The 57671-nt window shown below is 59.8% G+C and carries 50 protein-coding genes and 3 pseudogenes (2 of these 53 cut by a window edge); 34 read left to right on the plus strand and 19 right to left on the minus strand.

Annotated features, from left to right (window positions below):
- The 3 genes from KBY08_RS21865 to KBY08_RS21875 form a co-directional block, all read right to left on the minus strand.
- A protein-coding gene (locus KBY08_RS21865) for a methyl-accepting chemotaxis protein (RefSeq protein ID WP_060409718.1) crosses the window boundary here: on the minus strand, positions 1-121 show its start. It extends 1865 nt beyond the left edge of the window; the window shows 121 of its 1986 coding nt (coding positions 1-121); its start codon is at positions 119-121; the stop codon falls past the left edge of the window.
- A gap of 207 nt (positions 122-328) precedes the next feature.
- Complete coding sequence (locus KBY08_RS21870; RefSeq protein ID WP_024647903.1) at positions 329-1165, minus strand: DUF1206 domain-containing protein; 837 nt, start codon at positions 1163-1165, stop codon at positions 329-331.
- A gap of 108 nt (positions 1166-1273) precedes the next feature.
- Positions 1274-2374, minus strand: coding sequence for an SMP-30/gluconolactonase/LRE family protein (locus KBY08_RS21875; protein ID WP_011267530.1), 1101 nt, complete (start codon positions 2372-2374; stop codon positions 1274-1276).
- A 190-nt stretch (positions 2375-2564) separates the two neighbouring features.
- Here KBY08_RS21875 and KBY08_RS21880 point away from each other — a divergent pair, with 190 nt between their 5' ends.
- The 3 genes from KBY08_RS21880 to KBY08_RS21890 all read left to right on the plus strand — a co-directional run bounded on the left by KBY08_RS21880 (position 2565) and on the right by KBY08_RS21890 (position 4480).
- The gene (locus tag KBY08_RS21880) at positions 2565-2936 is read left to right on the plus strand and encodes a hypothetical protein (protein ID WP_111522604.1); all 372 of its coding nucleotides are present in this window, start codon (positions 2565-2567) and stop codon (positions 2934-2936) included.
- A 2-nt stretch (positions 2937-2938) separates the two neighbouring features.
- Positions 2939-3121 (plus strand): DUF1289 domain-containing protein, encoded by a 183-nt coding sequence (locus KBY08_RS21885; protein ID WP_003315517.1) that lies wholly within the window; start codon positions 2939-2941, stop codon positions 3119-3121.
- 105 nt (positions 3122-3226) lie between these two features.
- Positions 3227-4480 carry an MFS transporter gene (locus KBY08_RS21890; protein WP_177410958.1) on the plus strand — a complete coding sequence of 418 codons (1254 nt, stop codon included), beginning with the start codon at positions 3227-3229 and terminating at the stop codon, positions 4478-4480.
- A 6-nt stretch (positions 4481-4486) separates the two neighbouring features.
- On the opposite strand, the gene KBY08_RS21895 is transcribed toward KBY08_RS21890, so the two are convergent.
- A complete protein-coding gene (locus KBY08_RS21895; protein ID WP_111522602.1) occupies positions 4487-5236 on the minus strand; it encodes a carbon-nitrogen hydrolase family protein in 750 nt (249 codons plus the stop codon).
- 160 nt (positions 5237-5396) lie between these two features.
- On the opposite strand from KBY08_RS21895, the gene KBY08_RS21900 reads away from it, so the two are divergent.
- The 12 genes and pseudogenes from KBY08_RS21900 (at position 5397) to KBY08_RS26935 (ending at position 19873) form a co-directional block, all read left to right on the plus strand.
- Entirely contained in the window at positions 5397-6698 is a 1302-nt protein-coding gene (locus KBY08_RS21900; RefSeq protein WP_057457802.1) for an Nramp family divalent metal transporter, read from the plus strand.
- A gap of 188 nt (positions 6699-6886) precedes the next feature.
- A complete protein-coding gene (locus KBY08_RS21905; RefSeq protein ID WP_058822642.1) occupies positions 6887-8998 on the plus strand; it encodes a TonB-dependent siderophore receptor in 2112 nt (703 codons plus the stop codon).
- A 53-nt stretch (positions 8999-9051) separates the two neighbouring features.
- On the plus strand, positions 9052-9780 hold the full coding sequence (locus KBY08_RS21910) for a DUF4198 domain-containing protein (protein WP_096126683.1): 729 nt from the start codon (positions 9052-9054) through the stop codon (positions 9778-9780).
- 399 nt (positions 9781-10179) lie between these two features.
- Positions 10180-10635, plus strand: coding sequence for a hypothetical protein (locus KBY08_RS21915; RefSeq protein ID WP_003407855.1), 456 nt, complete (start codon positions 10180-10182; stop codon positions 10633-10635).
- A 296-nt stretch (positions 10636-10931) separates the two neighbouring features.
- Positions 10932-11798: a formyltetrahydrofolate deformylase gene (purU, locus tag KBY08_RS21920; protein ID WP_024661293.1), complete on the plus strand. Its 867-nt coding sequence runs from the start codon at positions 10932-10934 to the stop codon at positions 11796-11798.
- Complete coding sequence (folD, locus tag KBY08_RS21925) at positions 11795-12697, plus strand: bifunctional methylenetetrahydrofolate dehydrogenase/methenyltetrahydrofolate cyclohydrolase FolD (RefSeq protein WP_058399474.1); 903 nt, start codon at positions 11795-11797, stop codon at positions 12695-12697. Before purU ends, folD begins: the two co-directional genes overlap by 4 nt.
- Positions 12679-13920 carry an FAD-dependent oxidoreductase gene (locus KBY08_RS21930; protein WP_096126686.1) on the plus strand — a complete coding sequence of 414 codons (1242 nt, stop codon included), beginning with the start codon at positions 12679-12681 and terminating at the stop codon, positions 13918-13920. The genes folD and KBY08_RS21930 overlap by 19 nt, the downstream gene beginning before the upstream one ends.
- 13 nt (positions 13921-13933) lie before the next feature.
- Positions 13934-14239, plus strand: a complete 306-nt coding sequence (locus tag KBY08_RS21935) for a sarcosine oxidase subunit delta (RefSeq protein WP_024638459.1) — start codon at positions 13934-13936, stop codon at positions 14237-14239.
- The gene (locus KBY08_RS21940) at positions 14236-17142 is read left to right on the plus strand and encodes a 2Fe-2S iron-sulfur cluster-binding protein (protein ID WP_111522601.1); all 2907 of its coding nucleotides are present in this window, start codon (positions 14236-14238) and stop codon (positions 17140-17142) included. Before KBY08_RS21935 ends, KBY08_RS21940 begins: the two co-directional genes overlap by 4 nt.
- Before the next feature lie 3 nt (positions 17143-17145).
- Positions 17146-17718 (plus strand): sarcosine oxidase subunit gamma, encoded by a 573-nt coding sequence (locus KBY08_RS21945; protein WP_060405982.1) that lies wholly within the window; start codon positions 17146-17148, stop codon positions 17716-17718.
- Positions 17719-18088: 370 nt separating this feature from the next.
- Positions 18089-19015: pseudogene (locus tag KBY08_RS26930) on the plus strand (cache domain-containing protein); the annotation flags it as partial.
- Positions 19016-19144: 129 nt separating this feature from the next.
- Positions 19145-19873 (plus strand): methyl-accepting chemotaxis protein, encoded by a 729-nt coding sequence (locus tag KBY08_RS26935; RefSeq protein WP_371134796.1) that lies wholly within the window; start codon positions 19145-19147, stop codon positions 19871-19873.
- A gap of 90 nt (positions 19874-19963) precedes the next feature.
- On the opposite strand, the gene KBY08_RS21955 is transcribed toward KBY08_RS26935, so the two are convergent.
- A complete protein-coding gene (locus tag KBY08_RS21955; protein WP_240875712.1) occupies positions 19964-20854 on the minus strand; it encodes a LysR family transcriptional regulator in 891 nt (296 codons plus the stop codon).
- Positions 20855-20961: 107 nt separating this feature from the next.
- Here KBY08_RS21955 and KBY08_RS21960 point away from each other — a divergent pair, with 107 nt between their 5' ends.
- Both KBY08_RS21960 and KBY08_RS21965 read left to right on the plus strand, forming a co-directional pair.
- Positions 20962-21837: an MBL fold metallo-hydrolase gene (locus KBY08_RS21960; RefSeq protein ID WP_111522599.1), complete on the plus strand. Its 876-nt coding sequence runs from the start codon at positions 20962-20964 to the stop codon at positions 21835-21837.
- A 123-nt stretch (positions 21838-21960) separates the two neighbouring features.
- Positions 21961-22359 (plus strand): hypothetical protein, encoded by a 399-nt coding sequence (locus KBY08_RS21965; protein WP_011267515.1) that lies wholly within the window; start codon positions 21961-21963, stop codon positions 22357-22359.
- 87 nt (positions 22360-22446) lie between these two features.
- Here the strand turns inward: KBY08_RS21965 and KBY08_RS26445 are convergent, their stop codons facing one another.
- From KBY08_RS26445 to KBY08_RS21975, 4 genes and pseudogenes are all read right to left on the minus strand, one after another.
- On the minus strand, positions 22447-22572 hold the full coding sequence (locus tag KBY08_RS26445) for a hypothetical protein (protein ID WP_003315538.1): 126 nt from the start codon (positions 22570-22572) through the stop codon (positions 22447-22449).
- A 64-nt stretch (positions 22573-22636) separates the two neighbouring features.
- On the minus strand, positions 22637-24115 hold the full coding sequence (locus KBY08_RS21970) for a chemotaxis protein CheW (RefSeq protein ID WP_011267514.1): 1479 nt from the start codon (positions 24113-24115) through the stop codon (positions 22637-22639).
- Complete coding sequence (locus tag KBY08_RS26940) at positions 24112-24738, minus strand: methyl-accepting chemotaxis protein (protein ID WP_371134797.1); 627 nt, start codon at positions 24736-24738, stop codon at positions 24112-24114. Before KBY08_RS26940 ends, KBY08_RS21970 begins: the two co-directional genes overlap by 4 nt.
- A 48-nt stretch (positions 24739-24786) precedes the next feature.
- Positions 24787-26244: pseudogene (locus KBY08_RS21975) on the minus strand (PAS domain-containing protein); the annotation flags it as partial.
- A gap of 623 nt (positions 26245-26867) precedes the next feature.
- Here KBY08_RS21975 and KBY08_RS21980 point away from each other — a divergent pair.
- From KBY08_RS21980 to rmuC, 3 genes are all read left to right on the plus strand, one after another.
- The gene (locus KBY08_RS21980; RefSeq protein ID WP_111522598.1) at positions 26868-27797 is read left to right on the plus strand and encodes a helix-turn-helix domain-containing protein; all 930 of its coding nucleotides are present in this window, start codon (positions 26868-26870) and stop codon (positions 27795-27797) included.
- A 134-nt stretch (positions 27798-27931) separates the two neighbouring features.
- Positions 27932-28822, plus strand: a complete 891-nt coding sequence (locus KBY08_RS21985) for an arginase family protein (protein ID WP_024652285.1) — start codon at positions 27932-27934, stop codon at positions 28820-28822.
- A gap of 136 nt (positions 28823-28958) precedes the next feature.
- Positions 28959-30851, plus strand: a complete 1893-nt coding sequence (rmuC, locus tag KBY08_RS21990) for a DNA recombination protein RmuC (protein ID WP_225651258.1) — start codon at positions 28959-28961, stop codon at positions 30849-30851.
- Between the two features lie 92 nt (positions 30852-30943).
- Here the strand turns inward: rmuC and KBY08_RS21995 are convergent, their stop codons facing one another.
- From KBY08_RS21995 to KBY08_RS22005, 3 genes are all read right to left on the minus strand, one after another.
- Positions 30944-32479: an amidase gene (locus KBY08_RS21995; protein WP_032626197.1), complete on the minus strand. Its 1536-nt coding sequence runs from the start codon at positions 32477-32479 to the stop codon at positions 30944-30946.
- A gap of 223 nt (positions 32480-32702) precedes the next feature.
- Positions 32703-33335, minus strand: a complete 633-nt coding sequence (locus tag KBY08_RS22000) for an ANTAR domain-containing response regulator (protein ID WP_003407311.1) — start codon at positions 33333-33335, stop codon at positions 32703-32705.
- Positions 33332-34480, minus strand: coding sequence for a transporter substrate-binding domain-containing protein (locus tag KBY08_RS22005; RefSeq protein ID WP_024638470.1), 1149 nt, complete (start codon positions 34478-34480; stop codon positions 33332-33334). The genes KBY08_RS22000 and KBY08_RS22005 overlap by 4 nt, the downstream gene beginning before the upstream one ends.
- Before the next feature lie 728 nt (positions 34481-35208).
- Between KBY08_RS22005 and urtA the strand changes: the two genes are divergently transcribed.
- The 11 genes from urtA (at position 35209) to KBY08_RS22060 (ending at position 45109) form a co-directional block, all read left to right on the plus strand.
- Entirely contained in the window at positions 35209-36390 is a 1182-nt protein-coding gene (gene urtA / locus KBY08_RS22010; protein ID WP_011267505.1) for an urea ABC transporter substrate-binding protein, read from the plus strand.
- Between the two features lie 66 nt (positions 36391-36456).
- Positions 36457-37359 (plus strand): urea ABC transporter permease subunit UrtB, encoded by a 903-nt coding sequence (gene urtB / locus KBY08_RS22015; protein ID WP_058399467.1) that lies wholly within the window; start codon positions 36457-36459, stop codon positions 37357-37359.
- A 1-nt stretch (position 37360) separates the two neighbouring features.
- Complete coding sequence (gene urtC / locus KBY08_RS22020) at positions 37361-38503, plus strand: urea ABC transporter permease subunit UrtC (protein ID WP_103359192.1); 1143 nt, start codon at positions 37361-37363, stop codon at positions 38501-38503.
- Complete coding sequence (gene urtD, locus KBY08_RS22025) at positions 38500-39237, plus strand: urea ABC transporter ATP-binding protein UrtD (RefSeq protein WP_011267502.1); 738 nt, start codon at positions 38500-38502, stop codon at positions 39235-39237. The genes urtC and urtD overlap by 4 nt, the downstream gene beginning before the upstream one ends.
- A 2-nt stretch (positions 39238-39239) precedes the next feature.
- On the plus strand, positions 39240-39929 hold the full coding sequence (gene urtE / locus KBY08_RS22030) for an urea ABC transporter ATP-binding subunit UrtE (RefSeq protein ID WP_011267501.1): 690 nt from the start codon (positions 39240-39242) through the stop codon (positions 39927-39929).
- A 22-nt stretch (positions 39930-39951) separates the two neighbouring features.
- A complete protein-coding gene (gene ureE / locus KBY08_RS22035; protein ID WP_024660718.1) occupies positions 39952-40392 on the plus strand; it encodes an urease accessory protein UreE in 441 nt (146 codons plus the stop codon).
- Positions 40389-41120, plus strand: coding sequence for an urease accessory protein UreF (locus KBY08_RS22040; RefSeq protein WP_024642896.1), 732 nt, complete (start codon positions 40389-40391; stop codon positions 41118-41120). The genes ureE and KBY08_RS22040 overlap by 4 nt, the downstream gene beginning before the upstream one ends.
- Positions 41121-41153: 33 nt before the next feature.
- On the plus strand, positions 41154-41849 hold the full coding sequence (locus KBY08_RS22045) for an urease subunit beta (protein WP_011267498.1): 696 nt from the start codon (positions 41154-41156) through the stop codon (positions 41847-41849).
- Positions 41850-41852: 3 nt separating this feature from the next.
- Complete coding sequence (ureC, locus tag KBY08_RS22050) at positions 41853-43565, plus strand: urease subunit alpha (RefSeq protein WP_011267497.1); 1713 nt, start codon at positions 41853-41855, stop codon at positions 43563-43565.
- A 27-nt stretch (positions 43566-43592) separates the two neighbouring features.
- Positions 43593-44255: an urease accessory protein UreG gene (gene ureG / locus KBY08_RS22055; protein ID WP_003407338.1), complete on the plus strand. Its 663-nt coding sequence runs from the start codon at positions 43593-43595 to the stop codon at positions 44253-44255.
- The gene (locus KBY08_RS22060) at positions 44252-45109 is read left to right on the plus strand and encodes an urease accessory protein UreD (RefSeq protein ID WP_011267495.1); all 858 of its coding nucleotides are present in this window, start codon (positions 44252-44254) and stop codon (positions 45107-45109) included. Before ureG ends, KBY08_RS22060 begins: the two co-directional genes overlap by 4 nt.
- A 41-nt stretch (positions 45110-45150) precedes the next feature.
- Here KBY08_RS22060 and fabF read toward each other — a convergent pair whose 3' ends face one another.
- From fabF to KBY08_RS22080, 4 genes are all read right to left on the minus strand, one after another.
- Complete coding sequence (gene fabF, locus KBY08_RS22065) at positions 45151-46440, minus strand: beta-ketoacyl-ACP synthase II (RefSeq protein WP_032626194.1); 1290 nt, start codon at positions 46438-46440, stop codon at positions 45151-45153.
- 2 nt (positions 46441-46442) lie between these two features.
- Positions 46443-49562 (minus strand): efflux RND transporter permease subunit, encoded by a 3120-nt coding sequence (locus tag KBY08_RS22070; protein ID WP_111522597.1) that lies wholly within the window; start codon positions 49560-49562, stop codon positions 46443-46445.
- A complete protein-coding gene (locus KBY08_RS22075; RefSeq protein WP_111522596.1) occupies positions 49559-50662 on the minus strand; it encodes an efflux RND transporter periplasmic adaptor subunit in 1104 nt (367 codons plus the stop codon). The genes KBY08_RS22070 and KBY08_RS22075 overlap by 4 nt, the downstream gene beginning before the upstream one ends.
- 77 nt (positions 50663-50739) lie before the next feature.
- Positions 50740-51354: a TetR/AcrR family transcriptional regulator gene (locus tag KBY08_RS22080; protein ID WP_024660714.1), complete on the minus strand. Its 615-nt coding sequence runs from the start codon at positions 51352-51354 to the stop codon at positions 50740-50742.
- Positions 51355-51441: 87 nt separating this feature from the next.
- Here KBY08_RS22080 and KBY08_RS22085 point away from each other — a divergent pair, with 87 nt between their 5' ends.
- Positions 51442-52914, plus strand: a complete 1473-nt coding sequence (locus tag KBY08_RS22085; protein WP_111522595.1) for an efflux transporter outer membrane subunit — start codon at positions 51442-51444, stop codon at positions 52912-52914.
- A 38-nt stretch (positions 52915-52952) separates the two neighbouring features.
- On the opposite strand, the gene KBY08_RS22090 is transcribed toward KBY08_RS22085, so the two are convergent.
- A complete protein-coding gene (locus tag KBY08_RS22090; protein WP_024638478.1) occupies positions 52953-54044 on the minus strand; it encodes an NADH:flavin oxidoreductase/NADH oxidase in 1092 nt (363 codons plus the stop codon).
- 59 nt (positions 54045-54103) lie between these two features.
- Between KBY08_RS22090 and KBY08_RS22095 the strand changes: the two genes are divergently transcribed.
- On the plus strand, positions 54104-54439 hold the full coding sequence (locus KBY08_RS22095) for an ArsR/SmtB family transcription factor (protein ID WP_011267489.1): 336 nt from the start codon (positions 54104-54106) through the stop codon (positions 54437-54439).
- Between the two features lie 199 nt (positions 54440-54638).
- On the opposite strand, the gene KBY08_RS22100 is transcribed toward KBY08_RS22095, so the two are convergent.
- Positions 54639-56261 (minus strand): methyl-accepting chemotaxis protein, encoded by a 1623-nt coding sequence (locus tag KBY08_RS22100; protein WP_111522618.1) that lies wholly within the window; start codon positions 56259-56261, stop codon positions 54639-54641.
- 630 nt (positions 56262-56891) lie between these two features.
- On the opposite strand from KBY08_RS22100, the pseudogene KBY08_RS22105 reads away from it, so the two are divergent.
- A pseudogene (locus tag KBY08_RS22105) lies at positions 56892-57008 on the plus strand (transposase); the annotation flags it as partial.
- Between the two features lie 75 nt (positions 57009-57083).
- Here KBY08_RS22105 and KBY08_RS22110 read toward each other — a convergent pair.
- On the minus strand, positions 57084-57671 hold the final stretch of the coding sequence (locus KBY08_RS22110; RefSeq protein WP_003407356.1) for an alpha-amylase. 945 nt of this gene lie beyond the right edge of the window; 588 of the gene's 1533 nt are visible here — the last part of the coding sequence; its start codon lies off the right edge, out of view — the gene reads right to left on this strand; the stop codon is at positions 57084-57086.

Here is a 57671-nt window from a genome sequence, read left to right on the forward strand (position 1 = left end):
CTGTGATGACGCTGATCCGATCGCTTATGGAATGGGTGCTTTGATAGCTGATACCTGCCATGGCGAGCAGCAGTAACACCAGCACAGCAAACCCACCGATCACTCGCTGAAGAATGGTCATGGCTATCCTCTTTTATTTTTATTGCGCTGAATCTGATCCGGGCCCGCGTGGAGAACGTCAGTCCGGAAAATGATCGCAGCGCTAAAGAGAATGTCGGCCACACCAAGGACGACTTGAGACGTAGATCACATTATTTTTACTGGCAGGCGCCACTAAGGGACTGCCTGACCTGAGACGTCACGCAGTCCTTTGCCAGAATACGGTTGATCAGCGGAAATGGCGCGCTACAGCCTCCGGCGCATCAGGCACGTCCATATTGATCCGGCGCCAGGCCGCCTGGGCGAAGCTGTACACCGAAAACGCGATCAGCCCAAGTGCCACGATCAGCAATACCAGGCCGCCTGCGGGCAGATCCTGCAAACCGTTGAGCGCATCTTTCATGCCCGGCGGGTGCATGGCCTGATAACTGGAACCGCTCACTGCCAGTAGCACGGCAATTTCGATGAACGCCACGCCGCGGGCGATCAAGCCGAAGCGCGATACCGGACGCACGTACTTCATGACGTCTTCATCGGCCTCGAAATACTTCTCGAAGGACGCCTTGTAGCCCTTGATGATGTGCACAATGCCCAACCCCAGGGGCACCAGGGCGACCACGTAGACCAGCAGATTGGAGTGATCCCAGGACAGAATGGCTGCCAGCAGGTCCTTGGCCTGACCACCACCCGATGAGCCTCCGGAGCTCTTCAGCCCACTGACCAGCAGGCCCAAGGCAAAGAACGCCAGTGCGCCGTAAGTAAAGCCGCCCACCAACAGACCGCCGCGAATCACCAGCCCTTTGAATTCGCGGCCATGATGGTCAACGTCCCGGGTAGCCTGCAAGACACGCCATGCCGCAAACGCCAGCAGACCGACGATCACCACCCCGACCAGAACGCCGCCGAAGGGCTGGCTCAATAGCGCTTCAAGACTGCTGTGGCTGTCGGCCGGCTGCGAGGAGCCCTGCGCCGCCAGTACCGCGAACAGACCAATAATCAGATAAACAACCCCACGGGCGGCATAACCGCCTCGTGCAAGTAGAACAAGGCCGCGTTGCGCCGACATAAATAACTATCCCTGAAAGTAATTACAGGAACAGACCGGGCATAGTCCGAGGGGTTCGACCCGATTGACGACGCGTCGTGTCATACGCCGTCATCGGGTCACGCGCTGTCAGGCAAACGTGGCACCGCGCGCGTTCACGAACACCGAATAAAGCGAATGGCTGCTGGCCATGAACAGCCGATTGCCCTCTCTCCCGCCGAAGCAGACGTTGGCGCAGCGCTCGGGCAGGCTGATATGGCCGATGGCCTTGCCTTGAGGGTTGAACACTCGTACACCGTCGAGTTTCTCCATATCCGCCTTGGGATCACCGTTACCGCCCCAGCCGCACCACAGATTGCCGCTCTCGTCGCACTTGATGCCGTCGATCGCTGCGTAGTCCAGGCCTTCGATGAGCTTGCCCCGCTCGCCCAGCGTGCCGTCTTCGTTGACCGCTATCGCCCAGATGAGGCCGTGGGGTTTGGCGCGCCCCTCGACCACATACAAGGTTTTTTCATCCGGCGAAAAGCACAAGCCATTCGGACCGGCCAGATCATCGATCACCCTGGAGACTTTGCCGTTCGCGGGGTCTATGCGATAGACGCCGAAGGGTTGCTCCTGCTTGACCTTTTGACCTTCGTAGTTGCTTTCGGCCTGGAAGGTGGGATCGGTGAACCAGATAGACCCATCACGTTTGCAGGCGATGTCATTGGGCGAATTGAAAGGTTTGCCCTCGAATCTGTCGGCCAGCACAGTGATGCGCCCGTTGTACTCGGTACGCGTCACGCGCCGCCCCTCGGTGGTCGTGCTGGAGCCCTCACAAACCAGCAGCCGGCCCTGACGGTCGCGACACATGCCATTGGAAAAGTTCGAGTGCTCGCGGTACACCGACAGCTCACCCGTCACCTCGTCCCAGCGCATGATGCGATTGTTGGCAATATCGCTGACCAGCAGGTAGCGACCGTCACCGATCCACACCGGCCCTTCGGCCCAGCGCATGCCGCTGGCCAGTTTCTCGACGCTGGCATTGAATATTCGTATGTGGGTAAAGCTGTCGTCCAGCACACTGACCAAAGGGTCGGGATAACGCTGGGTCAGCGGCTGAGCGCTGGAAAGACGCGGCAATGCGCCAATGGCGGCAACGGTTGCCGAAACGGCCAGCGACTGCTTGAGAAAGCCCCTGCGGCTTTGATCGGGTGTGCTGCCTGATGATGAGAGTTCCATGATGAGCATCCATTATCTTTATTGTCGGAAAGGCGCGCGTCTTGCGGCCGCACGTCATCCTACAAGATACCGCTGGGCGGCTTGAATAATGGCCGTTTGCGATCAGACTTCGCCTGCAGATATACCGCCTCCCATGCTTCGACACACACTCGCGATAAGGTATCTTGCGCCACTCCTTTTCAACGCCCCAAGGTCCACCATGCCCTCCAGCAAACGCGAACAGGCCCAGACAGATCGGCGTCTGGTGAGCGCATTGACGCACGCCTGCGAGACCGCCAAGGCCGAGATGCCCGGTTTCTGCTGGCTGACTCATGAAGTCGATTACGCGGCGTTCCCGGCCAGCCTGCAGGTGGTGTGGGTGTTTGATACGCTGGCCGACAAGAACGCTGCGCTGCAGCGCGGGTTGGACGAGCGCATGATCGGTCTCACGGTAGAGGCACTTGACGATGCCCAGGTCAGCCTGTCGAATGCAGCGGCGCATGTGCATGTCGACTGCGAAGAGCAGTGCCTGCGCGAGAACGCGGGCAACTGGCAGCAGCGCATCAAACGCAAATACGCCAGACGAGGTTGAGCATGGCCAAGGACATCGAAAACCCGTGTATTTCCGTGTGCCAGCTCAGCGGCGATCTGTGCGTGAGCTGCGGGCGTACCAAAGACGATATTCGCAAGTGGAAGCGCATGAAACGGCCCGAAAAAATGGCTGCCGTGCAACGCGCGACCCAGCGACTGAAAAGCCTGCAGAAAAAGAGCATTTGAAGCCTAAATTTCATCTTGGGTGCGGAAACTTCTTTAAAACGGCCCGGGTCAGTATTACCCGTGACTCGGTTGCCTGGGGTCGGACGAATTACAGGAACTTCACTCTTGGTCAGTCATGCAGATCGCCGCAACACCCTTTCACTGGATAGCCTGAATTTCTTCCTTGCCGATGTCCGCGATGGCCTGGGCCCGTATCTGGCGATCTATCTGCTGGCGGTGCACAAATGGGACCCGGCCAGCATCGGCGTGGTGATGACCATTGCCGGCGTTGCCGGGCTGCTGACCCAGACACCTGCAGGGGCGCTGATCGACCGCACGCCCTACAAGCGCGCCATGATCGGTGTGGCGGCCTTGTTGGTGACGCTGAGTTGCCTGATTCTGCCCTTCACCTCGTCTTTTTCCGTTGTCGCCCTGACCCAGGCGTTGAGCAGCATTGCGGCCTCGGTATTTGCACCGGCCATCGCGGCCATTTCCCTGGGCATCACCGGGCCCAAAGCGTTTACCCGCCGTACCGGGCGCAACGAAACGTTCAACCACGCCGGTAATGCCTGCGCAGCCCTGCTGGCTGGCGGCTTCGCCTACCTCTTCGGACCTATTGCGGTGTTCTACCTGATGGCCGCCATGGCGCTGGCGAGTATTGTCGCGGTCAGCTTCGTTTCCGCAGACGCCATCGATCACGACGTGGCGCGGGGTTTCGATGCCAGCCACGACGTAAGTGGTCATCAACCGTCAGGCCTTTCTGCGCTGTTGAGCAATAAACCGCTGCTGATGTTCGGTATCTGCTGCGCGCTGTTCCATCTGGCCAATGCGGCGATGCTGCCGCTGGTGAGTCAGAAGCTGTCGCAAATCAATATGCAGATGGCCACACCGCTGACCTCGGCGTGCATCGTTGCGGCCCAACTGGTGATGGTGCCGGCCGCGCTGCTGGTCGGCATGAAAGCGGATGTCTGGGGGCGCAAGCCACTGTTGCTGGCCGGCTTTCTGTTCTTGCCGATTCGCGGTGTGCTCTACACCCTCTCCGATGATCCCTATTGGCTGGTGGCGGTGCAGATGCTTGACGGCATCGGCGCGGGCCTGTTCGGTGCCTTGTTCCCCTTGATGGTCAAGGACCTCACTCAAGGCAGCGGGCGTTTCAACGTGAGTCTGGGTGCGCTGTCCACGCTATTCGGGCTGGGTGCAGCGCTGAGCAACAGCCTGGCGGGCTTTGTTGTGCATGCAGCAGGTTACAGCGCGGCATTTCTGACCCTCGCCGGCGTGGCAGCGGTCGCGTTCTGCCTGTTGTGGCTGGCCGTGCCGGAGACCCTTTCGCGCTCGCATAATGAGCCCGAGCTCAAAGCGGACAATGCCGTGGGCGCGTGACCACCCTTAGTCCACCGTAACCGCCCTCACCCGCCAGCCCTCGCGCTGGCGGGTTGCGATTACCAGACCACCTCCTTCACCTTGCATCCCGCCAACCCAGCGCCCTGCCTCGTCCCACAGACCACTGCGCCCCGCCGACTGCCAGCCGCCGGTCGGCCCGCCATGATTGGCTATCAACACCGGCAGCGAGTGACGGCGGGCATGCCCCGAAAGCAGTCCGGCATCGTATTCATAGCCTCCCGGCGAGATCAGCACACTGGCTGCGTACACCCAGGCTGCGCCTTGCGCCATGCGCTGCGCGTGTTCGGCGTGGGCGAAGTCGGCACACACGTACAGACCGATTCGCTGCTGATCAACTGGCAGATAGCAGTCCTCGTTGCCGGCGCTGAACACGACGTCTTCGCCGGGATGCAGATATTGCTTGGCGTAGGCGATGACATCGCCCCGAGCGGTGAAGGTCAGTGCGCCAATCAGCACGCTGTCGTCCGGCCCCCTGAGCGGCACGCCAAGGGTGGTCGTCAGTCGCAATTTTTTAGCCAGTGCCACGAGCGGCGCCAGACACGCATCGTCTGGAAGCAAAGCCAACTCGCGAGCCAGATCCGGCTCGTAGCCTGTGAGTGACAACTCGGGAAACAGCAGATAACGGGCGCCCAGTTCAGCTGCCCGCTGCATGAACGCCAGATGCCCGGAGAGATTGCTTTCGATATCTCCCCGTGCAGAACAGAATTGAGCAGCGGCGAGCATTGGAAACGTCATGGGCTCTCCAGATAAACGGGGTTGGCAGACGCGAGCTTAGCCTGCATCACAGCCGGTTCACACATAGTTACATTTTTACCAACGACCCATGTTGTACGACGTCTTATCTTGTCTGGCAGTGACTGACATCTCATTACAATAAAAAACGGAGATTCACCGCATGCCGCTTACCCCGTCTCTCAAAGAAACGGCCACGCCAGTAGCCGAACCTCGTTTCAAGAAACTTGCCAGGTTATTGGGGCCAGGCATCATCGCCGTGCTGTCTTGGCTGGGCGCGGGCGATCTGATCACCTCATCGGTGGCAGGCGCCAGCTATGGTTACGCCATGATGTGGGTACTGGCGATTTCGCTGTTGCTCAGGTTTCTGATCGTCAACATCATCGCCCGCTTCCAGCTCTGCAATAACCAGGGCATGACCATCCTTCAGGGTTACGCGCAGCTGCATCCGCTGTTTGCCTGGTTCATGCTTGGCTACGCATTGCTCATGGGGCATTTGATAAACGCCTACATGATCAAGGGCGCTGGCGAGGCGCTTGCCATGCTGCTGCACATCGACCAGCCACTGCTCTGCTCCGTCGCAGTGGTGATTGCCGTGTGGCTGTTGGTGGGGCGCAATATCTACGCAATGATCGAAGGCGTGATGAAGGTGCTGCTGGCGATCATGACCCTGGCGTTTCTGACCCTGGCGATCATGTCCGGGCCCGACGTCACCGGCATCATCAAGGGTACCATCGGCTTCAGCATTCCGCCTGATGAGGGCGTGCACGGCGCACTGCTGGTGGCGGTTTCGGTGATCGGTGCCGTAGCCGGGTCGATCGCCAACTTCGTCCACCCTTACGTGATGCGTGAAAAAGGCTGGACCGGCCCGGAGCACAAGCGCATCCAGCGCAACGATCTGCTGTTCGCGGTGATCGTCGGCATCGTCATCAACCTGGCCATCTGGGTGGTGGGCGTCGAAATCCTGCGGCCCAACGGTATTCAGGTCAACACCCTGGCGGACCTGGGCAAGGCCCTGGAAATCTTTTTCGGCCCATTGGGTTGGTACATCTTCTTCATCGGCGTGTTCGCCACCCTGTTCGCCAGTATTTCCGGCAAGACCACAGCCTTTCCGATGCTGATCACCGATGCTTTCCAGCACATCCAGCCCAAGCGCCGCGAACGCTACGGCAAAGTGTTCCACAACGACCCGATGCACCGGTGGTTCATGCTGTTCATTCTGGTCACCCCGCTGATCTGGTCGCTGCCCGGCATGCCGGACTTCGTGACCCTGACCCTGGGCGTCAACGCGCTGAATATCATCGGGTTGCCCGTCATCTCGCTGGGGCTGCTGATCATGTCCAATCAGAAGTCACTGCTGAGCAAGGAATACCGCAACAACTGGTTCGAAAACATCGCGCTGACCTTCGCCACCGGACTGGCGTTGTGGGTGGCGTTTCAACTCGGGACAGAGTTGCTGGCGTGAGTGAGCAAGGTCCATTTCCTCAACAGAGATGGACCTCACGCGTTATCCCTATTCCCACTACCTGAATCCTGGTCCTCAAGCCCGGGACGCCTCCTGATAGATGCGACGGTTACATCTCCCCTTCAACAAACAGCAATAATTCTCAACGGAGATGTTATATTGTATCTATTACTATCAGGAAGTCTCACATGTCGTCTCGTAGAATCGTGTCTCTGGCAGGCTTGGCAATCGGGGTTTTTGGCAACACGGGTTACGCGGAGGAAAGCCCGCAGACCATTGAACTGGAAAGCGTCAACGTCACTTCCGACTATCAGTACGAGACGGCGACCAGCCCGGTCCAGGGCTATCGCGCCACCCGCTCGGCCACGGCCACCAAGACCGACACCGCCATCGCGGATATCCCGCAGTCGATCAGCGTGGTACCTGCCTCAGTGCTCAAGGACCTTGGCAGCAACAATGTCGAGCGCGCGCTGGATTTTGCCGGCGGCGTATCCAAGCAGAATAACTTCGGCGGTCTGACGCTTTACGAGTACAGCATCCGCGGCTTCACCACGTCCGAGTTCTACAAGGACGGCTTCAGCGCCAACCGCGGTTACCCAGCCACGCCGGATGCCGCAAATATCGAACGCATCGAAGTGCTCAAAGGCCCCGCCGCCAGCCTGTACGGGCGTGGCGATCCGGGCGGCACGGTCAACATCGTCAGCAAAAAACCCCAGCCCGAAGCCTTTACCACCTTGCAGACCAGCGCAGGCAGCTGGGATCGTTATCGCACCGCGCTGGACGTCAACACGCCGCTGGATGAAGAAGGCAATCTGCTTTCGCGGGTCAATCTGGCCGTCGAAGACAACAACAGCTTTCGTGACCATGTAGAGAGCAAACGGGTGTTTGTCGCCCCATCCTTCAGCTGGCAATTGAACCCTGACACCCGTCTGCTGGTGGAAACCGAGTTCGTGCGCCACACATCGACGTTCGACCGAGGCGTGGTCGCCCCCAACAACAAGTGGAGTGGCGTGTCGCGCTCGACCTTCCTCGGTGAGCCGGACGATGACATCGATAATGACAACAACATGATGCAGTTCGCCCTGGACCACCAGCTCAACGATGTGTGGTCGCTGCGTCTGGCCAGCCATTACAAACAGGGCGATATGTCGGGTTTTGCCAGCGAGGCGCGCCCGCTGAATGCCGACGGGCACACGGTCAATCGCCGTTACCGTGAGCGCGACAACAACTGGCATGACAGCATCACCCAGTTGGAGTTACGCGGCCGTTTCGATGGCCTGGGCGTCGAGCACGAAGTGCTGATCGGCACCGAGTACGAGAACTATCGCAAGAACGAACGTGTCACGACCATCGCCGGCAGCCCCTACGCCATCGACATCTACAACCCGGTCTACGGCCAGCCGAAACCCGCTGGCGCACGCTCCGGTACTGATTTTTACGAGCATGTCGAAAGCCGCGCGCTGAACCTGCAGGACCAGATTGTCTTTACCGACAAGCTGCGCGGCATGATCGGGGCACGCTACGAACACTTCGATCAGCAGGTCGATGACTTCACCACCAACGCCACCTCCGGGCAGCGCCAGGACGCTTTCACTCAGCGCGCCGGGTTGCTTTATCAACTCACACCGCAGGTCGGCCTGTTCGCCAACGCCTCCACCTCGTTCAAGCCCAACAATGGCCTGGATGCCGCAGGCAAAACCTTCGACCCGGAAGAAGGCGTCGGCTACGAAGTCGGAATCAAGAGCGAACTGTTCGACGATCGCCTGAGCACGACCCTCGCCGCCTTTCATATCGAAAAGGAAAACGTTCTGGCCCTGGACCCCGGCACCGACACCAATCGCGCGGTGGGCAAGGCTCGCAGCCAAGGCTTCGATGTGCAATTTACCGGGCAGGTCAGCGAAGCCGTTCGGCTCATCGGTGCCTTCGCCTACATTGACGCCGAAGTGACCAAGGGCGACCAGAGCATCCCCACGGGCAGTCGCATCCTTGGCGTCGCCAAACACAGCGGCAGCCTGCTGGGCGTCTATGAGTTCCAGGAAGGCGCGTTGCGCGGCTCGGACGTGGGCGCGGCGTACACCTACGTCGGCGACCGCTCGGGGCAGTCGGGCGCTGACTTCGAGTTGCCGGCCTACCAGACCGTAGACCTGCTGGCGCATTACAAAGCCAGCGACAACGTCACGGTGGGTTTGAACCTGAACAACATTTTCGATGAAAAATACTACGAGCGCTCCTACAGCAACTACTGGGTCGCGCCTGGCGAACCGCGCAACGTTACGGTCAGCCTGACCCTCAGCCTCTGACGCCCATGACACCCGATTCAATAGACCCTCGCTCACAACAACAAGGACGCATCATGCTTTCAAGCAAACCTTTCCTGGCCCTGAGCCTGCTCGGCGCTTTATTCGCCAGTCACGTCAATGCGCACGGCCTATGGACCGAACAGCGTCGCGGCAATATCGAAGTGGTCTACGGCCATGGCGCCGAAGACAACGCCTTCAAGGCGCAGAAAGTCAGCGGCGCGTGGGCCTACGACCTGCAAGGCAAAATGATCCCGGTGACGGTACAACGTCTTGAAGACCACGCGCGTCTGGTGCCGCTCAAGCCGCCTGCGGTCATGAGCATTGCGCTGGATAACGGCATGTGGACGCGCAACGCCGAGAAGCAATGGATCAATGAGGGCCGCAGCAAAGTGCCCAACGGCACCGACTCCATCCATACCTTCAAATACAGCGTGGCGATATACGCAGAAGGCGCGCACCTGCCAGCGTTCAACAAGCTGAATTTCGTGATCGTGCCGCAGACCGATCCCTTGAAAGTCGGCGCAGGCAAACCACTGCCGGTGCGCGTACTGATCGACGGCAAACCCGCCGCCGGCATCAAACTGATCGGCGATTACCGCAGCGCACCGGACGCCGTCAGCGCTGAAACCGATGCACAGGGTCTGGCCAGCGTCATCGTGCGTAACGAGGGGCTGAACATCATCGCCGCCGAAATCACGCTGCCAGTCAAGGACAACGCCGACATCGCCGAACGCGGCTTGTTTACCTCGCTGACGTTTGTCGGTGAGGCGCATCATGACTGATGACGCGCAGTAGCAAATTGCTTCTATTCAGGTACGCAAAGTATCTTCGGCCGACGTTGCCGGAGAACTTTGCTGATCGAACCTTGCGCGTGCCTGCTCGATTGCCTGTCTGTTATTGCTTGCCCATGCGGACAGCATTTCCAGCTGCGGTTTCAATGAGTGGCCGAGTTCGGTCAAGTCATAGCAAACAAGGTCGACGCCTTGGTCAGGCAGTCGGGATCAATCAAAGAACCCGTCCAGTAGAGGTGTACAGACCATTCCCCAAGAGCCTGACCATCGGATGCGTGCGCGAATATACAATTTTGTACAAAATAGATACATCAGGCTAAAGGCCCTGCTGTTGCGGGCCGATAGGCGTATTAGACAAGACTCCACAAATGCTTCGGGACCGGAACCTCAATGAAAATCACACCTTTCGACACCACTCCGATCATGAATATTCAGGTCGTGACCTCAACGCCAGCTTCGGTGACAGAAAGCTCCGCAGTATCCAGTGTCACACCTGCCGCTGCGAAGGTTCAGATCTCGAAAGAAGGTCAGGAAAAACTCGAAAGTGAAAAGAACGCAGACATCGATCAGTCCGGCCTGCCTGAGGACGTCAAGGAAGTCTTGAAAAACATCCGCAAGCTTCAGGATCAGATCGCTGAAAAGAACCAGGAATTGATGGAACTGCTGAACGACAAGACCCTGTCGGAAGATGAGAGGAAACGGCAGAGAGAGCTTTTGACGTCCACCATCAGAAGCATGCAATCAGCGTTGTCCCAAGCCACGAGCGCGCTGAATAACGCGATGTCGTCCAATAATATGGACTCCGACAGCCGTAGCCAGGCCAAGGGCCTGATCGGGATGAAATAGGCGTCACGCATCGACCGGGCCCTGAATATTTCCAGCGGGCGCAATGCTCCGCCGGAATAGCAGCTTGCCAGCACAGTAAAATCTGGCAACGCCGCGCGCCCCCCCAGAAACCCGCAATATTCCCTTTAGTAAACAAAGTTTCCAGAAACCTCTGGACGCTGGATTTCCTTTCGCCTATAAAACAGCCTTCAAGAATATTAAATTCCTGTAGAGAATTTTATTCGTCGACGAAAAACCTCTGCATCTGACCTTTTTCGCCCTGCGCCGAACTGCCGCCACCCTTCAGAGGACACGCCATGCAACACGAGAAGAACCATTTCATCCTGAAGATCAGCTGCCCGGCGACCTCCGGCATTGTCGCGGCGGTGACTTCCTACCTGGCTGGCAACAGCTGCTACATCGGTGAAATGGCCCAGTTCGACGATGAGTACAGCGGCACCTTTTTCATGCGCGCCGTGTTTCGTTTCAACGATGGTCATGAGGGTGACATCCAGCAGTTGAAAGCCGGCTTCGATGCCGTGGCCAGCGACTTTGCCATGCAGTGGGAGCTGCATGACACGCGCCGGCCGATGCGTGTGCTGCTGATGGTCAGCAAGTTCGATCACTGCCTGACCGACCTGCTGTACCGCTACCACAAGGGCGAGATGGACATGACCATCACCGCCATCGTCTCCAATCACCTGGATTTGCGACCGATGGCCGAGCGTGAGGGTATTCGCTTCATCTACCTGCCGGTGACCAGGGAAACCAAGGCCGCGCAGGAAGCCGCGCTGATGAAGGTGGTCGATGAAACCGGCACCGAGCTGGTGGTGCTGGCGCGCTACATGCAGATTCTCTCCGACGACCTGTGCCAGCAACTGGCGGGTCGGGCGATCAATATCCATCACTCGTTTCTGCCGGGCTTCAAAGGCGCCAAGCCCTACCATCAGGCTTACGAGCGCGGCGTGAAGCTGATCGGCGCCACCGCGCATTACGTCACCAGCGACCTGGACGAAGGCCCGATCATCGAGCAGGAAGTGCAGCGCGTCGATCACGTCTACCTGCCGGCCGACCTGGTCGCGGCGGGACGCAATAACGAAACCATCGCGCTCTCGCGGGCCGTCAAATATCACCTGGAGCACCGGGTGTTTCTCAACAAGGATCGAACGGTGGTGTTCCGATGAGCGCACACATCATCGACGGCAAGGCCACCGCCGCTCGCGTTCTGCAACAGGTCAGACACGATGTAGAAACCCTGAAGGCCGAAGGCATCGAACCGGCGCTGGCGGTCATTCTGGTCGGTAATGACGCGGCCAGTGAGGTCTACGTACGCAACAAGATCCTGCGCGCCGGGGAAGCCGGCATTCGCTCGCTGGAGCACCGCCTGCCGGCCGACAGCAGCCAGGCACGCTTACTGGCGTTGATTGCCGAATTGAACGCCGACAACACGGTAAACGGCATTCTCCTGCAACTGCCCTTGCCCGCTCACATCGATGAAAACCGCGTCCTGCAGGCTATCGACCCGGAAAAGGACGTTGACGGTTTTCACAGTGAAAACGTCGGTGGCCTGAGCCAGGGGCGCAACGTACTGACGCCCTGCACCCCCAGCGGTTGCCTGCACTTGCTGGAAGAAACCTGCGGCGATCTGAGCGGCAAGCATGCGGTGGTGATCGGTCGCTCCAACATCGTCGGCAAACCCATGGCCGCTCTGCTGCTGCAAGCGCATTGCTCGGTGACGGTGGTGCATTCGCGCAGTACCGACGCCAGGGCCTTGTGCCAGTTGGCCGACATCGTCGTGGCGGCGGTTGGCCGTCCGCGCCTTATCGATGCCAGCTGGCTCAAGCGCGGCGCGGTGGTGATCGACGTCGGCATCAACCGCATCGAGGACCATGGCCGCAGCCGCCTGGTGGGCGATGTGGATTTCGCCAGCGCCACCGAAGTCGCTGCTGCCATCACCCCGGTCCCCGGCGGGGTCGGCCCGATGACTATCGCCTTTCTGATGAAAAACACCGTGACTGCTGCCCTGCAGCAGGCCCACGCGCAACGCAGCCAACCGGAGGCCGTATGCCTTTCAACCTGTTGAAATACGGGCTCAGCTCGCAGTACCCGGTCGAGGTGGATCTGCCTGCGCCCAAGGAACTGAAGTCCTCCTACGACGTGGTGATCATCGGCGGCGGCGGGCATGGCCTGGCCACCGCTTACTACCTGTCGAAATACCACGGCATCACTAATATTGCCGTGCTGGAAAAAGGTTACCTGGGCGGCGGCAACACAGCGCGCAACACGGCGGTGATCCGCTCCAATTACCTGACCAGCGAAGGCGTGAAGTTCTATACCGAGTCGGTGAAGATGTTTCAGGGCCTGTCCAACGAGTTCGACTTCAACATCATGTACTCCGAGCGCGGCCAACTGACCCTGGCGCACACCGACGCCACGGTCAGGTCGTTCCGCCAGCGCGCCGAGGTCAACAAGCATTTCGGCGGCCGCACCGAGATGATCGATCGCCAGCAGATCCGCGAGCTGGTGCCGAGCCTCAATCTGGACCCCGGCCATCTGCCGGTGCTCGCCGGCCTGTGGCACATCGACGGTGGCACCGCCCGGCATGACGCGGTCGCCTGGGGTTACGCCAAGCAGGCGGCCAAGCGTGGAGTGGAGATTCATCAACTGACCGAAGTGCAGGAACTAGTGATCGAGAACGGCACCCTCACTGCGGTGAAGACCAATCGCGGCACCATCCAATGCGGCTGCGCCGTGCAGGCGGTGGCGGGCATGAGTTCGCAGATGATGAAGAAGGCCGGGATTCGTTCGCCGATCCAGACTTTCCCGCTGCAAGCGATGGTCACGCAACCCTTCAAACCCTTTCTCGACCCGCTGGTGAGCTCGTCCGCCCTGCACTGCTATGTGCAGCAGACCAGCCGTGGCGAAGTGGTGTTTGGCGGTGGCTCTGATCCCTACCCGTTGTTCAACAGCCGCTCGACGCTGGAGCTCAAGGAAAGCCTGCTGGCCCACGCCATCGAGATGTTTCCGTTTCTGGCCAACGCCAAACTGATGCGCCAATGGGCCGGGATCACCGACATGACCCCGGATTACAGCCCGATCATGGGCCTTTCGCCGGTCCGGAATTACTACCTGGACGCGGGCTGGGGCACCTGGGGCTTCAAGGCCACACCGATCTGCGGCAAGACCATGGCCGAACTGGTGGCCAGCGGCGGCAAAGTGCCCGAGTTGATCAGGCCGTTCGCGCTCGAGCGCTTCTCGACCTTTCAGCAAGTCAACGAAATGGGCGCAACAGCGGCCAGCCACTGACGGAGAGCGACACATGAAAATCATGACCTGCCCGCTCAACGGGCCGCGCAACATCAGCGAGTTCACCTACGGCGGAGAATTCAAACACATGCCCGACCCGCAAACCTGCAGCGACAGCGAGTGGGCCGATTACGTGTTCAACAGTGAGGACACGCTGGGCGTGGTGCGCGAGTGGTGGATGCACACCCCCTCCAGCTACTGGTTCCTGGCCGAGCGCCACACTGGCAGCGACGAGATCATCCGCACCTTCGACCCACGCGAACTATTTACCGTACGTATCGACTTCGCCCCTCTCGCCTCCAAGGAGATCGCAGGATGACCACCCCCGCCCGCCTGCCCGCGCCCATGGGCCTGCTGATCGATCGCACCCGGCCGCTCACGTTCAGCTTCGATGGCAAAACCTATCAGGGCCTGCAGGGCGACAGTATTGCCAGTGCCCTGCTGGCCAACGGTCGCTTCCTGCTTTCGCGGTCGTTCAAGTACCACCGCCCGCGCGGCCCGCTGACCATGGCCGGGCAGGATGCCAACAGCCTGATCCAGTTGCCTCACGAGCCCAACGTAATGGCCGACACCGTTGCCCTGCAGGAAGGCTTGCAGGCCTCAGGCCAGAACTTCACCGGCTCGCTGGACAACGATCGGGACGCGTACCTGGGCAAGTTCTCGAAGTTCATGCCGGTGGGCTTCTACTATCGCTCGTTCTACAAGCCCAAGGGCATGTGGAAGGTCTGGGAGCCGATCATTCGCAAGAAGGCCGGCCTTGGCGTGCTGGACCTGACCTTCCAGCCCGAGTACTACGACAAGGCCTACCTGTTCACTGATCTGGCGGTGATTGGCGCAGGACCTGCCGGCTTGCAGGCGGCACTGAGCGCCGCCAATGCCGGCGCCAAGGTGCTGCTGATCGAACAGCAGCCCATCCTCGGCGGTTCACTGGCGTATGCCCGCTTCGATGTCGACGGCCTGCGCGCCGAGCAACTGCGGCGTGAACTGGTCGCTGCGGTAGAAGCACATGACAATATCCAGGTGCTCAAACAGGCGACCTGCAATGCCTGGTTCACCGACAACTACCTGCCGGTGATTCAGGGCAAGCGTTTGTACAAGGTGCGCGCCACGCAGTGCCTGGTGTGCAGTGGCTCGTTCGATCAGCCAGTGATTTTCCGCAACAACGACCTCCCCGGCGTGATGCTGACCAGTGCTGCACAGCGTCTGATCAAGTTGTACGCCGTCAAGCCCGGCAAACGCGCGGTGGTGCTGACCGGCAATGATGACGGTTACCTCGCCGCACTGGATTTGCACGATCAGGGCGTCGACGTGGTTGCAGTGGCCGACATGCGCAGCAGCCCGTCGGACCGGACGCTGCGGCTTGCGCTGGAGAAGCGCGGCATCGTCTGCCACGTGAACACAACGGTCTATGAAGCGCTGCATGAGAAAGGCATGCGCCATGTGAGCGGCGCCGAGCTGCGCAAGATCACCGGCCAGGGGCAGGTGGCGAACAGCGGTTCGCGTGTCGACTGCGACTTGCTGTGCATGTCCGGCGGCTATATGCCGGTCTACCAGTTGTTGTGTCAGGCCGGCGGCAAGCTGGCCTATGACGATGAACAGGCCGAATTCGCCATCAGTAGCCTGCCGCAGAACCTGGGCATCGCGGGCTCGGTCAACGGTTACCACGCGCTGGACAATGTACTGGCCGATGCCGCGCATGCCGCCGCCAGCGTGGTCTCGGCACTGGGCCTGACCTCGGCTGACACCCCAGCCGCGCTGCGCAGTGAAGCGCAGGTCAACTTCGCCTGGCCGATCTTCCCGCACCCTGACGGCAAGGATTTTGTCGACTTCGACGAAGACCTTCAGGTACGCGATATCGTCAATGCCACGCGCATCGGCTATCGCGACATCCAGTTGGTAAAACGCTATTCCACGGTAGGCATGGGCCCGTCACAAGGTCGTCACTCGGCACTGCCGACCGCACGACTGGTGGCCGCTTCGACCCAGCGCAGTATCAGTGAAACCGGCGTGACCACAGCCCGGCCGCCCTTCGAGGCAGAGAAACTGGCACACGTTGCAGGCCGTGCCTTTGATCCGTATCGGCAGACACCCATGCACCAGCGTCATGTGCAGGCAGGCGCGAAAATGATGCCTGCCGGGATCTGGCAGCGTCCGGCGTTCTATGGCAAACCCTCGCAACGCGATGCCTGCATGCAGCAGGAAGCGCTGCACGTGCGCAACAAGGTCGGCATCATCGACGTGTCGACACTCGGCGGCCTGGACGTACGCGGCCCCGACGCCGCCGAGCTGCTCAACCGCCTGTATACCTTCGCCTTTCTCAAACAGCCGGTCGGGCGTTCGCGTTATGCGCTGATGACCAACGAGCAAGGCGTGGTCATCGACGACGGCGTTTGCGCGCGCTTTGCCGACCAGCATTTCTACGTCACCGCCACCACCAGCGGTGTGGATCGCATTTATCAGCAGATGCTCAAGTGGAATGCCCAGTGGCGTCTGAACGTGGACATCACCAACGTCACGGCGGCCATTGCTGCGGTCAACGTGGCGGGCCCGGATTCGCGCAAGGTGCTGGAGCAGGTCTGTACCGACCTTGATCTGTCTGCCGCAGGCTTCCCTTATCTTGGCGTGCGCCTGGGCACGGTCGCCGGCATCAAGGCGCGGCTGTTGCGGGTCGGTTTCGTCGGCGAACTGGGCTACGAGATCCACGTCCCCGCTCGTCACGCGCTGAGGCTCTGGGATGCACTTGTCGAGGCTGGCAAGGCCTTCGACATGCGTCCGTTCGGCGTCGAGACGCAACGGCTGTTACGTCTGGAAAAAGGCCACGTCATCATCAGTCAGGACACCGATGGCATGACCCATCCGGCCGAGATCGACATGGGTTGGGCGGTCAGCCGCAGCAAGCCTTTCTTCGTCGGCCGCCGCTCGGTGGACATCCTCGAAGCCCAGCCGCAGAAGCGCAAGCTGGTTGGCTTCACCTTGCCCAAAGCCAGCCCGCTGCCGCTTGAGGGGCATCTGGTGCTCAAAGGCCCGGACATCAGTGGCAACGTGACGTCCTGCGAGTACTCCTCGACCCTGGGCATGATCATCGGCATGGCCTATGCCGCGTTCGACCAGAGCACACCCGGCCAGCAGATTCCGATCCGCGTCGAAGACGGTGTGGTGGTTCAGGCAACCGTCGTCAAACTGCCGTTCTTCGACCCTGAAAACCAGCGCCAGGAGCTCTGACCCATGACCAGCCTTATCCAGAACAGTCCTGTCGGCGCCAACCCGCGGGCCTTGTGCACACTGCAAGACCTGACCGATCGGCCACGCGTGGGATTTCGCGGCACGCAAAGCGCTGACTACCTGACGGCACGCGGTTTCAGCCTGCCCGAGGCACCGAACCGAGCCATCACACAGGCGGACGGCAGCCAGGTCGCACGCCTTTCGCAGACCGAATACCTGCTGCTGGGCAGCCCGCTGGATGACGGGCAGCGCATCGCCGATGAAGAAGCTCGCTGGGAGCTGGACCACAGCGCCAACTACCTGCTGCCGCGCGAAGACAGCCATGCCTGGCTGCAACTGAGTGGCGAGTGTATCGCCGAGGTGATGGCCAAACTGTGTGGCGTGGATCTGCGCCCGGGGGCTTTTGCTCCCGGTTCGGTGGCGCAGACCTCGGCAGCGCGCATCAATGTGATCGTCATCAACCTCGGCGCGCAGGCCGAACCCTGTTTCCAGATCCTCTTTGACCGGGCTTCACTGGCTTACTTTAAGGACGCAATGCTGGATGCCATGACCGAGTTTGGAGGGCGCTACGTATGAACAACAGGTTACTGCATCAGTGAGCAAAGGTCGTTTCGTGCTCATGAACGACAACAAGTGTCTGTTACCGCCACGCCGCCTAAAGAATGCTGGCATAAAGCCGTTGAACTGTTGGTAGACCATAAGAGCGCCCTTCAGGCCAACGCCTCGGGGCGCAGACTGTACCCATGCAGCGCCCAACACTTGCGGCAGTAACGGACATCCCGGAGCTCGAATGAATATCAAACAAAAATTGACGTGGGCGTTCGCAGTCATTGCGTGCTTGCCCATATTAGTCGTCGCCGCCATCGTGGTCGTGAACCTGCGTGACAAGGCGACCAGTGATTTCGTGGACAGCAGCGCGCGTGAAATTCGCCAGGTCGACAACGCCATGCAGCTGTTTTTCGACGGCATTACGCAGAACGTCAATTACATCGCGGCGCACCCGCTGATCGCCGGGGCGAGCGACGATTTCCGCAACTACATGGGCGCAACGCCTCCTCCGCAGTCCGAGAATGACAGGCAGGCGACCGAGCTGTTCGCCAGTATCGCCAAGGCTCACCCGGCCTACTCCTACGTCTCTTATGGTCTGATCAACGGCAGCTACATCATGACGCCGGAAGACCCGAAAATGAGCAACTACGACCCGCGTGTGCGGCCGTGGTACAAGACTGCAATGGCCAATGCCGGCAAGACTGTGCGCAGCGATGCCTATTACTGGGCCAACGACGATGCTGTACTGGTCAGCACCATCCGGGCGATTCCCAACAAACTGGGCAACCCTGGCGGCGTGGTCAATATCGACGTATCGCTCAAGCAGCTGACCAACATCGTCAAGCAGATCAAACTGGGCGAAAGCGGCTATCTGATGCTGATGGAAAAGAACGGCACGGTGCTGGTCGATCCCAAACAGCCCGAGCACAATTTCAAGAAACTGGGTGAACTGGGCGACGGCTTCAGCGAGCTGGCGAAAACCGCCAGTGGTCTGGTCGAGGTGACACTCAACGGCGAACGTTACATGGCCAACGTTTACTCGTCCGAACAACTGGGCTGGAACTTCATCGGCCTGATCAAACAGGACGAAGTGATGGCCTCGGCCACCCGCCTGACCTGGTTGATCGGCATCATCGCGGCGGTGCTGGCGGTGGTCTTTGCGATTGTCGGTGCCAGTTTTGCCCGCGTTATCGTGCGTCCGATCCACAGCGTTTCCAGCGGCCTGGAAGGCATCGCGGGCGGTGAAGGCGATCTGACTCAGAACCTCGCCGTGCGCGGCAAGGATGAAACCGCGCAACTGGCGGGCTGGTTCAACAAGTTCCTGACCGCGATTCGCAGCCTGATCCAGCACATCGGTCAGGCCGCCGGGAAGATTCTCGAAGCCTCACACAGCTCGACACGTGTCTCCAACGACATGGCCGAAGCTGCTGGCCGGCAGCGCGAAGCGGTGGATATGGTCTCCACGGCGTTTCATGAAATGGTCGCCACCTCCAATGAAGTCGCCCGCTCCTGCAGCCAGGCCGCCGACTCGGCAGACAACGGTCAGCAACAGGCGCGTGAAGGTCAGCGGCAGATCGACGATGCGGTGCGCAGCGTCGACCAGCTCAGCGAAGAACTCACCCGCTCGGCCAAGGACATGACGCAACTGGAAAAAGACAGCGCAGGCATTCAGTCGATCCTCAACACCATCCGCTCGATTGCCGAGCAGACCAACCTGCTGGCGCTCAACGCCGCCATCGAGGCAGCACGTGCGGGCGAACAGGGCCGCGGCTTCGCCGTCGTAGCCGACGAAGTCCGCGCACTGGCCAAACGCACCTCGGACTCGACCGCCGAAATCGACAGCCTGCTGGGCAACCTGGCCAAACGTACTGCCTCGGTGGCGCAACAGATGCATGCCAGCCTCGACGTGTCGCAGCAGTCGGTGACCAAGATCGGACAGGCACGCAGCAGCTTCGGGCAAATCCGTGAGTCAGTGGATGTGATTCGCGACATGAACACCCAGATCGCAACTGCCGCCGAAGAACAGCATCAGGTGGCCGAAGACATCAACCGGCACATCAGCCAGATCCATGGTGATGCGCAGTTGATCGCTCAACTCTCGGACTCGGCCCGCGCGGATTCCAGAAGTCTGGAGATGCTGTCCAGCGAACTGGACGGCCTGGTACGCAAGTTCAAGACCTGATACCGCGCACACGGAGCGTGAGGAACGATGGGCATCCCCTATCGTGCCCATGCTCCACGCGGGCATGCCGTTCTGGACGCAGCAGGTGATCTAATCTCCGTCCCTCTCAAACCATTCAGTCAGAAAATCCAGAAAAGTGCGCAGCGTTGCCGACTGGTGGTGCCGCGAAGTGTAGATCGCGTGTATCCCCAGTGCCCGTGGCTGGTACTCCGGCATCAGGGCGATCAGCTTGCCGCTCGCAATCAGCGGCGCTGCCGAATGCACCGGTTGCAGGCTGATACCGGCGCCCGCCACTGCGGCCTCCAGCAGCACCACTGAATCGTTGGCACTGAGGTTGCCACCGACCGGCACACTGAGCGGCATCTGCTGGCGGGTAAATTCCCAGAGGCTTTTGCCGAAGTACGAATAGGTCAGGCAGTTGTGAGCAGACAGTTCCTGCGGCCTGGACGGTGTGCCGTGCACGGCAAGATAGGCTGGAGCAGCGCACACCACCGAAGCGCACTGCCCCAGCGGACGGGCAATTACATTGGGGTCCAATTGATTAGTGATGCGGATCGCCAGATCGATTCGCTCGCTGACCAGATCCACGGCCTCGTTACCGATAAGCAGGTCTGCCGAGGTGCCGGGATAGCGTTGCAGGTAAGCCGTCACCGCGGGTGCCAGAACGGCCAGGGCCAGTGACTGCGAACAGGCGATGCGCAGCATGCCGCGCGGCTCGTCGACTTGCGTATCGGCCGCCAGCGGCACCGCGTCGGCAAGCTCGACCAATTGCTGACAACGCAACAACGTCACCTGCCCGGGGGCGGTCAGGCCGAGCTTGCGCGTGGTCCGGTGCAGCAATCGTGCTCCGGCCCAGCGCTCCATCTGCGCCAGATACCGCGTGACCATTGCCCGAGACATATCCAGCGCCTCGGCGGCGGCAATGAGGCTGCCCCTGTCGTTGATGGCGATGAATACCCGCGCCGCTATGATCCGATCCACGATTCGTCCGATATAAGCAATCAATAGTTGCCAATACTGAGGCTTTTGTTTCAGCTGAGGCAACCTAAGATAACCACCTCAGTCCTGCCCGAACGAAGGTCGTACCCATGTTGCGTAAATCCCTGCTTGCCCTGTCCTTCGCTGCTCTGTTCCCTCTCGCAGCCCAGGCCGCCGCCCCCTTGGCCATCGAGGTGTACAACCCGGCTGAAAAAGCCGTCTTCCCGGTGTCATCCGAACTGATCACCGGCAAGCATGACGCGGTGCTCATCGATGCGCAGTTCCAGCGCAACGACGCCGAGGCCCTGGTGCAGAAGATCAAGGCCAGCGGCAAGCAACTCACCACGGTCTACATCAGCCACAGTGACCCGGACTACTACTTCGGTCTGGACGTCATCAAAGCTGCGTTCCCCAAAGCGAAGATCGTTGCCAGCGCGCCTACCGTGAAGGCGATCAAGGCGTCGATGCAGGGCAAACTTGCCTACTGGAGCCCGATTCTCAAGGACAATGCGCCAGCCAGCCTGGTTGTGCCGGAAGTACTCAAGGGCGACCACCTGACGCTTGAAGGCCAACCGTTGCAGATCAAAGGCCTGAACGGCCCGGCCCCCGAGCGCAGCTACGTATGGATTCCCTCCCTCAAGGCGGTAGTCGGTGGTGTCGTGGTCTCCAGCGGCATCCATGTCTGGATCGCTGACACGCAAAGCACGAAATCGCGTCAGGACTGGCTCGCGACACTCAAGGGCATCGAGGCGCTGAAACCGGCCACCGTAATTCCGGGTCATTACCTGGGCAAGATTCCGTCAGGCACCCAGGCTGTGACATTCACCGCCGACTACCTGAAGTCCTTCGAAGAACAGGCCGCCAAAGCCAAGGATTCCACCACCCTGATCGACGCCATGCAGAAAGCCTGGCCGCAACTGGCCGAGCCGGCTTCGCTGGAGATGAGCGCAAAAGTCATCAAGGGCGAGATGAAGTGGCCGAATTGATCCGGCACCTGTAAGGCCCCGGCGGAGCGCTGCGAATATCGGCAGGGGCCAGGCTTTTTAACTGCGCGGCGCATATGCACTCAGCTATGGTCAGACGCCCATATCAGTCGCTATGCTGCGCCCATGAACGCGCCTTTGAAAATCCGTAACCCTTGCCCGCCCGGCGCTTGCGACTGCAAGCGCGAGCTGCTGGACGCGGAAGGTGCAGACCTGCGGATTCTGCTGCTGTCTCGCGACGCAGAGAAAAGCCTGCTGGATCGCCTGGAGCGTATCGACAGTCTGGAAGACCTTGAGCACATGCAGCGCAAGATTTTCCAGCAACTGGGCGTGCGTGTCGACGTCGCGCCGGGCTTCAATGAAGTGCGCACCATGCGCGGCATCAGCATTGTCGTCGAGGAAAAGGTCGGGCTGTGTCGCAAGACGCGCCAATCGATACCCGCCGCCATCCGCCGCGCCCTGGAAGCACGTCCACAAATCGCCTATCAGTTGCTCAACGCCAACGACCTGCTGCGCGATGCGTGAGTCGAGACAAAGCCCAGTCAGGCTTTCAGAAATGACAACGCCCGGCCTGAACAGACCGGGCGTCACGTGAACACTACCGCAGGCTGATCAGCAAACCCCAGGCGGGATGCCGTCCTTGTTGAAGTCTTTCAGGCGTTCCTTTTCCTCGGGCGTCGAGTGCGCGGGCACATCGCTTTGCGGTTCCGGTTTTTTCTCGTCTTTCTTGTCAGTCATGGTCGTTGACTCCGCTGGTGGACACTCAAATAAGGCCACGCGCGGCGCATTCGGTTCAGACTGATTACACCGCGCGGCGCTGATCGACGTTGCATTCCAGTTGTCTGGCCAGGCCCTGCAGATCGAGCAGGGTCGCGCGCCAGCTGCGCTCCTGACTGCCGACGCTGACCAGCGAACGGACCCGGTCATTGACCGAAATGCCCTTGCCGGTACTGGCTTGCCAGCCTTGTTCCAGCATGGCCGGATCGAACTGATTGAAGGCGTCGATCGCATCGACGCGGTTCACGGCAAAACCGAAGCACAGCCGCTCGCCACGCACGATCAATACACGCGACGCTTCGCCCTGGACCTGTGCCCCTTCGCCCAACAGGCTGCTCAGGCAGATCAGCGGCACCTGTTCGCCGCGCAGATTGAACTGTCCCAGCAAATGCGTTTCCGGCTGCGACAGGCCGATCAGTTGCTGCGGCATGCTCATGATTTCCACGATCTGGCTCAACGGTGCGACGAAGCGGGTCGGCGCATCGAACAGCAGGCAGGCGTGGCGCAGCATGGCCTTGGTCACATCGTGCGAGGCCTGGGCAGGTTTGACGTCGTGTTGGTAAACCTGGGTGTAGCTTTTGACTTCCGGACGCTGCAACAGCATCGGATGATCAAGCAACAAGGCTTGCTGCCCCTCCTCCAGGTTCATTACCCCGGCGAGCAGCTCTGGATGCGGCAGGCCATAGCCCGGCGCCGCCAACAGACTGTCCGGATCCTGACGCTGAATGGCGACCATGCGGTCGTAGCCGAACCCGCAGACCCGCCCGTCCGGCGCAGTCAACAGCAGCAACTGCGGCTTGGACGTCTGACGCTGGTGGTCCAGGCCAAGCACTTCGGACAGGTTGAGCGCCGGGACCTTGGTGCCACGCACCGAGGTGACGCCAAAGCAGCAGTCACTGGCAAAATCCGACGCCGTGATCTCGGGTTCGTCCACCAACTCGGTCACAACGCTGGCATCGATACAGAAGTTACGGCCGTCGCACTCGAACACCAGGTAATGCAGCAAACGGTTCTTGGCGGCCAGCGCCTCGTCCTTGAGCACTTGCGCGTTGGGATCGGCAGCGAACAGTACGCCTGGCAAACCACTCATGAAGGCAAGATCAAGCTTGTAGATCATCCGCGACTCTTCAGAGCCGAGCAGCAGAGAGGGCAGCAGCCCGACAGCGCTGCCCTCGGGCCCCAGTGGGCTGAACTGAGAATCACGGGCCTTGAGAATGTCGCACACCGCATCGATCGCCAGCCCGAGGTAACCGCCGCCATACTTGAGAATCGCGACCAGTGGCGTCGGCGAAGACATATCGCCGCCCTCCGCCAGTTGAGCCCGCAGGTCGACCAATGGCACCGGTTTGCCACGCAAGGTAAACACCCCGCGCAGCGCTCCCCGGGTCAACGGATGGGGATTCAGATCAGCGGGCCAGTGCACGGCCTCCATCAACGCATCGGCAACCACCGCCAGATACACGCCATTGATCTGCACGACGCCATAGGCATTCAGGCTGCTCATGCAGGTTGTCCGATGGATACCTTGTTCAGCGTTTCGGTATAGCCAGTCAGGTTGGCTTTATGCAGCTCGACAATCAGGGTCTCGACTTCCTGCGCCGACAGGCGTTGCTTCTCGGTTGCAGTATTGATCCCGTCGATCGCCTGGGTGGTCTGCATCACGCCTTCCACGATGTGTTCGAAGGCTTCGCCGGCACTGCGCGAAATCTCGTTGCCCGACTCGATCCGGCTGACCGTTTCCAGAATCAGCTTGTTGATTTCCTTGGTCGCACGCGAGGACTTCTCGGCCAGCTTGCGCACCTCGTCGGCGACTACCGAAAAGCCCAGGCCATGCTCACCGGCCCTGGCCGCTTCGATGGCCGCGTTGAAGGCCAGCATGTTGGTCTGACTGGCGATCTCGCTGATCACCTGAATGATGTCCTGAATGCCCTCGGCGGACTTGGCAATCATGCCCATCGCGTCGGACGCCTTGACCAGCGTCTGCGAACCGGAACTGGCCTGCTCACGCGTCATTCTGGCCAGATCGGTGGCTGTCTCGGTGCTTTGTGCGACGTAGGAAATGGCGTTCATCAGTGCTTTCACCGACTCGCCCATGGCGCGGGTCTTGGCCTCTATCGCCTGTTCCATCTCGACTTGACGGGTAATATCAGTGGCGAATTTCACCACTTTGAACGGCAAGCCGTCGTGGTCGAAAATCGGGCTGTACGTCGCCTGAATCCAGATTTTCTGCCCGTATTTGCTGACACGCATGAAGCGCCCGGAGTAGAACTCGCCCTGCCCCAGCCCGTGCCAGAACTCACGGTACTCGGTGCCACGCACATACTCTTCCTCACAGAAGATACGGTGATGCTTGCCTTTGATTTCCAGCAGGCCATAACCCAGCGCTTTGAGGAAGTTGGCATTGGCGGTGATGATGTTGCCGGCCATGTCGAATTCGATGACGGCCTGGGCGCGGTCGATGGCATTCACCTTGCCCTGGTCCTCGACGCTGGTTTCCTTGGCCACAGTCACGTCGAGCGCGAACTTGACGATCTTGTAGGGTTTGCCCTGTGCATCGAAAATCGGGTTGTAGGTGGCCTGAATCCAGATCTCCTTACCGTCCTTGCGCTTGCGCTTGTATTCGTTGGCGTCGTACTCGCCGCGCCCCAGCTTCTCCCAGAGCTCACGATACTGCAGGCTGCTGACGAATTCCTCGGAGCAGAACATACGGTGGTGTTCACCGACGATTTCATCGAGTTCGTAGCCGAATACCGCCAGAAAATTGCGATTGGCGTGCAGCACCTTGCCCGTCAGATCGAATTCGATCACCGCCTGAGAACGTTCGATGGCCGTTACCTTGCCTGCGGACTCAGCCTGACGAATGCGGCTCTCGGTCACATCGTTGGCGAACTTCACGACCTTGTAAGGACGACCATCCGGGTCGAAGATCGGGTTGTACGTCGCGCTGATCCACAGCTCGCGACCGTTCTTGCCGATGCGCTTGTATTCGCCTGAGTCATACTCGCCACGTTCCAGCTTGGCCCAGAAGGCACGATATGCAGGGCTGTTCAGGTAGTCGTCTTCGCAGAACATGCGATGGTGCTGACCCTGAATCTCGTCCAGACGATAGCCCAGGACCTGGAGAAAGTTTTCGTTGGCGTTGAGCACGCGACCGTTCAGGTCGAACTCGATGATGCCCTGCGAGCGATCGATGGCCGCAACCTTGCCTTCGTACTCGGCATTGGACTTGCGTTGCGCAGTGACGTCTGTGGCGAACTTCACCACCTTGAACGGGTTGCCCTGCTCGTCGAACACCGGGTTATAAGTCGCCTGCAACCAGATCTCGCGCCCGTTCTTGCCCAGGCGCTTGTACTGCCCTTCGTCGAAAGCGCCCTTGCCGAGTTTTTCCCAAAACGTCACATATTCGACGCTGGATGCATGTTCCGGCGTGCAGAACATGCGGTGATGCCGACCTTGGACCTCATCCAGCCGATAACCGACGCAATCCAGAAAATTGGTATTGGCCCGCAGGATATTGCCATCAAGATCGAACTCGATCATCGCCTGGGAGCGGTCAATGGCCGTCATCAGCGAGTGAAGATCAAGTTCCAGCCCGGCCTTGTCCCTGTGGGTGGTTTCAATTGTGGTCGACATGTGGAAATACTCTGCGAGTAAGCATCTATGGAAGTATTGTTATAAAGCGCCGGTTTCCGCGAGCCCTGTCAGACACACCGATGTGTGGACTATGGAGGCTGCCGATCAAGCCGGTTAATCGTCTTTCTCAATGCCGTCCATAGCGCAAACTGCAGTTCATCAGCGTCGGATGGAATGACCGACTCCACTTGGCAGGTAGCTGTAGCATTAACATCGGCATCAAACGGAACAGCTTTAGGGCAACTGGTTCGCCACCACACACACAGACACCCCTTGGCCTGGCCGGTAGTCGGCTAAGCGCGCCTGGTACACCATTCCTTTACCTGCTTTGAACAACTCGCCGTCATCAGTAATAGAACCAGATGACAAGAATGACTGCGCCAGTCCAGCCCAGGGTCAGCAAGAAGGAAAGTCCAGCAAGACGCGGATCCATGGAACTCCTGTTCTGGAAGGCTTGGATAAGCAGAGCGCAGCATACGTAGGCCTATATCGGCCGGATCACCGACATATCAATTATTTTCGTCACACTGGAGCACTGTAGACGCAGGGGTCTTGCTCTGGATCAACGTCTGATAACCTTGAAGCCGATCACTTCGTGAAAAACGCTCTTCGCAGAGGCAGACATGGCCATGATTTTCCCAGTCGAACCACTACGACCCGAGGATCGTTTCGACGCCTGGCAGGAGGTTGTGAGTTCGACGTATGGCCTGGTCGCCAGCCAGCCCCTGAACGAAGCGCCGTTTGACGGCAGACTGAACGTCAGGGGTCAGGGTAGCGTTACTTTCACCCGGATCCAGTCATCCCCCCTGCATTACCGGCGCTTGCAGCAAGACAGGGAAAGCGATCACTTCCTCCTCACGCTCTCTTTGTGTCCCGACGCGGTTGTCGTGCAGAACGACAGGGAGTCCCGGCAAGGCGCTGGCGATATCGTCCTTTACGATAGCGCACAGCCTTACGCATGCCGTTACCCCGAAGGGGACGATCAGATTGTCCTGACGGTGCCCCGCAAGCTGTTGCTGCAACACATCCCCAGTGCCGAACGACTGGTGTGCCGGACGCTGGATGGCCATTCGGCATTGGGTCGTGTTGCCGCCGTCGTGTTGACCGAAGCCTGGAACGCAGAGGGTTTATCGGACCCGCTGAGCGAACGACTCAATGCATCACTGCTGGACTTACTGTCTACCGCCTTCGACTCGGTGTTTGGCGACACCGATATCCGACGTCAGTCTCATCAAATGCAGCAACTGCAGCGCATCAAGCAGTTCCTGCTGAATAATCTGCCCGACACAGGGCTGACGGCCGAAAACATTGCCTTGGCGACTCATGTCTCCCCACGCACACTCAATCGACTGTTCGCACAGGAAGGCACTACGGCCATTCGCTGGCTCTGGCAGCAAAGGCTTTCGGCGTGCCATGACGCACTGCTCAAACGCCACGTTCGCCGGGTCAGCGACGCTGCGCTGAATTTCGGCTTCACCAACCTCTCGCATTTCAGTCGAGCCTTCAAAAACGCTTATGGCATTCCTCCCCAGCAGTTGCTGGAGCCACGATAAGACGACTGGCGTCTTCGGCACAGCGATTGACCGTTCAGGCAAAGCACGCCGCATCCGGGTCGATCAGTATCACCGCCCTACTGACGGCGCTTTCTGCGCGCCGTGCCAATGAACGGTGATGAAGGAAAACCTCGATGACGACCCACCCCGATAAGACCCTGCGCCTGATCTTTCCCCAGTGGCAGGGCGGCAACAACGCACCTTATCATTTTGGCGCACAACTGCTGGCGTGGCTGGCACCGGACACGTCAGGGCCTGTCGAGCACGTGGCCGTAACCGAACCCGATGATCAACCACTTGAACTGGAAAACGGCATTATCGCCCGCCATGCGTTGCTCGCGCAGCTTGACCTTGCACGGCAACTGATCGACCGGCATCAGCCGGATCGGCTGGTGGTTCTGGGTGGCGACTGTCTGGTCGACCTCGCGCCATTCGCCTACCTGAATGAACGTTACGACGGTGACCTTGCGGTGCTGTGGGTCGACGCTCATCCGGACGTCATGACACCCAGAGACTTCCAGCATGCGCATGCGATGGTCATGGGCAATCTGCTGGGCGAAGGTGACAAGGATTTCGTCAACGCGGTGAAACGCCCTGTCAAGCCGACCAATGTGATGTATGCAGGCCTGCAGGAGACCCTCGAGGTAGAAACCGCGTTCATCAAACGTCTCCGGCTGCGCAGTGCCGGTGCCCAGGCGCTGGCCCACTCCAGCGAGCCGGTGCTGCAGTGGCTTGAGGACATCGGGGCAAGGCACCTGGCGATCCATCTGGACCTGGACGTGCTGGACCCGGCACTGTTTCGTTCTCTGCTGTTTGCCCAACCCGGTGTCCCGGCCAGTGACTTTGAAGGCGTTGCTCAGGGCAAGATGACTATCGAGCAGGTGGTCCGCTTGCTGACAGACGTCGCCAGCGTCGTGGACGTGGTCGGACTTGGCATTGCCGAACACCTGCCATGGGATGCTCTGGCGTTGAAGAACATGCTGATGAAACTGCCGCTGCTCGGCGACCGGGCTGCCAACCCATGAGTCTTACTCCTGAATCAGCGGATAAAATTCAATTTATGCACACTTATTTTATTAGTCATTACCCTATACCAAAGCGGAGGTATGGAAGCCGCAATGCAGATTCGACTGACACGGTCATCCCAAAAGCCGGGAAACAGTGATTGAAAACTATTTTGGGCGGTATTCAGTAGACGAACAACGTGCCATCATTTTGGATCCTAACCCAACGAAAATGGATTTATCGATGGCACAGCAATATTTGGCCCCAGCCCTGATCGGGCTTTTCAGTTTGCTGTTCCTGGCAATAGGCTTCTGGATCAGTAGCCGCATTGCATCCAGCAAGCTGGCGCAACACGTTTCCGAACTGCAAGCGGCTCACCAGGCAGAGCATCAGCAACTGCTTAACGATGCGTCTTTGGCACGGCAGCGAGAGAATCAGATGCTCCGTGAGCAGGATGAGCAACAGCACGAGTTGAAACTGGCCCATGATGACATTGCCCGTCATCGGGACATCGAGAAACAACTGAGTGTTCAGTTGGGTGAGCTCAAGACTTCACTGGAAGCAGAAAAACAGAGGATGTCCGATAAGATTCAACAACTCTCCGAGGCGACTACGCTTGCTGAAAATCGCAGCAGTGAATCGAATAAATTAAGAATGCAGCTTGGCGAACTCAAGATGGAGGTCGGCCAAGGTCAGGAGCAGGCAAATCAGTTACTGGAACTGAAGAGCGCTTATACCCTCTCACAGGCGCGCATCGATAAAGCCGAAGAAGAATTCAGAAAACAGCGAGAACAACTGGGCCACGCTGCTGAGCAGAAAGAGCAACTGGACGGACTACGCGCCACGTTGGCACAGCGTGAAAAGGAACTGAATATCACGCGAGATGAGCTAAGTATTGCCAAACAGAGCCTTGCCGAAGTCAACATGCGCCACCAGCGGGATCAGCACTCCGCTGCCGAGAAACTGCAGTTGCTGGAAGACAACAAGGTTCAATTGAAGCAAGAGTTCCAAAATCTTGCCAATCAGATCTTTGACAGCAAGCAACAAAGCTTTTCCGAGCAGAGCCGTCAAGGGCTTGACACCCTGCTTAAACCGTTCAAGGACCAACTCGACTCATTTCGCCAACGGGTGGATCAGGTTCACTCCGATACCGTTCAAGGACAAAGCTCGATGAAAAACGAGCTGGTCAAACTGATGGAATTGAACGCCCAGATCACCACTGAAGCGTCAAATCTTACCAAGGCACTCAAAGGCGATAAAAAGCTGCAGGGTACTTGGGGCGAGCAAAAAGTAGAGATGCTGCTCGAGCAGGCTGGTTTGCGTAAGGGCTTTGAATATCAGCGCGAAGCCAACTTCAAGGATGACGAGGCAGGAAACAATCGTCCTGACTTCGTCGTCAATCTCCCTGAGGGCAAGCACATCATCATTGACAGTAAAATGTCGTTGGTCGCCTACACGGATTATGTCTCTGCCGAAACTGACGAGGACCGTACCAAGGCGTTATCTGCCCACGTTCTGGCTTTGAAAAATCATATCAACGCGCTGTCTGACAAGAAGTACACCGATCTGAACGGTATCAATTCGCCGGACTTCGTATTTTTGTTCATGCCGGTCGAACCTGCCTACCTGGTCGCCGCCGAGCACAGCCCAGGCGTTTTTCAGGCTGCCTATGAAAAACGTATCGCAATCATCACGGCCACGACTTTGCTGCCGGTGCTCCGCGTTGTTTCAAACCTGTGGAGTATCCAGCGCCAAAACAGCAGCACTCTGCAGCTCGCAAGTATGGCGACCAAGGTCTATGACAAGTTGCGCGTTTTTGTGGAGAAAATGGACAAACTTGGAAACCAGATTGCCACGGTTCAGAAAAGCTATAACGAAAGCATCACGACGCTTAAAGGTGATCACGGCAGTCTGACAAAGACCGTCGACAAGTTCGTAAACCTGGGTGTTACGGTGTCAAAGCGTCTTCCAGCGTCTGCCATCGGGGAAGATGAGGAGCTGGAAAGCGAATTGGCGATACTGCCGGTCGAAGGTGCGGCCAACACTTGAATGTTGGTTTACCCCGAGAGCGGCGTCACTGACTCTTCAGGAGGCACACCCGCTCGCATGGAGCGAGCATGCCCCTCGATCAGTCTCCGGACTCAAACCCCTGATGGCGTGGGAAACGCTCCGCGGGCGGTTTCATAAGCCTGCGCGACACGCAACGCCAGGGCATCCTTGAAGCGCGGCGCGACGATCATCATGGCGACTGGCAGTCCCTCGGCCAGACCAGCCGGTATCGACGTGGCCGGGTGGCCGGTCAGGTCGAACGGTGCGGTGTTGGCCAGCATGTTCAACGCGCTGTGCACGTACTCTTCAATCGGCGCGTCGGCGGCGGTCAGTGTGGTGGCCACGAACGGCATGGTCGGCATTACCAGCACGTCGAATTGCTTGAAGGCTTCATCGTATTGGCGGGTGAGTTCCGGCACCAGCATCCGCGCCTTGGCGTAGTACGCACCGTGCAGGTTTTTCAGGCTGTAATGCCCGGTCAGCGCCACGGCACGCACGCTGCTGGATAACGCATCGGCGTGTTCGCGACGCTTGGCGCCGAAGTAACTCATGATCTCGGGGTCGTAATAGCCGTCGACATTCATGCCATAACCGTTGCCTTGCAACATCTGGTAGGCCGCGCCATCGGTGGCGATGACATTCCACATGTCCAGCGCCACTCCGCGGTGCCACGGCGCACTGGCGTCACCGACCGTCGCACCGAGACTTTCCAGTTGCGCCACGGCAGCACGAACCAGTGCGTCGACCTGCGGCTCGGACATGCCGGGAATCGCGAAGCCTTCACGCAGCAGGCCTATTTTCAGGCCTGCAACGCCTTGATCGAGGGTCGCGACGCAGCTGACGGCTGGCGGGTTTTTCTGTCTTGAATCGAGCCCGTCGGCGCCAGCGATCACATCGAGCATAATCGCGCAGTCACGCACGTTATTGGCCATCGGGCCGACATGGTCGATGGTCCGTTCAATCGGGAAGGCGCCGGTGTAAGGCACCAGGCTGTAGGTGGGTTTGTGTCCGACGATGCCGCTCCAGGCCGACGGCATGCGAATCGACCCACCCTGATCGCCACCGATGGCCATGTCCACTTCCTGCAGGGCGACCAGCACGGCGCTGCCGCTGGATGAGCCGCCTGCGTTGCGGGTCAGGTCCCAAGGGTTTTTCACCGCGCCGGTGGCCGAGGTAAAACTGGCTCCGGAGAAGCACAGGTCTTCGCACACCGACTTGCCAATCACCGTCGCACCGGCGGCCAGCAGGCGCTTGACCACCGTGGCGTCTTCGGACGGCACGTAACCATCAAGGCTCAGCGAGCCATTGGCCATGGGCACACCGGCCACCGATACGTTGTCCTTGATGACCACCGTTCTGCCTGCCAGCGGGCCACTGGCAGCACCGGCAATGTGGGTCTTGACGTACCAGGCCCCGTACAGGTTCTCGGCCGCAGCCGGTTTGCTGTGTTCGCGCAACGGCGCCGGCTGGGCGACATGGGCAGCGTATAAGGCATCGATGGCTTCGTAGGAACCCAGAGTTTCGTCTGCGAGACTCAGGAACGACTCCATCTGACTGTCTGACAGGTCGTAGCCATGGTCCTGGGCGGCAATCAGAAAGTCGGCTTTGCTGGGGCGTTTTACGGACATGGTGTTCTCCAGATAACGGTAAGGACAGCCCGGGTTCAGGCAGTCATTGACTGGAGCCGCCTGCGCAGGGCGCGCACAGGCCTGGGCTCGATCCGGAGGACGTCGTTGTCCACGCCGGTCGCCACGCGGTGTTCCATACCTGCCGGTTCAGGGCGTATGGCAACCGTCCGCGCAGAAGAGGATCAGGCGCGGCGCCCGACACTCGAAGCTTGTCTGCAACCTGTCAGGAACAGGCTTGTTGAAACAATTCATGGGCCTTGACCAGCGCCTCGGCGATTTTTTCCACCGGTTCGCGCTTGGCCATGGCCTGATCACGCAGCGCGTTATAGGCATCCGTTTCAGACAGGCCCTTGGTTTCCATCAGGATGATCTTGGCCTGCTGCACGGTGCGCATCACCGCCATGCGCCCTTCCAGGCGCTTGACGTGCTTTTCCCGCTCCCGCGTCTTGCGGGCCTGACTGAGGGTGATGGCCAGAGCGGTCAGCAGGCCGAACGAGCGGACTGGCGACGGAATCACCGAGCAGGCGTTGAGCTGCACCAGCGCCTCGACAATGATCGGGTTTTCATAGGCGATCACCGGAATGATCGGTGGCGTCGAGTGGTGCAGCAGCCAGGGCGTGTTGGTCGACAGGCTCTCCGGCGATACCGCCAGTACGATCACATCAGCCTCGCTGTGCAGACGCTCGGGGATCGGCCACTGCACCCGTACCTGACAACCGATGCGCTGCAACTGAGCGATCAGGTTGCGACCGTCTTCGTCATCGGGATGCATCACCAGCACGCTGATATCGCGCAGGTCCTTGATGCCGCCTGCGCTGTCGTTGCGCAAACGTTTCTTGGCGGCACGCAGGGTCATGGACGCCTCCCGGTCAGGCTGGACCAGCCATTGAAGTCAGGCGCCACCGCATAAGGGTCGGGCTTCAGCGCTTTCTGACTCTCGTAAAGGATGTCGAACTGCCCGTCGGCATTGGCACGGCCGATCCGCGAGTACAGGTAGGTATGGTGGTTGTGTTCATCGATACGCACCCGCCCCTGCGGTGCGTCGTATTCCAGACCGCGCATGGTCTGCAACACACTCTCCACGTCGGTACTGCCTGCGCGGGCGATCGCCTTGGCCAGCAGATGGACCTGAAAGTAAGCGGCCTCCCAGCAGCGGTCGGTCACCTGATGCTGGCCAAACATTTCCCGGTACTGGGCGATGCACTGGCGATTGAGCGGCGTGTCGATCGACTGGAAATAGGTCGCGGCCGAAATGTGCCCGGTGCCCAGATGGACGCCCATCTGCTGAATGTCGGTTTCGCTGGTGGTGACACTGGCGATCGGCATGACCGCTGGGTCGAAACCGGCATCGGCGTAGGCCTGATACAGGTGCGCCATGGTGTCGCCGACCACTGTCGAAAAGATGAACGAGGGTTTCAGCTCTCTGGCCTTGACCATGAGCCTGGCGAAGTCCTCTGCCCTGGCGTTTTTCAGTGGCAGGTAGTATTCACCCAGCTTGCTGCCACCCCGCTCGTAAAGCAGGTCGCTCATCAACCGGTTGGTTTCGTAGGGATAGACGTACTCCGAGCCGATCATCAGCACGCGACTGCCGAAGTGATCGAACATGTAGCTGCCCAGTGGCACCGCGTTGTGGTTCGGCGTGGCGCCGGTGTAGATGATGTTGCGCGAATACTCGAAGCCCTCGTAGTACACCGGATAGAGCAGCAAAGCGTTGTAACGTTCGACGACAGGCAATACGGCCTTGCGTGCCGCCGAGGTGTAGCAACCGAAGAAAAACCGCAGGTTCTCTTCGCGAATCAGCGATTCGACATGCATGGCAAACAGCGCAGGCGTGGAATCCGGATTGCGGGTGATCAGTTCCAGAGAACGGCCATTCACGCCCCCGGCGGCATTGATCTGATGAATTGCAAACTGTGCGCCGCGCATTGTTGAACACTCACCGGCAGCGGTGACGCCGGTATTGGAAAACAGACCTCCTATGCGGATCGACGGGTCAGTCATGCCTATAAACCTTTCACGTGAGATGAGACGCCCGCAGGTGGCCGGGAGCCTGAAAAGAAGACTGAGCGAATAACCGTGGATTCAACGGTGGCTCTCAGGCGGTTGTGCCTGGGGCTGGCGTGACGGCAGTGTCAGGACCAGTCGTGCGAGGGGCCTTCCACACCTGCCGAGAATGGGCGTGTGGCAAGAGACCCTGCGAGGGTGTCGGGCAGGCTCATGCAGGGAGCGGGCCATGCGTGACGAGGCGCGTCGGGGAGAAGCGAATTCGTTGGCGAAGAAGGCCGTGCACTCGTGAGGTCCAGGTCGCCTCGAACAGTGCCTTCGCGAACAGGTTCGCTCCTGCAAAAGCACAATATCTCAGTCTATGCATGAGTACATATCGCGAGAAAAAAGGGTCTTCTGCATCACGCTTTTGGTGCGTAGGAGCCCTGTTCGCGCCAAAGCGGCGCATGTCGGTTTGTGCGTGCAATTAATGCAGGGGGGCTCTGCCTGAGGGTTTCGAAACGCGCGCCAAGAGCCGTTTCGCCAGTTGGCATTGCCCTTGCTAAGTTCACCCTGAGACATCGCGCCAGCTGTTTGCCCTACGCCCCTCTTGGCAAGTAGGGAGACACCTCGCGTACGACTGGATCGGACGCAGTTGTCCCGCCAGATTCGGCACAAAAGCCTGACCTCCCGCCCATTGATTTGGCCGGGACGTCGGGCTTTTTTCATTCCTGGGAGATAAGTGAATGCACAACGACAAACGCCGTTTGATCAAGCATGCTCTGTTGCTGGGCGCGATCAGCCTGCTGCCGTTTGCCCTGATCGGTCAGGCGCAGGCGGACGAGGCCGTGAAAGTCGGCATCATCCACTCGCTGACCGGCACCATGGCCATCAGTGAAGCCTCGGTGGTCGACGCGGAAAAACTCGCCATCGAAGAGATCAACGCCAGTGGCGGCGTGATGGGCAAGACTATCGAGCCGATCGTCGAAGACGGTGCCAGCGACTGGCCGACCTTCGCCGAGAAGGCGCGCAAGCTGCTGGAAAACGACCACGTCGCGGTCACCTTTGGCGCGTTCACCTCGGCCTCGCGCAAAGCGGTGCTGCCGGTCTTCGAGCGCAACAAGGGCCTGCTCTACTACCCGACCTTCTATGAAGGGCTGGAGAAATCCCCAGCCATTATCTACACCGGCGCCGAGGCCTCGCAGCAGACCCTGGCGGCCGTCACCTGGCTGATGGCCAACAAGGGCAAGAGCGTCTATCTGGTCGGTTCCGACTACATCTGGCCACGCACCACCAATAAGCTGGCGCGGGCATCGGTGACCAAACAGGGCGGCTCCATCGTCGGCGAAGACTATCTGCCGCTGGGCGCCATCGAGTTTTCCTCGGTGATCAACAAGATCAAGGCGGCCAAGCCGGACATCGTGCTGTCGACCATCGTCGGCGGCTCCAACGTAGCGTTCTACAAACAGCTCAAGGCCGCGGGTATCGACAGCAGTAACCAGACGCTGATGGGGCTGGCGATCACCGAAGAGGAAGTTACCGGCATCGGTGCGGAAAACCTCGTCGGCTTCCTGACCTGCATGAGCTATTTCCAGAGCCTGAAAAACCCGGTCAACGAGAAATTCGTCCAGGCCTTCAAAACACGCTATGGGCAGCAGCGCGTGGTCGGTGACCCGATGGCAGCGGCGTATACCGCGGTATACCTGTGGAAAAAGGCCGTCGAGAAAGCAGGCAGTTTCGAGGTGCCGAAGGTGATCGCCGCATCCTCGGAAATGACCCTCGATGCGCCTGAAGGCGAGATCAAGGTGCACAAGGACAACCACCACCTGTGGAAGCGTGCGCGCATCGGCACCCTCAATGCGCAGGGCCAGGTCGACGTGATCTACGAGTCGGCACCGATCGAGCCCAACCCCTTTCCGAAACTCTGATTCCGGCCCGGGCGCGATCCGCTTCGCGCCCGCTTTCGTCAATGTGCAGCAACAGGTAGCGACGGCATGACTCTCGATACGCTGGTAATGCAAGTCTTCAGCGGGTTCTCGCTGTTTTCCGTGCTGGTGCTGATGGCACTCGGGCTGACCATCGTGTTCGGCCTGATGGGCGTGATCAACATGGCGCACGGCGAACTGATGGCGATGGGCTCATACATGACCTACGTCACCTCCGTGGTGTTTCAGCGCTACTTTCCCGAGCTCATGGGCTGGTATTTCATCATCGCCATCGGGATGGCCTTTGTGGTGACCTTTGCCTTCGGTCTACTGCTGGAACGCTGCTGCATCCGCTTCATGTACAACCGGCCGCTCGACACCCTGCTGGCGACCTGGGGGCTGTCTCTGGTCCTGCAGCAGTTGTTCCGCCAGGTCTTCGGCCCCAAGGAAGTCAGCGTGCCCACCGTGCAGTGGTTGCAGGGCGCATGGAAAATCAGCGACGGGCTGGAGCTGCCCCTCAACCGGATTTTCATCATCGGTCTGACCTTCGTGATAGCCGCTGCGGTGTTCCTGTTTCTCTACCGCAGCCGCTGGGGCCTGCGCATTCGCGCCGTGACCCAGAACCGCGCCATGGCCGGTGCAGCCGGGATCAACACTGCGCGGGTCGACTCGGTGACCTTCGCGCTGGGCTGTGGCCTTGCGGGCATTGCCGGCAGTTCGTTCACCATGCTTGCGTCCACCGGCCCGGTCAGCGGTCAGCAGTACCTGGTGGACACTTTTATCGTCGTCGTCTTCGGCGGCGTGGAAAGCCTGCTGGGCACCTTCCTGTCGGCGTTCGCCATCGGTCAGACCCAGGTTTCGCTGGAATACCTGACCACCGGTTCCATGGCCAAGGCGATCACCCTGCTGGTGGTCATCGTGCTGCTGTTCTTCCGCCCCAACGGCCTGTTCGCCACGAAAGTGAGACGTTGAGATGAATGACATGACTGAAAAGCCGACGCTGCGGCCGCAGGCCTCGGTGTCCGGCGCCGGCAAGCCAGCGGGTGGCTGGTTGACGCTGATCGAGCGCTACAGCCTGATCTGGCTGTCGCTGCTGTTGCTGGTGGCATTGCCGCTGATACTGGGGGATTTTCGCCTCGGTCTGGCCGGCAAATACCTGAGCCTGGCGTTCTGCGCAGTGGGCATGGTGATGATCTGGGGCTACGGCGGCATCCTCAGCCTCGGCCAGGGGATCTTCTTCGGCCTGGGCAGTTACATGATGGCGATGTACCTCAAACTCGAAGCCACCGCCACGGACGAAGCGGCCAGCGCCCTCGCCGCTTTCTACGGCTCGGCACTGCCGGACTTCATGATCTGGAACAGCGTCGAAGCCCTGCCCTGGTGGTGGAAGCCGTTCGAGTCGGCAACCTTTACCCTGGCAGCGATCCTGATCCTGCCCGCACTGCTGGCGTTTCTGTTCAGTTATGCCTACTTCAAAAAACGCGTGGGCGGCGTGTACTTCTCGATCATTACCCTGTCACTGGCCTCGATCATGTCGATCATGATCATCGGCCAACAGGGCTACACCGGCGGCGTCAATGGCCTGACCGATTTCAAGACGGCCTTCGGCCTGAGCCTGCAGACGCCCCAGACACCCTGGATTCTCTACCTGATCACCACACTGTTGCTGCTGGCCAGCGTCGCGATGTGCGGCTTCATCCTGCGCAGCCGCCTGGGCAAGGTGATCGTGGCGATCCGTGATCGCGAAGACCGGGTGCGTTTCTCGGGCTACAACACTGCGCTGTTCAAGGCCTTCATTTTTGCCGTGGCCGCGCTGATTTCCGCGCTGGGCGGGGTGATGTTCACCTTGCAGGTCGGTCTGGCGTCGCCCTCGCTGGTGGGCATCATTCCGTCCACCGAGATCGTCATCTACGCCGCACTGGGTGGGCGCCTGTCGCTGGTGGGTGCGGTGTACGGCACGCTGTTGATCGGTACGGCAAAAACCTGGCTGTCGGAAAACTTCGTCAGTTTCTGGCAGTACTTCATCGGTTTCCTGTTCATGGCCGTGGTGCTGTTCCTGCCCACCGGGCTGGCCGGGCTGCTGCAGCGCCTGAGCAACAAGGAGACACAGTCATGAGTGCAATGTTACTGAGTGTCGAAGACCTGACCGTGTCATTCGACGGTTTCAAGGCGGTCGACAACCTCAACTTCTACGTCGAAGAGAACCAGGTGCATGTGGTGATCGGCCCCAACGGTGCGGGCAAGACCACCCTGCTCGACATGATCTGCGGCAAGACCCGCCCGAGTGCCGGCAGCATCCGTTTCAAGGACCTGCAACTGGCCAACATGATCGAGTACCAGATCACCCGCGCTGGCGTGGGCCGCAAGTTTCAGAACCCGTCGGTCTACGAAGACCTCACCGTGCGCGAAAACCTCGACATTTCCTCGCCGGACAAGCGCGGCATCTTCAACTGCCTGTTCGCCGGAAAGAACGCAGCGCTTAACGCCGAAATCGAGCAGACCGCCGAAATGATCTTTCTCAAGGACCAGCTGGGACGCAAGGCAGGGCTGTTGTCCCACGGCCAGAAGCAGTGGCTGGAGATCGGCATGCTGTTGATGCAGCGCCCGGAACTGCTGCTGCTCGACGAGCCCGTCGCCGGCATGAGCGCCGGCGAGCGGGAGAAAACCGCTGGCCTGCTCAAGCTCATCGCCAAGGGTCGCGCGATGGTCATCATCGAGCACGACATGGAGTTCGTGAAATCGGTGGCCGACAAGGTCACCGTCCTGCATCAGGGCAAGACCCTGGCCTACGGCTCGATGGATCAGGTGCAGAACGATCCTCGCGTCATCGACGTCTACCTGGGGCACTGAACATGCTGAATGTCTCTCACCTCAATGTGTATTACGGCGACAGTCACGTGTTGCGTGACCTCAGCCTGGAGCTGGCGGCAGGCGAGTCACTCGCGGTCATGGGCCGCAACGGCATGGGCAAGACCACCCTGCTCAGAAGCCTGGTCGGCATGCTGCCGATGCGCAGCGGCAGCATCACCCTGGCCGGGCAGGAACTGACCGGCAGCAAGAGCTACGAGCGGGTCGCCGCCGGAGTTGGCTTCGTGCCTCAGGGGCGGATGATCTTTCCCTACCTGAGCGTCGAGGAAAACATTCTGACCGGCATGCAGGGCGCGCCCGCTGCACCGATTCCCGACTACATCTTCGAATACTTCCCGGTGCTGTTCGACATGCGCCGACGCAAGGGCGGCAACCTGTCCGGCGGCCAGCAGCAACAGTTGGCCATCGCCCGCGCGCTGGTCTCCAACCCCAAGGTGTTGATCCTCGATGAGCCCACCGAAGGCATCCAGCCTTCGATCATCAAGGACATCGCCAAAGCCCTCAACCTGCTGAAAAAGGAACGCGGGTTTTCGCTGATTGTTTCCGAGCAGGTGCTGTCGTTCGCCATGGCGGTGGCGGACCGCTACCTGATCATCGAAAAAGGCGAATTCGTGCACAGCGAAGTCCGCGAAACCGTCGACCGCGAGCGCATCCTGCGCTACCTGACAATCTGAACAACGCACAGGAGCCATCGCCATGCTGATACTCGACCGCATTCTCGGCCAGGCCAGCGACCCTGCCCTCGCCGACCGTTTGCATGACCTGAGCCACGCCGGTCAGGTGGAAACCCTGAGCCTGTCCGGCAGTGACATCCAGCGTCATCGCCTGCGCCTGGCCAGCGACCGCGGCACCGACTGCGCGATCCGCCTGGAACGTCACCAACACCTGCGCAACGGCTCGGTGCTGATGCTCGACAGTCAACGCGCCATCGTCGTGCAAATGCAGGATCAGCAATACCTCGACCTGCAGCCGCGCGACGCGGCCGCCGCGCTGGAACTGGGTTATTTCGCCGGCAACATGCACTGGGCGGTGCGCTTTGCCGGAGACACCTTGCAGATCCTGCTCAACGGCCCGGAAGCTGACTACCTCGAGCGTCTGGCGCCCATGCTCGCGGACGGCCGGGTGCAGCGCGCATGAATGCCTCGAGCAGCCTGTTGCTGGCGCTGCAACAGGCCGACAGTTTCTTCCCCGGCGGCGCAGTGGCGTGGTCGTGGGGTCTGGAAACGCTGGTCGCTGACGGGCACCTCGGCCACGGCGAAATCGTCCCGCCACGACGCCGGCAACGAACGCTTCGCCATAGCCGCAGTGCCGAAGTGCATGGCTTCGTCGAGGGCCAGTTGCGCCATCGCTGGAACAGTTTTGATCGAGTGTTTCTGCTCGCCGCCTGGCACGCGGCCGATGACCAGCCGGCGTTGATGGCTCTGGACGCCCGGATCGAAGCGCTGACCCTGGCCGAGGAACTGCGTCAGGGCTCACGACGTGTCGGCCAGGCATTGCTGGGCGTGCATGTCGCGCTGGGCACATCGGGCGCGGCGTCTTATCAGCAGCAGATTCTGGCAGGTCACACACCGGGCCATCTGCCCGTGGTGCAGGGCCTGCTCTGGAACCACCTGGGCATGCACCGCGATCACTGCCAACTGGCTGCCGCGCACGCTTTGTGTACCGGACTGGTCAGCGCCGCGGTGCGCCTCGGGGTCATGGGCCACATCGATGCGCAACGGGTGCTGACCGATATTCAACCGCTGATCACCGAGCTGCTGGCGCAGGAGCCGCCTGAGCCGGACGACGCGTGCGGCTTCACACCCATGGGAGAAATCGCCGTGATGCGCCACGAAACCCAGGACCTGCGCCTGTTTGCCAATTGACCGGCCTTCTACTGACAGCTCTGGAGCCCCCTCATGTTGCTGACCCCTACCGAACTTGAACGACTCACGCTGTACACCGCCGCCGAACTGTCACGCAAACGCCGCAGCAAGGGCCTGCGCCTGAACTTCCCGGAGGCCTCAGCACTGATCGCCGACGAAATCCTCGAAGGCGCGCGTGAAGGTCGCAGCGTCGCCGAGCTGATCGGTTTCGGCTCAACGATCCTCAACACCGATGACGTGATGCCAGGGGTCGCCGACCTGCTGCCGGTGCTGCAGGTCGAGGGCACGTTTCCGGACGGCACCAAACTGGTCACTGTGCATCAACCAATCCGCCCGGGCCAACTGCCGCTGGCAGTCATGCCCACACCGGGGGAGATTCTTGCACCTGACGGCGATATCCACCTGAACGGCGACCGACCGACCGCCACCCTGCGCGCGATCAATACCGGCGACCGGCCAGTGCAGATCGGCAGTCACTATCACTTTTTCGAGGTCAACAAGGCGCTGGATTTCCCGCGTGAACGTGCCTTCGGCATGCACCTGGATATTCCCGCAGGCACGGCCGTGCGCTTCGAACCCGGCGAGCTGCGCGAAGTGCAACTGGTGCAGTTTGGCGGAACTGGCGACATCCACGGCTTCAGTGGCCTGACCAATGGCAACCTGCACGATCCGGCCTGCAAGCTCGCAGCGCTGGAGCGTGCCCGCGCCCAATTCTTCAAAGGAGCCTGAGGCATGGCAACGATGACGCGCAAGGAATACGCCGCCATGTACGGCCCCACGACTGGCGATGCCGTGCGCCTGGGCGACACCTCGCTGCTGGCCGAAGTCGAGTTCGACCACTCGGTACCCGGTGATGAGTGCCTGCACGGCGGTGGCAAGACGCTGCGTGACGGCATGGGCCTGATGCCCGGGCATGACAGCGTTGACGGCGCCCTCGATATGCTGATCTGCAACGCGCTGATCATCGACCCGGTGATCGGCATCGTCAAAGGCGACATCGGTATCAAGGACGGCAAGATCGTGGCCATTGGCAAGGCCGGCAACCCGCAGATCATGGACGGCGTACACCCGCAACTGATCTGCGGCGTCGCCACGACCGTACGCGATGCCGAGGGCCTGATCGTCACCCCCGGCGGCATCGACGTGCACGTGCATTTCGACTCTGCGCAACTCTGCGATCACGCGCTGGCGGCAGGCCTGACCACACTGATCGGCGGCTCGCTGGGGCCGATCACGGTCGGCATCGATTGTGGCGGGGAATGGAACGTCGGCAAGATGCTGCAAGCCGCCGAGGCCTGGCCGATCAACTTCGGTTTTCTGGGACGCGGCAATTCCAGCAAGCCCGAATCGCTACTCGGGCAACTGCGTGGCGGTTGTCTGGGGCTGAAGATCCATGAGGACTGGGGCGCCATGCCCGCGGTGATTGATACCTGCCTGAAAGTCGCCGACGAATACGACTTTCAGGTGCAGTTGCACACCGACACGCTCAATGAATCCGGGTTTCTCGAAGACACGCTGGCGGCCATCGGCGACCGCACCATCCACATGTACCACACCGAAGGTGCAGGTGGCGGGCATGCGCCGGACATCATCAGCGTCGCCGGCAAAAGCAACTGCATCCCCTCCTCGACCAACCCGACCAACCCCTACACCGTGAATACATTCGACGAGCACCTGGACATGATCATGGTCTGTCACCACCTCAATCCGGATGTGCCGGAAGACGTGGCGTTCGCCGAATCGCGGGTGCGCCCGCAGACCATTGCCGCCGAGGACATCCTGCACGACACCGGCGCCATTTCGATCCTGGGCTCCGACAGTCAGGGCATGGGCCGTATCAATGAGGTGATCTGCCGGACCTGGCAACTGGCGTCAAAAATGAAAGACCAGCGCGGTCGCCTGCCGGAAGAAACCACGGCACTGGGCGACAACGAACGGATCAAGCGCTACATCGCCAAATACACCATCAATGCCGCGCGGGTATTCGGCATCGACAGCTACATCGGCTCTCTGGAGCCCGGCAAGCTGGCCGATCTGGTGCTCTGGCGGCCGGCCTTCTTCGGCATCAAGCCGGAACTGGTGGTCAAGGGTGGCTTCATCGTGCACGCCGTAATGGGTGATTCCGCCGCCTCGCTGTACACCTGCGAACCCTTGGTGATGCGCCCGCAATGGGGCGCGTTTGGCGAGGCGAAACAGGCCCTGTCGGTCAACTTCGTCAACCGTCTTGCGGTCGAGGCCGACACCGCCACGCGGCTGGGGCTCAAAAAGCAACTGCTGCCCGCGTTCGGCACTCGCACCCTGCGCAAGTCCGACATGCTGCACAACGATGCCTGCCCGGACATCCGCGTCGATCCGCAGACTTTCGATGTGTACGCCGACGGCGAGCGCCTGCACTGCGAGCCGGTCAGCGAAGTGCCACTTGCGCAGCGCTACATGCTGCGTTGAAACCCACCCCGCAGAGGAAACCCGACAATGAGCCTGCCCTTGAACGCATCTGCCCCGCACACCGATGCCCACCCCCATCCCGGCGCTGCTCGCGTGGGCATCGGCGGCCCGGTGGGCTCGGGCAAAACCCGCCTGCTGGAACAATTGATTCCGCGCTTCATCGCGCGTGGTACCGAGCTGGCGATCATCACCAATGACCTTGCGACCCGTGAAGATGCCGAGCGTGTGCAGCGCAGCGGGCTGATCGACCCGCAGCGGGTTCGTGCGGTGGAAACCGGTGCCTGCCCGCACACCGCCATTCGTGAAGACCCGACCCTCAACCTGCAAATGGCCGATGAGCTGGAAGCGCGCTTCGGTAATCTTGATCTGGTGCTGATCGAATCGGGCGGCGACAACCTGGCCTCGACCTTTTCGCTGGATCTGGTGGACTACTGGATTTTCGTCATCGATGTCGCAGGCGGCGACGATATCCCGCGCAAACGCGGCCCCGGCGTTTTGAGCTGCGACCTGCTGGTGGTCAATAAATACGACCTGGCACCCTATGTGGGCGTCGACCTGCCGCGCATGCGGCGCGAGTCAGCGCAAGCGCGCAACGGCCAGCCGGTGCTGTTTACCAACTGCAACACCGGCGAAGGCGTCGACGCGGTGGTGGATGCGATAAGCCGTGCCGTGTTGTTCGACCGCACATGAACGCCCATCAATCGTCACTGCCCGCACAGACGAAACGCACGGCACATATTGCCTTCAGCAAAGCGCCTTCCGGGGCCAGTTATGTGTCTCGTCAGGAAGTCGGCTACCCCTTCCATCTGGGACGTACCCTGACCCTGCCACAAGACCCGCCCGGCATGGCGGCGGTCTACCTGCAATCGTGTTCGGGAGGCCTGTTCGCCGGGGAACAACTGCACCTGCATCTGCACGCAGGACCAGGCACCCAAGTGCACGTCAGCACCGGCGCTGCGACGGTCGCGCACAGCATGCTCGAGCAGTCGGCGCGGCAGACCGTGACACTGGTCGCCGAAGCCGATGCGCTGCTGGAGTACCTGCCGATGGCCACCATTCTGTTTCCACAGACGCGACTGCATAGCCAGGTAAACGTAACGTTGCACCCCGGTGCAAGAGTGCTGCTGTGCGACGCATTCTGCCTGCATACACCTCACGGCAGCGAGGGACTGCCCGACTTTTACCGCGCCGACCTGCAGGTCTACAGCCCGGCCGGAAAACTGTTGGCCGGTGACCGGCTGGCAATTACCGGCGCAGACCTGCAACGCCGACTGCCCGGCGTGAGCGGACAACGGCAAGCCTTGGCAACGTTCATGCTGGTGGGTCAGGGTTTGCCGATAGAGGATTTGAAACGGACGTTGCGCGAAACGTTACGGGACGTTGCCGATAGCTACCAGGGCGTCAGCGCACTGCCGAACGATTGCGGCGTGTCCGTACGCGTGATGAGCGCCGATGCAGTGGCGTTGCGTAATGCGCTGCATCTGGCCTGGGCGTGCGTTCGGCAGCAATTGACAGGACTTGCGCCGCGGGTGCGGCGCAAGTGAGCAGCCAGGCCGTTGCAGAGCACTTTCCAGGCTCAAACGACTTACAACTTGCCTTCCCAGCGCCGAAAGAGAACGCTGGCATTGACCCCGCCAAATCCGAAGCCGTTTGAAAGGGCATGAACGATTGGGGTCTCTCGGGCGACCATGGCCACCAGGTCAAGCCCTTCAGCAGCCTCGTCCGGGTGCGTGAGGTTCAATGTGGGTGGCACGATTTGATCTCTTAGTGCCAGCACTGTGAACACTGCTTCGATTCCGCCGGCAGCGCCCAGCAAATGTCCGGTGGCCGATTTCGTCGAGCTGATGGCAACGCCTGATCGAGTGCCGACCAATGAGCGAATAGCAGCCAGTTCCCCCTTGTCACCGACAGGTGTGGAAGTGGCGTGAGCATTGATATGCTGCACCTCATCGGCCCTAGTGCCACCTTGATGCAGTGCCTGCTCCATGGCCCTGCGCGCACCGCGACCGTCTTCCGGCCCGGCCGTCAGGTGATAGGCATCCGCACTGGTGCCATAGCCAGTCAGCTCCGCAAGCGGCGTCGCGCCCCGCGCCAGGGCATGCTCCAGTGATTCAATGACCAGCAAGCCCGCGCCTTCAGCCATGACGAAACCGTCACGGTCCCGGTCAAACGGGCGTGAAGCCTCTTGCGGTCGACCCGCAAAGCTCGTGGAAAGCGCACGGGCCGCAGCAAAGCATCCCAGGGTGACGCGATCGATGGCGGCCTCGGCACCACCGCAGATTGCAATGTCGGCCTCACCGCTTCTGATCAACCGCGCTGCGTCGCCAATGGCTTGCACGCCGGCTGCACAGGCAGTCACGGGGGCGCCCAGCGGCCCTTTGAAACCATAACGGATGGAAATCTGTCCAGCCGCCATGTTCGCCAGAAAGGAAGGAGCAGTGAATGGCGACAGCCTTCGAGGTCCACGGGTATCCGTGACACGCACAGCGTCGGCAATGGCACCAAAACCGCCAACCCCCGAAGCAATGACGGTCGCCGTGCGCTGTTGTTGCACTTCAGAGTCAGGATGCCAACCCGCCTGCGCGAGCGCTTCATGAGCAGCAACGAGTGCGAACTCGATGAAGCGGTCCATTTTCTTGCGCTCCTTCATCGGGATCACGCTGTCCGGGGCGTACCCGGCAACCGGGTCTTCTCCAAGGGTCGGCACCTGACCTGCGACTGAAACACCGGTGCCATCACTGACGCTGCCCGGCAGCAAGCCAATGCCCGAGCGGCCACCCAACAATCTGTGCCAGACCTTTTCGACTCCGCATCCCAAGGGACTGACTATGCCGCAACCCGTTACGACAATCCGCTTTTGGCCATATTGATTCATGATCAGATTCTCTTCATCTCTGTGCCAGTTGAGGCATGACTGCTGGAATTTCGGGGTAGCGATCCTCTGTCCGGACGGATTTTGAACCAGATCGAATACATCGCTGGCAGGAAGACCAGCGTCATGACAGTCCCGCCGAGAGTGCCTCCGATCAGCGTGTAGGCAAGCGTGCCCCAGAACACCGAATGGGTCAGAGGAATGAACGCCAGGATCGCCGCCAGTGCCGTGAGCAGCACCGGGCGTGCGCGCTGTACGGTCGCTTCAACCACCGCATGAAACGGATCGAGCCCTTGCTTTTCGTTATGGTCGATTTGCCCGATCAGGATCAAGGTATTGCGCATCAGAATGCCGGACAGCGCGATCAGCCCGACCAGGGCGTTGATACCGAACGGCTGATTGAACAGAAGCAGTGTCGGTACAACACCGATCAACCCGAGCGGCGCGGTGAAAAACACCATCATCATCGCCGACATCGAACGCACTTGAAGGATGATGATCAGCAAGGTGACGGCAATCATGATCGGAAACAGCGGCGCCAATGCCACAGTGGCCTTTGCCGACTCCTCTATCGATCCGGCCTGCTCGATCCGATAGCCCTGCGGAAGACTGTCGATGATCGGCTGCAGTGCTTTCATGATCCCGGCGGAGACATCCGGCGGTTGCAGATCTTGCGCAATATCACCGCGCACGGTGATGGTCGGCACACGATCTCTACGGCGCAGAATCGGGTCTTCCATGCGCACTTCGACCACTCCGGCCTGCGACAAAGGAATACGCTGACCGGCAGCCCCCACCAGCGTAAAACCCTCGATCTTCGCAGGGTCCAGGCGGATGTCACCTGCCGCCCTGCCCATCACGTCCACTGAACGGATATCTTCGCGGACAGACGTGACAGGGATACCTGAGAGCAGGAACTGCAATTGCCGGGCAACTGCGCTCGAGGTCAGCCCGACGGCCTGCAAACGGTCCTGATCCAGAGAGAAATGCAGCGTGGGCACCCGTGTTCCCCAATCGCTGTTAACGGTACGCATCATCGGACTCGCCGCCATCACGGTTTCGACCCGCGTGGCGATCTCGCGCAATGTGTCAGGGGCTGGCCCGCTCACGCGATACGCCACGGGAAACGGTGAGTAAGGACCGAACACGAGCTGTGTGACCCGGACCCGGGCTTCAGGTGCAAGCCCGTCAGCAACCGCCTGACGAATCCGCAGCTTGAGCGCCTCACGTGCTTCCTGGCTTTCAGTCAGTACAACGATCTTTGCAAACGACGGGTCGGGCAGCTCCGGCGCCATTGCCAGATAAAAGCGTGGCGAGCCCTGGCCGATGTAGGACGTGACGATCTTCGCGGCATCCTGCTGGTGCAGCCACGCCTCGACCTTGGCGGTAGTGGCGCTGGTCTGCTCGATGGACGTGCCATAGGGCATCTGCACTTCGATCAGTACTTCCGGGCGATCGGAGGTCGGGAAGAATTGTTTCTTGACTGCCCCCATTCCGAGAATCGCCACCACAAATGCAGCGATCACCGCACCCGCCACCCACCACTTCCTGGCAATGACATGGGCCAGAGCCCGTCTGAAACGATTGTAATGCGCCGTGTCGTAGATGGCAGCGTGTCCGCCTTCAACCGGCTTGATTCCCGGCAGCATCTTCACCCCCAGATAAGGTGTGAAGACCACTGCAACTATCCATGAGGCAATCAAGGCGATGCCGACAATCCAGAACATGTTGCTGGTGTACTCGCCGGCAGTCGACTGCGCAAAGCCATTGGGCATGAAGCCGACAGCGGTCACCAGGGTACCGGCAAGCATGGGCGCCGCTGTGTGGCTCCAGGCATAGGCTGACGCCTTGATCCGGTCGTAGCCCTCCTCCATCTTCACCACCATCATTTCGATGGCAATGATTGCGTCGTCCACCAACAGGCCCAGCGCCAGGATCAGTGATCCCAGGGTAATACGATCGAAGTTCTTGCCCGTCGCTTCCATCACGACGAAGACAATGGCCAGCGTCAGCGGTACGGCTGCAGCGACCACCACACCGACTCGCCAGCCCATGCTGAGAAAGCACACCAGCATCACCACAAGCAAGGCGACGAAGAATTTGATCATGAACTCGTCAACGGCCGAACCGATGTTCACCGACTGGTCAGTGACCTTGGAAAGCGTCATTCCCAATGGCATGCCTTGGTTGATTCTGACCGTTTCTGCGTCCAGCGCCTTGCCCAGGTCCAGACCGTTCCAACCGTCGCGCATCACGATGCCCAGCAACAGGGCCGGCTCACCCTGATTGCGGACCAGAAAGGTCGCGGGGTCTTCATAGCCGCGCTCCACTGTCGCCACATCCTGAAGCTTCAGCGTTTTACCCCGCGCCACAATCGGCGTGTTGCGGATGTTCTCAAGCGTGTCGAAGGCGCCGTCAAGACGCAGAAACACCTGCGGTCCGCTGGTTTCAATCGAACCGGCAGGCGTCAGGACGTTCTGGTCGTTGAGCGCCGAAAAAATGTCCTGAGGAGCGATACCCAACGTTGCCAGCCGCTCATGGGAGAACGACACGAAAATTCGTTCGGCTTGCTCGCCGATGATATTGATCTTCTTCACGCCCGGCACATGCAGCAGACGCTGGCGCAGTGACTCGGCATCGCGTACCAGCAGTCGCTGCGGCTCACCTTTGGCTTTCAACGCAAACAGCGCAAAGGTCACATCCGAAAATTCATCATTGACCATCGGACCAATGACCCCTGCGGGCAAGGACTTCGCGGCATCACTGAGTTTCTTGCGCGCCTGATAAAACTCTTCCTGCACTTGAGAAGGTGGGGTCTTGTCCAGGAATGAAACCATAGTGAACGCCAGACCCGGCCGGGTGTAGGTCTCGCTACGGTCGTACCACTTCAATTCCTGCATGCGTTTTTCAAGCGGCTCGGCGACCTGATCCTGCATCTCCTGAGCGGTTGCGCCAGGCCACGCTGAAATAACGGTCATTTGCTTGACGGTGAAAGGCGGGTCTTCCGCACGCCCCAGTTTGAAAAATGAAAGCGTACCGGCCACGCCGATCAACATAATCAGAAACAGCGTGATGGAGCGTTCGCGAACGGCCAGTGCAGATAGGTTGAAGCGTCCCGGATTCATGGTTGCGCCTCAGCGGTGATACCACCCTGCTGCACGCGCACTTGCTCACCGTCGTGAAGTAAATGCGTGCCCAATGCCACGACCTGTTCACCGGCCTCGAGACCACCACTCACGTTTGCCGAATCGTCACTCACACCCAGCAGTTGTACGGCGCGCCAGGTGACTTTTGCAGGCGTACCTGCAATGACCCAGACACCTGGGCCTCGACCGGGGTCATGCAGAGCGGCAATGGGTATCGCCAGCGACTGCCGGGCAGGCTTGCCAACGGCAATATCGAGGGACACCGTTGACCCCAGAGGCGCACTGACGTTTGAGCCCTCAAGCACATACCTGGCTTCAAACGTACGCGTCAGCGGGTCTGCGGCGTCAGAGAGCAGCCGCAACCTTGCCGGTATGACGCGCGCACTGTTTCCATACAGTCTGGCCTCAGCCCGATCACCCATCGCCGGCCGCAAGGTTTCAGGCAGATGGACAATGGCTTCGCGTGGCCCGGCCTTTGCCAGCCTGACCACGGGCTGGCCTGCGCTGACGACCTGCCCAGGCTCGACCAAAGTGTCGACCACCACGCCGTCGGCGTCCGCCAGTAAGACGGCGTACCCGCTTGCGTTACGTGCCACGCTGGCCTGCGCTTGTGCAGCGTTCAGTTCTGCCTTGGCGGTGTCGGCCAGGGATTTGATCCTGTCGTAAGCGGAAGCGGATATCGCACCAGCGACGACCAGGTCACGGTTGCGCGCTTCGTCATCGGCGGTCTGCCTGGCGCGCGCCACAGCAGCGGCAACCGCCTGCTGTTGGGCCTGAGCCTGAAGACCAAGGTCAACGGGATCCAGGCGCATCAGCGGCTCACCGCGCTTGACGGTCTGGCCGGTATCAACCAGGCGCTCGAGCACCTTCCCGGAAACCCGAAACCCCAGTTCGCTCTGAACCCGAGCGACCACAACCCCGGTGAATGAACGGGAGGCTTGATCAGCATTTGCAACGGTGGCCGCCCTTACCAGAGGCGGCTGGGTACGTGGATCGCGCACGCCGGATGACTCGCTGCACGCAGCCAGGAAGAGAGGCAATAACAACAAGACGGTAGTGTTGGGTCTGGACAGGAGCATGGGATCCCTTACTTGAAATCAAGTGAGCAGGGAAACGATTCTCCGTAAAGTGACCAAATTAGTCAATGGTCACAAATTCAGGGTGCCAGACTTCGCAGTATCAACGCCGACAGATGGACCGGGGCCGTCGACACGATGTCGAGGTTGTATTGCAATTGCACCGGGTTGATGTACGGACGCATGACCAGGTGAATGGCCTGAACGGCCTCATCCAGAGGTGTCTTGCGCTCGAACTCTCCGGACTCCCTGCCCTCAAGAAGGATTTGCTGGATGAGCTGGCGAATACGTTCGTCGTGCGCGGCAGCAGAAGGCCACTGATCACGGCCTGCGACAGCGGCTATGTCATACAGCTTCCGGTCGTGAAAAAACAGATCGCTACCGGCCTCCACAAGCGAGCGGAACAGGCGGCGCAGCCTTTCGGAGGCCGTTGGTGCGTCGCTGATGGCCGAGTTCACCAGCGCCATGATCATCGCCAGCCGGTTCGAGCAGATCACTTCGCCGATGGCTTGCTTGGAGTCGAAGAACTTGTAGATGTAGGCCTTGGAAAAACCGATGGCCTTGGCCAGATCGGAGACCGTGGTTTTCTCATAGCCGTAGTGGCCGAAATGCTGTGTTGCCGCTTCGACAACCTGATCGCGAACGCTGTGGTCGGAGGGACCACGTGTTGGCGATGTCTTGATTTGATTAGTCATGTTTCCAGCTTAGCTATGTGAACACTCATTGACAACAAGTGACCGAATCGTAATATAGTCACGACCTGATCATCTCAAGGAATTTCCATGCGCACGCTTTGTACTTATGTACTGGTCATGAGCACCGGCCTGCTGTCGGGCTGCGCCGTGGGTCCGGATTACCAGCGCCCGGATGCGCCCCTGGCTGACCGCTATCTGACTCAGCCACGTGGCGCTGCGAATATTACCGCGCATCCGCCGGTCAGTGCCGCGTGGTGGGACGGTTTTGATGATCCGTTACTGAGCAGCTTCGTGTCACGCGCACTGGCGCAGAATCTCGATCTCGCTCAAGCCAGCGCGCAACTGGCTCAGGCACGCGCCGGAGCAGATGCGGCGACCGCAGCCCTGCTCCCGTCGGGCAACATCGATGCACAGACGGCTCGCGCTCATCAATCGGTAGAGACTCCACTCGGTCAGGTCCTGAACTCGGCACCTGGCTACGATCGTTACGGCAATTCTTATGAAGCCAATCTGACCGCAAGCTGGGAACTGGACGTTTTTGGCGGTTTGAAACGCAGTCGACAGGCTGCGCTGGCTGAATATCAAGCTTCGCAGGCAGGTGTCGTGGCTGCCAGGCTCGCTGTGGCAGCCCGGACCGCCGATACCTACATCAACATCCGTGGTCTGCAAGCCAGGCTGGCGATCACGAACCGACAACTTAAAACCCGGCAAGACCTGCTGGAAAAAGTCCAGCTCCTCCATGAGCGTGGTCTGTCCCCTGACTATGAAGTTCGTCAGATCGAAGCTGAGCTTCTACAGGTGCAGGCAACAGTGCCGGTTCTGCAAACCGGTCTCAACGCTGCAATGAACGCGCTTGACGTGATGCTGGGCGTACCGCCTGGCACTCATCGGGGCTCTCTGGCTGAAACGGGTCGAATCCCACACGCACCCGAGCTGACGTCGACAGGAACGCCAGCCGATCTCCTCCGTCGCAGACCTGATCTGATCGTGGCCGAGCGGCGCCTCGCCGCGTCGAACGCGCGTATCGGCGTGGCGATCAGCGAGTATTATCCCAAACTCTCACTCAGCGCATTGCTGGGCAGCGCCACAGCCGTGTCGAGCGGCAATCTGTTTACCGGTGGTGCCAGTCAGTCAGCAGGTATTTTGGGGCTTCGCTGGAGGCTTTTTGATTTCGGCCGGGTGAACGCCCGGATCAGTCAAGCCAAAGGACAAGAGGCAGAGGCTCTGGCGGCTTATCGACAGTCAGTTTTGCGCGCCACTGAGGACGTTGAAAACGCTTTTTCTTCGTTGGCCAGTCGCGAAACTCAAGCTGCAATGCTGGGTAAAGGCGAAACTGCACTTGCTTCAGCCCGGCAATCGTCATTCGCAAGCTATAGCAAAGGTGCCGCCAGCTTGATCGAGGTGCTGCGCGCCGACGAGAAAATGCTGCAGGTCGCTGACGCCAAGGCGCAGGCCCAGGTCGAATCCGCGCAGGCGGCGGTCGCCGTATTCAAAGCACTGGGTGGTGGTTGGCAAATGCCTCCCACCACTTCATCTGACGAGAAGATGCATACGCTGTAGGCGCCACCAACGAATGCATCCTTTCAGATCAGGCTTACTCAGCGATAACGTTCAAGCCAGTGAGCGTAAGGTGCAGGCAAGGTCCAGGCCGATTTTTCGACGCCCAGCTCCTTCGCCGCGAAGTAGGCCCAGTGGGGATCGGCCAGATGTGCACGGCCAATCGAGACCAGATCGAGCTGGCCTGACTTGACCGCCTCTTCAGCCAGCTTCGGCTCGCCAAAACCCCAGGCGCTGGTTACTGCAATATCCGCTTCGCGACGCACACGCTCGGCGATCGGCCCCATGAACGCAGGACCCCATGGAATGTTGGCATCCGGGGTGCTGAAACCGACGCTGACGCTCAACAGATCCAGCCCGCCAGCCTTGAAGCGGCGCGCCAGTTCGATCGACTCTGCCAGAGTCTGCTCGTCGCGACCGTCGTACTCGATCACGCCAAAACGCGCGGTGAGCGGCAGGTTCTCAGGCCAGACTTCACGCACTGCAGCCAGGGTTTCCAGCAGGAAACGGCTACGGTTATCGAAGCTGCCGCCGTACTCATCGGTGCGCTGGTTGGAGTGCTCGGAGAAGAAGCTCTGCCCCAGATAACCGTGGGCAAAATGCAGCTCGATCCATTCAAAGCCGGCATCGCGTGCGCGACGCGCAGCATCGACGAAGTTCTGGCGAACACGCGCGATATCGTCCAGGGTCATGGCGCGCGGGACTTTCGGCAGGTTGGCACCGAACGCGATGGCGGACGGCGCGATGGTGTCCCAGCCGCGCGAATCGGACGCCGCGATATGGTCATCGCCTTCCCATGGACGATTGGCGCTGGCCTTGCGACCGGCGTGAGCAATCTGAATACCCGGTACGCACCCTGCGGCCTTGATGGCTTTGACGACAGGCACGAATGCCTGCGCCTGTTCGTCATTCCAGATACCGGTGCAACCGGGGGTAATACGCCCTTCCGGCGCAACGGCGGTAGCTTCGACCACCAACAGACCCGCACCACCGCGTGCCATGCTGGCCAGATGCACGTGGTGCCAGTCGTTGATAACACCTTCGGTTGCCGAGTACTGGCACATCGGAGGAATGGCGATTCGGTTGCGCAGCGTGACGTCTTTCAGTTTGAAGGGTTCGAACAATGCAGACATTGGAAAGCTCCCGTAGGCCAGATGACTTTTGATTTCAGTTGTTCGATGGTAATCGAACTATGGCAATAAACGGAAGCCTTGATATCATCCCCACCATGCGAACCTTCCAACACCCCGATCCTGAAGACCTCACACTCGAACGCGTACTCTATGCCTTGAGTGATCCCGTTCGCATGGGAATCGTGCGCTGCCTGGCCGGCGTTGCAGAGGCCACCTGCGGCGAACTGGACGGCGGACGCCCCAAATCCAGCATGTCCCATCACTTCCGCGTGCTGCGCGACGCCGGGCTTGTACAGACGCGCAATGTTGGCACCACGCACATGAACTCGCTTCGCAAACAGATGCTTGAGAGCCGTTTCCCGGGTCTGCTGGACAGTATTCTGGCTCAGCATTGACGTAAAAAATCGTCAGCCCTGAGAGAATCCGCGCTGCCATTTCATTGCATGAATTTCGATGCGCTGCTCGGGATCGTCATCCAGCGCATCAAAGGTTAGGCGCGTTTTTTGAATATGCAAAAAAAACCGGTATCAGCGCTTCGACTAATACCGGGGGTTTCAGCAGGGTGATCCTGCTGACGAGATGTGTCTTCAGACCTTAAAGCCGAAACTTTCCCACTTCCGTCTGCAGGCTGGTAGCGAGGTTCTTCAGGCCGCCGCTGGTCTTGAGCAATTCCTGAACCGATATGTTGTTCTGTTCAGCCATTTGCGCGGAGCGCTCGACGCTACGTGCGACATCCTGGCTCGCTGCGGTTTGCTCACGCAGCGCGAAGGATATCTGGTCGACCACTTGCAGAACCTTGCCCGAACTGTCGCGAATCTCGATGATCGCTTGACCGGCGGTGCCCGCCATTTCGACGCCTTCGTTCACTTCCTGAACGCCGCTACGCATGCTCTCGACGGTTTCCCGTACACCCGCCTGAATTTTCTCGATCATCCCGGCGATTTCCTTGGTGGACTTGCCGGTGTTCTGCGCCAGCAGGCGCACTTCGTCGGCAACCACTGCAAAGCCACGGCCTTGTTCACCGGCACGAGCAGCTTCGATGGCAGCGTTGAGGGCCAGCAGGTTGGTCTGGTCGGCAATGCCCTGAATCACGCTGACGATCGATGAAATGTGCTCGGAGTGCTGACCCAGGCCTGCGACCTGAGTAGAGGAAAGCTGCACGGTCCGGGCGATGCCATTCATGCTGGACAGGGTATTTTCGATGACCTGCGCACCGTCCTTCGACTGTTGCCCTGAACGACTGGCGAGTTCATGCGCCTCGTCGGCGTTTTCGGAAACGTGATGGATGCTGACGGTCAGCTCTTCGATCGTGGCCGCCATCGCCGAGGCGGACGTCGACTGTTCCTGGATAGCACCGGACAGTTGCTCGGACGCACCGGAAATCTGTTGTACGGCAACGACCAGCTGATTGGCAGCCTGGCTGATCTGTTGAATCATCTCGCGCAGGCGATTCTGCATACGATCAAAGGCTTTCGGCAGTTCGTCGTGGCTGCTGGTATCGATCACGGTGTCCAGCTTGCCATTGGCAATTGCCGTTGCGGCATCAATGGCCAGTTGCAAACGCGCCGTGGTACTGCGCCCCAATACAGCGGCAAGGATCATCGCGAGAACAGCCGCGGCCAGGCCGCCGCACATCAGGATCAGGATCGCCAAATACTTGGCGTCCGCCATTTCCTGACTGCGCTGAACCAGCAATTTCTGCTCGGTACCGCTGATTTCAGCGAGCAGAGCACGCATGCTGTCCATCTTGGCCTTGTCGGCCCCCGAGGTGATGCGTGCATCCAGTTGATCATCAGGCATATTGCCTGCAGTCAGTTCGCGGCGCAGGGCGATGATCGGATTGACATCTTCATCAAGCCAACGCTTCTGGGTGTCACCCAGTGCGGCCAGGCGGCGCTGTTGCTCCGCATTGTCGGCTGTCAGACGCTTGAGCGAATCGAGTTCTTCGATGAAGCGCTTCTCCCCCGCCACCAATGGCTCCAGAAACGCATCCTTTGAGGCAATGACAAAGCCGCGCATCCCGGTTTCGATATTGATCAGCTGTTCAAGGGCTAGTTGTGCTTCGCTCAGTACCTGATACGTATGGACATTGCTGTTAGTTGCCTCTTCGACCTGCTCAAAGCCTCTGTAAGCACTCGCGACCAGAACGGCGATAAATAGGATGATCGCGGCAAAGCTGAAGTACAGCTTTTGCGAGATGCTGAGTTTGCTGAACATGATGTCGATCCTGAACATAGCCGTTCCGTGGCTTGCATGGTGGGCGCTATCACTTGCAAAAATGGTTTAACCCACTTCATACGAATGATGTCATTGAGATATCACTCATGTCGCCCGCCTGCGCAGTAACTTTAGTGGCCCCAACTGCCTCGACACTGATTAAAAGCACTAAAACTGTCTAAGTATATGATCTTAAAGGATAAAAATTTTTAATTACAGTTGGCATTCAAACGTCTCGGAGAGCGAAAACTCCAAAAGTCTGACGAATAGACTGTCAAATTATTGTCTGTCATATTCATAACTTATCCGTTTGCGACACCTGAAATAGCGCAACTAGCGCCATTCATTAGTAATGAAAACACTAGTGTCCTGGGGTCAGTACGAAAAGTCGGCGAGCGAAGGTCAGGCAAGGCAAAAAACAGGCGAGGAACGGCCGGGGCCGCGTTCGACTCTGCGTGTTGTCAATGAGTATTCCGATCGGACTCGCGCTCTAGCCCGTTTTCAACGCAGCCTCACCGAGCGCAGCCACTTTTCGTACAGAGCCTAAGGGTTCACCGATCAAATCTGCGCTCACTGCCCACCCTACCCTGTACTGAAGTGACTCATCTCCCACCACAACAGGTAGCTGGCGGCAGGCGTGGACCGAAACCGTTGGAAACCATGCTGCGCATCCATCTGCTGCAGAACCGGTTTTCGATGAGCGACCCGGCAATGGAGGAGACGCTTTGCGAGATCACGCTGATGCGCCATTAGCCCGGGATGTCAGGAAGGCGCAGTCAAGTAGCAGGATAAGCGTCGTCCATGACGCCTACCCCGGTCTCGCTAGAGTTTAGAACCTGAATAAATGGCAATTGCCGGCACAACACTTCCACTATCACCCGGCACCGTCAGGCTTGCATTCCCTTTCCCGTCAACGGCGATTTTATTAGTGCACATTTCGTTGGGGGTAGAGAGTTTTTTTGTGATGACATCACAATAAATCCCTTCTGGAAGCCCTGTATTGAACGTCTTTAGCCATGCAGAGGCACTGTTGTTCAGGGCAACAAACCCGACATTGCCTCTACTGAATGCGATCTGATTGCCAGAGCCCGTAACCCAGTTATTCACGTCCTGCCCGTCAGTGGCACTGCGAAACTTGACCATGCTCGCAATTGCACTCGCACGGTGTATGAAGTCCCACCCTGAGCTGTTATTGGGATTGCCGCTTGCGTCTAATGGGCTTGCTGCGGGGGCATCCGCTTCAGGGTCACTGAAATTGAATCCCGAGTGAACCTGAGCCTCACCATAGGGCAATGCCAACATGAACACATTCGCGAGGTCATAGCGCTTGGAATTATACCTGTCGTTATACGACTGATTGCTGGCATTCAAGGATGCGTCTTGATTTCGCTCGGTGTCCCAGTTATTAAC

This window comes from Pseudomonas sp. P135 (genome assembly GCF_020312125.1).
GTDB lineage: Bacteria > Pseudomonadota > Gammaproteobacteria > Pseudomonadales > Pseudomonadaceae > Aquipseudomonas > Aquipseudomonas fragariae.

Coding starts and splice junctions, on each gene's coding strand:
- KBY08_RS26940 (WP_371134797.1), bottom strand. CDS start 24,738: ATGGAACAGGCGATAGAGGCCAAGACCCGCGCCATGGGCGAGTCGGTG.
- KBY08_RS22005 (WP_024638470.1), bottom strand. CDS start 34,480: ATGACTGACCCGTCGATCCGCATAGGAGGTCTGTTTTCCAATACCGGC.
- KBY08_RS21960 (WP_111522599.1), top strand. CDS start 20,962: ATGTTGCGTAAATCCCTGCTTGCCCTGTCCTTCGCTGCTCTGTTCCCT.
- KBY08_RS21940 (WP_111522601.1), top strand. CDS start 14,236: ATGACCACCCCCGCCCGCCTGCCCGCGCCCATGGGCCTGCTGATCGAT.
- KBY08_RS22075 (WP_111522596.1), bottom strand. CDS start 50,662: ATGCTCCTGTCCAGACCCAACACTACCGTCTTGTTGTTATTGCCTCTC.
- KBY08_RS22100 (WP_111522618.1), bottom strand. CDS start 56,261: ATGTTCAGCAAACTCAGCATCTCGCAAAAGCTGTACTTCAGCTTTGCC.
- KBY08_RS26445 (WP_003315538.1), bottom strand. CDS start 22,572: ATGACTGACAAGAAAGACGAGAAAAAACCGGAACCGCAAAGCGATGTG.
- urtC (WP_103359192.1), top strand. CDS start 37,361: ATGAATGACATGACTGAAAAGCCGACGCTGCGGCCGCAGGCCTCGGTG.
- urtB (WP_058399467.1), top strand. CDS start 36,457: ATGACTCTCGATACGCTGGTAATGCAAGTCTTCAGCGGGTTCTCGCTG.
- KBY08_RS21910 (WP_096126683.1), top strand. CDS start 9,052: ATGCTTTCAAGCAAACCTTTCCTGGCCCTGAGCCTGCTCGGCGCTTTA.
- KBY08_RS22090 (WP_024638478.1), bottom strand. CDS start 54,044: ATGTCTGCATTGTTCGAACCCTTCAAACTGAAAGACGTCACGCTGCGC.
- KBY08_RS22080 (WP_024660714.1), bottom strand. CDS start 51,354: ATGACTAATCAAATCAAGACATCGCCAACACGTGGTCCCTCCGACCAC.
- KBY08_RS21915 (WP_003407855.1), top strand. CDS start 10,180: ATGAAAATCACACCTTTCGACACCACTCCGATCATGAATATTCAGGTC.
- KBY08_RS21995 (WP_032626197.1), bottom strand. CDS start 32,479: ATGTCCGTAAAACGCCCCAGCAAAGCCGACTTTCTGATTGCCGCCCAG.
- KBY08_RS21945 (WP_060405982.1), top strand. CDS start 17,146: ATGACCAGCCTTATCCAGAACAGTCCTGTCGGCGCCAACCCGCGGGCC.
- KBY08_RS22045 (WP_011267498.1), top strand. CDS start 41,154: ATGTTGCTGACCCCTACCGAACTTGAACGACTCACGCTGTACACCGCC.
- KBY08_RS21970 (WP_011267514.1), bottom strand. CDS start 24,115: ATGAGCAGCCTGAATGCCTATGGCGTCGTGCAGATCAATGGCGTGTAT.
- KBY08_RS22085 (WP_111522595.1), top strand. CDS start 51,442: ATGCGCACGCTTTGTACTTATGTACTGGTCATGAGCACCGGCCTGCTG.
- purU (WP_024661293.1), top strand. CDS start 10,932: ATGCAACACGAGAAGAACCATTTCATCCTGAAGATCAGCTGCCCGGCG.
- KBY08_RS22000 (WP_003407311.1), bottom strand. CDS start 33,335: ATGACCCTGCGTGCCGCCAAGAAACGTTTGCGCAACGACAGCGCAGGC.
- ureG (WP_003407338.1), top strand. CDS start 43,593: ATGAGCCTGCCCTTGAACGCATCTGCCCCGCACACCGATGCCCACCCC.
- urtD (WP_011267502.1), top strand. CDS start 38,500: ATGAGTGCAATGTTACTGAGTGTCGAAGACCTGACCGTGTCATTCGAC.
- KBY08_RS21885 (WP_003315517.1), top strand. CDS start 2,939: ATGGCCAAGGACATCGAAAACCCGTGTATTTCCGTGTGCCAGCTCAGC.
- KBY08_RS21985 (WP_024652285.1), top strand. CDS start 27,932: ATGACGACCCACCCCGATAAGACCCTGCGCCTGATCTTTCCCCAGTGG.
- KBY08_RS21905 (WP_058822642.1), top strand. CDS start 6,887: ATGTCGTCTCGTAGAATCGTGTCTCTGGCAGGCTTGGCAATCGGGGTT.
- fabF (WP_032626194.1), bottom strand. CDS start 46,440: ATGAATCAATATGGCCAAAAGCGGATTGTCGTAACGGGTTGCGGCATA.
- KBY08_RS21930 (WP_096126686.1), top strand. CDS start 12,679: ATGCCTTTCAACCTGTTGAAATACGGGCTCAGCTCGCAGTACCCGGTC.
- KBY08_RS22095 (WP_011267489.1), top strand. CDS start 54,104: ATGGCAATAAACGGAAGCCTTGATATCATCCCCACCATGCGAACCTTC.
- ureE (WP_024660718.1), top strand. CDS start 39,952: ATGCTGATACTCGACCGCATTCTCGGCCAGGCCAGCGACCCTGCCCTC.
- KBY08_RS21965 (WP_011267515.1), top strand. CDS start 21,961: ATGAACGCGCCTTTGAAAATCCGTAACCCTTGCCCGCCCGGCGCTTGC.
- KBY08_RS22060 (WP_011267495.1), top strand. CDS start 44,252: ATGAACGCCCATCAATCGTCACTGCCCGCACAGACGAAACGCACGGCA.
- folD (WP_058399474.1), top strand. CDS start 11,795: ATGAGCGCACACATCATCGACGGCAAGGCCACCGCCGCTCGCGTTCTG.
- KBY08_RS22040 (WP_024642896.1), top strand. CDS start 40,389: ATGAATGCCTCGAGCAGCCTGTTGCTGGCGCTGCAACAGGCCGACAGT.
- urtA (WP_011267505.1), top strand. CDS start 35,209: ATGCACAACGACAAACGCCGTTTGATCAAGCATGCTCTGTTGCTGGGC.
- KBY08_RS21900 (WP_057457802.1), top strand. CDS start 5,397: ATGCCGCTTACCCCGTCTCTCAAAGAAACGGCCACGCCAGTAGCCGAA.
- ureC (WP_011267497.1), top strand. CDS start 41,853: ATGGCAACGATGACGCGCAAGGAATACGCCGCCATGTACGGCCCCACG.
- urtE (WP_011267501.1), top strand. CDS start 39,240: ATGCTGAATGTCTCTCACCTCAATGTGTATTACGGCGACAGTCACGTG.
- KBY08_RS21980 (WP_111522598.1), top strand. CDS start 26,868: ATGGCCATGATTTTCCCAGTCGAACCACTACGACCCGAGGATCGTTTC.
- KBY08_RS22070 (WP_111522597.1), bottom strand. CDS start 49,562: ATGAATCCGGGACGCTTCAACCTATCTGCACTGGCCGTTCGCGAACGC.
- KBY08_RS21870 (WP_024647903.1), bottom strand. CDS start 1,165: ATGTCGGCGCAACGCGGCCTTGTTCTACTTGCACGAGGCGGTTATGCC.
- KBY08_RS21895 (WP_111522602.1), bottom strand. CDS start 5,236: ATGACGTTTCCAATGCTCGCCGCTGCTCAATTCTGTTCTGCACGGGGA.
- KBY08_RS21880 (WP_111522604.1), top strand. CDS start 2,565: ATGCCCTCCAGCAAACGCGAACAGGCCCAGACAGATCGGCGTCTGGTG.
- KBY08_RS26935 (WP_371134796.1), top strand. CDS start 19,145: ATGGTCTCCACGGCGTTTCATGAAATGGTCGCCACCTCCAATGAAGTC.
- KBY08_RS21935 (WP_024638459.1), top strand. CDS start 13,934: ATGAAAATCATGACCTGCCCGCTCAACGGGCCGCGCAACATCAGCGAG.
- KBY08_RS21875 (WP_011267530.1), bottom strand. CDS start 2,374: ATGCTCATCATGGAACTCTCATCATCAGGCAGCACACCCGATCAAAGC.